Source organism: Brevibacillus centrosporus (assembly GCF_046622605.1).
GTDB lineage: Bacteria > Bacillota > Bacilli > Brevibacillales > Brevibacillaceae > Brevibacillus > Brevibacillus centrosporus.
In genome coordinates this window covers 4427897-4485567 of record NZ_CP176856.1, presented here as the reverse complement: position 1 = coordinate 4485567, position 57671 = coordinate 4427897, and the positions used below count along the sequence as shown (strand labels likewise).

The following is a 57671-nucleotide window of genomic DNA, read 5'->3' as shown; positions in this document are numbered from 1 at the left end:
ACCTTTTGTAATCAAGCACAGGTATCTGCTGAAAACATTCATCGGTACCCTGAGAGGAAATTAGGTTGTTTTCCAGAATCAGTAAATGGTGTGGTGATTTACTAAGTTAGGAAGAAACGGGCATTGAAGTGATAAGTGCTACATTAATTGCGATGGATTCTGGATTGCCATCAATCTAAAGGAGTAGAGAGGGATCATGCATAGATTCGGTGTATCTGGAAGCACAATTTTAACGAATCCCGATCAGTTTGACGAATTGTTCTGGGAGGGTATCGATTTAATCGAGATCGGTGAGTTTCCTGATGAATCAGCGTTCCACTCTTTCTTAGAGCTTTCTCGAACAAGACAAACTCCCTTCGGCGTTCATTCACCGTTATTACGAAATGGAAGCAAATACGACTTGATTGAAAAGGTTTCATTTGACCCCTTGGACGCACTCGTGCAACTAGAAAAAGAGGCCGCGCTATTGTCAGGTCTGGGGGCGGAATACATCCTGGTCCATTTTCCTTACTTTGCGAGAGAATCGACGGAATCCGTAAACGAGTTAATTGAGTCGGGTTTGCAAGAATTGAGCCGAATCCAAAATACATATGAGATTCCCATTTTTTGTGAACCCAAATTAGGGATTGGACGTTCCGCAAAAGGAATCCAATACCTGGATGCGTTTCCGGTTGAAATATGGGAGAAGTACTGCTTGAAGCTTTGCATAGACATAGGGGATTATTTCATGGCTGCAGGAGATGAAATTCTCAAGTACTTGGAGAAGTGGAAGGAACACATCAAAGTCGTTCATTTGCATAACGTGGCGTATGAAGATGATAAATACATTTGGATTCCCGTCCATCCGAGCCATGAGAATAATGGAGTGCAATATAAAATTGCGCATGTCATGAGATTCCTAGCCCAATGCAAAGGAGTACAGTTTATCTTTGAGCATACGCCACATAGTAAGCCAAGCAGACCTTTCGTTCAGGAAGGATACACTTGGGTTCGAAGTCTGGTTATGTCTAAATAGGCTATCGTGAACGAAGGAAGGAGACCTTCATGTCAATCGAGCTCGATGAATTGCAGAGATGGAAACGGCAATTAGAAGCAGAAAAAGCGGAATTGGACCGAATAACCCAAAGGGACAGGGAAGAAATTGAACGGTTAAAGATCCGCTGCAGCCTGTTAGAAAATGCGGTTTGGTCCTGGAGGGTAACAGACCCTGACGCAGCGGATTCCTTTGCGAATACAGCGAGCGAACTAAGAGGGGCTATTCACCGAAAAGAAGCAGAATTACAGATGAAAAACAGAGAAGTGAAATCACGATTAAATGAGATGGATCGATTGGTAACGGCAATCAATGAAAGAATTTCGCAGTTGTAAGCCCGAATACAGACAGCTAAGGCAGCCACACTAGCTGGCTGCCTCGAAACTTGCTCCTAGGATCTTTTAAAAATACGGTAATCCAACGTCAGAAACTTGACCCCAAACAACCACATGTCATGCCTCGCTTCGATTTCTCCTTTTGGTGATTCAGGATCTTTCCATACCGTAATGGTTTCATTGATAGGAAGGCGAATGGCCTTCTGATTGATCACGAGGTAAACACCTTGATCCCCAGACAACCCTTCAGATGGCCAAGAAGTCAACACGAGTGTATCCGCCGCATCCTGCAACTGTAGAATGCTTGTCATCTGGGAATAAGGGAGCGGGAAGGCGATGTTCATATAGCGTGTATCTTCTGACACGTGGGTGGAATACAAAGCCGCATAAATCGCTGTTCTGGATGGGATGTAGGTTCGTACCCAGGCACGAACTTGTTCCCTGCCGTCCCTCTCGTCTAGTATTGGCAAAATAACGCTTTTGACCTGCAATTCACTCGTTTCTGCCTCAAGGGGAAAGTTCATTTGCTCCAGCCATTGGCTCATGAGCTTATAGACCCTTGCTGGCCGCTTAAACCCGCTGCTCCAGTTGGGGGACAAATGCAGCTCGTATTCATCTGTGTGCTCATAGAAACGGATGATATCCTCGTCGATCCGGTCGGGATTAAATCGTGCGCTGCGGTAAGTCTGCATGTCGTCGACTAATCCAGTCGGCTTGTGCTTCGGTGCGTGGTCGAGTACAGCCAGATTGGCAAATACATCGGCACCGATTTTCCCCTTTCCTTGAATAAGGCTAAACGGAATTCGCGCCGTTTCTTGATCCATCAAGGTGGCGTGCCATGCCAGCACCCCGATAAAGGAAAAAAGGACCGCGTTCCCCCAACCGTGGAATAAAATCATGGTGGAAATCGAGATGGTTGGCTGCCCCGTCCATTCCCCAAACCCGTAAGTGACCGCCAGTGCCATCGTAATCCAAATGACACTGCTTGCGAGAATATGTAATCCCTTTGTCCAACCGGTGGCTTTTGGAATGATCGAAAAAAAGACAAGGACGCTGTACAGGAGGAGTGACAAGGTGAAAACGACAACAGACAGCCACTCAACAAGGGGGGAGTACGTAATCCCCAGTGCGATGAGGATGGGGGCAATCCCGCCAAGCACAACCATGATGCGCGAGAGGGAGCTTTTCCATGGGCTGTCGTGTAAGAAACCAAATAAAACGGGTGCGACAAAACCCGCATAGTGAAAATGGTTGACTGTAAGCAACATGATGTGTCCCTGAAATCCTAACAGGGGAACCCCGAATTGATGAGCTACCACCCAGATCCCGCCGATACTGATGTACAAAAAGCCAATCCCTTTGGATACCTCGGCGAAATTTGCGGAGCGCTTAATAAAAAGGAAGGCGCCTGTGACAGCGATCCACACGGTTACGAAACCCCAAGGTATGGAGAGTAAACCGGCAACGATACCCGGTGAAAGAAGAAAAGACACGGCCAACGCCATCGCACCGATTGGAATTTGGCTGACGAGGAGCTTCAACAGGAAGAGGGGCTTCTGCTTCGCTGACTCGATTACTCGGTACAAGGTTAACGGTACGACTACGAAAACAGCAAATAGGATGATGCGCTCCGTCTGATCGTAGTAGGGAATGAACCAGAAAAGGAGCCATACCAACAAACCGATCGGGACATAGGAATGGATGATTTGGATTCGTCGATTTAGCAAAATAGGCGACCTCCGAGCTTCAAAAGGATCTTTTTATCAACAATTTTATAGTACCAAGCGAGTCTGGGATACCATAAATACACAATTTGTAAGGGAGGGACAAGTGAGACTGTCACGGATAGCGAAGATTTTTTGTAAATGAAATTAGAAACATTTTCCAAACGCGAACGTCTATACATGAAAAGGGTACTCATTCAGGAAAAATTCAGGTGGTAGTCCATGGCGATAAAAACGATTGTACGTGTTGCGATTGTATGGGCAATTCTGACGGTGACAGGTTGTTCGGCACCGAGCGAGAAAACGAATGACCGATACGTAATCCCCGAAGGCTACGAAGGAATCGCGTATGCTTTCTACAACGTAAAAAACGCTCCGCCCCTCGCAAAGGAAGGCGACTATGATGTGTATCAAATGAAAAAGGTGTAAGGGCGCTGGTGACAGGGGGCTTTGCAACCGCCATCGGTGAATCCAAGAGAATAGAGATCCGCTACACAGGCATTGAAGTTACCAACACCAAATGCGGTAAGGCTTGTGAAAGAAAAAAGAGCACATAGAGCTGCGAAGTCAACAGGGGCATGTAACGGGAGGGAGTGAGGACGATGTTGAAGCGGCTACTTCTGATTGGTTTCTTCCTGATGTTCAGTCTTTTCGCCGTCGTGTCTTGTACGAATAAGCCATCTCTAGAATTGGTGCAGGTGTCGGCGCAGATCGTCACAGACAAATCCATTAGCGGCCAGACAGGCATCATGGATGGAGAGAAAGTCATCAAATATGTGACTCCAACCGTAATCTCCTATACATTCACGGTGAAAAATAACGGCATTCAAAAGGTCGGCGATGTCGAGAAGCCAGTCCGTTTCAAGCTCGAGCCAAGCGAGCAGCTCCGTTTGACGTTACAGGAAACGAGTGGAACCGATGAATTTGAGAAGATGAATGGCGGTTATACGGCTGCGACTGAGATACGCCCAAACGAAACCGCAAAGTACACCGCCTTTTATGAATTAGGCACGACAGAGGACTTAGGTGCTTATCAGCAGATACCGCTGTTGCCCTCGAAGGAAAAGCTGGAAGAATTGAAAAAGAGGCGATTCGACGCCACGCTGATCCTCACAGCAGGCGACGAGGAAATCGCTCGGTTTGATTTGCAAACCGCTGCGTTTGGATGGACGCCGGAAATCCAGCAGAAAATGGAGAAGGAGCTGGGAACGAAAATGGTGGTTCCGCTCTGGGAGGGTTATCAAGTCAAATATGCAGCCATCCAGCATCCTCCTGTCGTGAAAGACCAGCCGGTAGGAGACCGGCGCGTAGCCACGATCGTCTACACGGACCAAAGAGGCCCATTCATCGATTTGAACCCGGAACAGAAAAGACAACTGGAAAGCAAGCAGCGCCGGACCGTGTTTTATGGAGAATTTGAAGGAAAGCCATTGATCAGGATAGAGATCAGCAATGAGAGGGGCTCGTTGATGGAAGCGAACGTGCAGGATATCGACGGAGTAGAGGTGGAGTTCCAGGTAAAAGAGTTTGAATCCGGAAAATACGGGATCTACTCCTTCAACCTCGAACGCAGCTCCTATTTCATCACGTTTCGCATCGACGAATCGTTTACGCAGGAAGACGCCGTAGAGTTTATCCGGCGCATTATCACTGCCTCAATAGACCGGACTTCCTTCCTCGACAAGGAGCTCCGGTCTATGGTTTTTTCATCTCTGGGAAGTATGCACCTGCAAAGCCGGGTACACAAAAGCTTTCATGGTGACGCCCGTAAAGGAGCATCCAGAAGCTTTTGGGTGACCCCCTCCACCGTAATGCTGTGCGATAACAGCCAGATCCACGTCATCTCTGATCGTTCGAAAGCTGATACGACCTTTGCCTGGATCCAGCATAGCGACGAAATCGATCTGCTCATCATTTTTGCACAGGAAGTTCCCTGTCGTGGAGTGGTACTGCTCCAGGAAGACGACACCTACCTGAAAGGTCCGCGTCTTTGCCAAATCGATTTCTACCTCGACATGCTTCATTTGCTTCAGCTTTTTTTGTTCGAACTCATCCATTCTTTTTTCCTCGGTGTAAATGAGCACAGACTCTACTTCATTGAATACAAATTGGTCCTGATCGGGGCCATCCCCGCGCAAACGGCTGATCACATCTTGAACAAAGACATCTCTCTCGACCATGTAAAACAAAAGGTTCAGCTGATTGGCCCGCATATTTCCTGACGCATCCCAGTCCCACGTATCAAACGAGCGTACCAGCTCGACATAGTCGCTAAGAACGTCAGACGGAGCTAAAAGGCCTTGGTCGACCAGGTAGGAGTAGTAGAGACTGGTTGCCGAGGTCTTTTTCCCTGAGTCCTCGATGATTACGTTTGCCCAATCATAGCTGGAAGCCAATGGCAATGCAGTCGGGTGATGATCGATTAATCGAAGGAAATGCCCTTGCTTGACTTTTTTCTGTATAAGCGCGGCTACCTCTTCGTTGACGCTGACATCCGTAATGACGACTTCCATTTCGCGGGAAAGCTCTTCGTCCAGAAATCTTTGGACTTCCTGATTGACGGTGTAAGGTGTCACTCCGCGCAGGTCCATCTCTCGGGAAGGAAAGGCAAGGCGGCTGAGAATGAAACAAGACTCCCCATCCAAGTCCTTATCGCTGAAGTGAACCAGTTTTGGCTGATTCAACAGGGGCACCCCCTTACTCGGTTAGGATCATGAACATATTTAACTAGGATGTCCACTACGAGAAAAAAACCAACAGTCCACATGGGAATGTTGGCTTCTTGACGTCTGCTCGATTAGTCTTTTCGTTTCTCCAGCAATTCGAGAACCCACTCACACCATTTCACATCTTCCTTCATGCGGCGGACACCCCACGAGAGCAATATGTAATCACTGAAAGCAGGATGGTTCGGATCGTTCGGATGTCCATCTGATTGTTGCTCCATCTCTTGCATGACATGTTCATACATTTGCATATGTTCCTTGCATTGTTCGATCCGACTCGTGAACAAGGCTCGTGCAGATTTGGCATCAGTAAGCTGCAAGCAATACGCTTTCAATACCATTTCATCGCGGGTAACCGGTTCGGCAGGAGGTTCAGCCAGCCATAATTTTAAAGCGATTTCTCCCTTTTCTGTTATGGAATACACTTTTTTATCTGGCCGATCTGTCTGGTGGACGCGGGTGAATTGCATGTACCCTTCTTGTTCTAGTTTAGCGAGAAGCGGGTATATCTGGCTGTGCTTGGCTTGCCAGTATGGCTGAAGCTGGAGCATTAGATCATAGCCGGAGCTAGGTGTTCGAGCAACTAGTCCAAGAAGTCCGTATGCGAGTGTATTCAAATGATAATGCCCCCTGACTTAACTCATCTCATCTCATGACCATTATAGGAAGGGATAGGAAGCGAATCAATACATGTAAAAAGTTCCTTTTCATTTCTTCTTGAAAGTCAAAGAAGGTCAAATTATAATAAAGACATCGAAGGTCAATAAAGGTCAAATATTCAATGGCGATTGACCGTCGTATCCTGCAAACAAGCGGGAGAATGCTATTGCCACAAAAAACATTCGCTGTATAGGGGGTAAGATTTATGCAGTGTGAAGTATGCCAACAACGAAATGCAAACGTGTTTTTGAATATACAGGTTCAAGGGAAGCAGCAAAAGTATCATTTGTGCAACGAATGCCATGCGAAAATGTCAAACAAGATCGGACTTGGCATGAACTTTGGTCCTTTTTCTTCCTTCTCCGGGCTGGATGATTTCCTCCAAAACTTTGCGAAAGCTTCGTCCATGAATCCGGGAGCAGGAAATGCTTCTTCTGCAAACGCGACAGCCAGCGACCGCGGACGTGGAGGAATCCTCGACAAGATGGGGCGCAATCTGAATGATGCCGCTCGTGCAGGCCTCATTGATCCAGTGATCGGTCGGGATAGCGAGATTGAGCGCGTCATCGAGATTTTGAACCGTCGCGGCAAGAACAACCCGGTCTTGATCGGGGAGCCCGGTGTCGGTAAAACCGCCATTGCAGAGGGCCTGGCCCTGCGAATCGTCGAGGGAAATGTCCCAACCAAGCTGCGCGGGAAAATCGTCTATACGTTAGATGTAGCGTCTCTCGTAGCGGGCACGGGTATTCGTGGTCAGTTTGAAGAAAAAATGAAACAGATCATAGCAGAGCTGACGCAGCGTGAAAATGTCATTCTGTTTATCGATGAGCTGCATCTCCTGGTCGGAGCCGGCTCCGCAGAAGGCTCGATGGATGCAGGGAATATCCTGAAGCCAGCTCTGGCACGTGGCGAGCTGCAAGTCATCGGGGCAACCACGCTCAAAGAGTATCGCGTCATTGAAAAGGATGCAGCTCTGGAGCGCCGTTTCCAACCGGTCATGGTCAAAGAGCCTACAACGGACGAGGCATTGGAGATTTTGAAGGGACTGCGTGCGAAATACGAGTCTTATCACCTGGTGTCGTATCCGGACGATGTACTGCGGGCGTGTGTGGAATACTCGCACCGCTACATTCAGGATCGTTTTCTCCCCGACAAAGCCATCGATCTGCTGGATGAAGCAGGCTCGAAGCTGAATCTGCGCTCCTCTGCGAACGATACAGAGGAAATGAGAGCACGCTTGAAAGCCATCGGCGTCGAAAAACAGGACGCCACGAAAGCAGAGGATTACGAGCGTGCGGCAAAGCTGCGCGATGAAGAAGCGAAAATCCTCGCGGCACTCGATACGAAGGACAGTTCCGAGTATCATGCAGTCGTTTCCGTCGAGGATATTCAGGAAATCATCGAGCAAAAAACAGGGATTCCGGTGAAGAAGTTGCAGAGCGATGAGCAGACGAAAATGAAGCATCTGGTGGAGAATCTGGAACGCAAAGTCATTGGTCAAAACGAGGCAGTAACACAGGTAGGCAAAGCGATTCGCCGCAGCCGGGCAGGACTGAAACCGAAACACAGACCGATCGCGTCCTTCCTGTTTGTCGGACCGACTGGAGTAGGGAAGACAGAGCTGACCAAAGCATTGGCAGAAGAGCTGTTCGGTACGCGCGATTCGATGATCCGGCTGGACATGAGTGAGTACATGGAAAAGCATTCGGTGTCCAAACTGATCGGTTCCCCTCCTGGCTACGTCGGTCACGAAGAGGCGGGACAGCTGACAGAGCGCGTACGCCGCAATCCGTACAGCATCATCTTGCTAGATGAGATCGAAAAGGCGCATCCGGACGTTCAGAACATGTTCCTGCAAATTCTGGAGGATGGACGATTGACAGATAGCCAAGGCCGCACTGTCACTTTCAAAGACACAGTGATTATTGCGACGAGCAACGCGGGGGTAAGTGAGCGGAAAATTTCCGTGGGCTTTGGTGCCAAAACTCCTGAGCCTGTGTCAGTCTTGGAGTCGCTGGGCGCGTACTTCCGACCGGAGTTTCTCAACCGCTTTGACGGTATTATCGCCTTTAACCATTTGCAAAAAGAAGATCTGGTGAAGATCGTGGATGTCTTGCTGCAGGATGTCATGGCGAATTTGAGCGACCAAGGAATGGAAATGACGATCTCCGCGGAAGCCAAAGCCATGCTGGCGGAAAAAGGCTATCATCCAGCATTCGGGGCAAGACCGCTGCGCAGGGTCATTCAGCAGTACGTCGAGGACGGCATTGCGGATCTGGTGATGGAGGAAGAGCAAATTTCCCGGATCAGCGTCGATGTCGTGGATGGTGAAATTAAAGTGACGAAGGGAACCGAATAATAGCAAGCGGCTGATGCTTGCCCGAGGATTCGCGATGAAGCGAATCCTCTTTTTTTCGTAAGCAGAGAAATCGGAATTACCGCTGAGCTTTGTGCAGCACTTCGGCCAGCTGCTCGACTGCCTGCTCGATCCGCTCTTCTTTTACGGTAGAGGCGTTTAGCTTGAGGATGTTTTCGCGGGGAAAGTCAGACAAGTAGTGCCTGTCTATGGATTCGACCAGAATGAACTGCTTTTTCAGGACTGGAACGAGTCGAGAAACAGATAACGGCTCATTTAGGACGAGATGCGTATGAATGCCGGGGTGCTTCATCATAGGAAAGCGAAACAGGCCATCAGTCCTTGCCTGCTCGCGAATTAGGGAATCTGTCAAAAGCCTTGCCCTGCGGTCGTAGGAAGTGCGTATTTTTTGTTTGTGCCTATCGAACATCCCGCTTTTTACATAAATCTCTAAAGCCGCCTGAGACAGCATGGAGCTGTCGATGTCGAGAAGCTTTTTGAAGTGATTGAAGCTATCCTTGAGGGACCCGGGAATGACGGCGACTCCCAAGCGCAGCCCGGGAAAAATGATTTTGGAAAAGCTTTTCAAATAAATGACATGCCCAGAGCGATCGTAGGAGAAAAGCGGATCGGCTTTGCTGTCCTGCTCGAGATCGGCGAGGTGATCGTCCTCCACAATATATACATCGTATTTCTTGGCAAGCTCTACGATCGCTTTTTTGTCTTGCTGGGAGTAGGTGGTACCCAATGGACTGTGAAAGCGCGGCATCGTGTAAAAAAACTTGATGCTCTCGCTGCGGAAGAGCTGCTCCAATTCATCGAGATCCAGCCCCGCCCCAGTGCGTTTGATGCCCATGACCGGAAGCTTGTGCGTCTCCAAGTATTCGATCAGCAGATGGTAGCCTGGCTGCTCGATCAAGATGTTCGTTTTGCCGTTGGGAAAAGGAATCGTCGCCAAGAGCGCCAAAGCTTGCTGTACGCCAGACGTGACGACAATATGAGAAGGCTGCGCAAAGACTTGGTGATTCGCCAAAAGCTTTTGCAGGACGGGAATGAGAGTGGGTAGACCTTGGGCGGTTCCGTAAACAAACAAATCATTTTTGTACATCTCGATGGCCTTGTTGATGCAATGCTGGAAGTCCAGATACGGAAAGATATCCGGATCGGGAGCAGAAGTAGCAAAGTCGGTAAAGGGCGACAAGGGAGAGAGGGACGCATGATGCTTTTTGACCACGTAATAGCCGCTTTTATCGACCGAGTAAACGAGATGCCTCTTCTCCAGCTCCGCCAACGTCCGGATGATCGTACTCATGCTGCATTGATACTGGCGCGACAGCTCTCGAATGGAGGGAAGTTTGTCACCATCCCGATACGTATCTCCTTCGATGAGGCGCTCCAGTTCATTTTGCAAAGACATGTATTTATGCATGAAAATTCTCTCTCCTCAGCCTGTGATGAAAAATCTGTACCGGAACAGATCGCCTTTTTATGGATTGTAGCACGAGCGCAGTCCCTTTACTATGAAGCTAAGACGGCCGTCGGGATATTCTGTGTGAACACGCGAAAGAGGAGAGAAGCGAGATGACCTCAACCAAGCAGGCCATTCTGTCTGCCATACTTAATTCCATCATTGTCGGTTTGTCATTCATTTTTGTAAAAATGGCATTAACGGTAACCAATCCGATTGATACACTGGCCCATCGTTTCACATTTGCATTTGCAGCAGCTGGCATTCCTGTCCTTTTCGGCTGGGTGAGGCTGACCATCAAACCGAAGCAGATCGGTGCCTTATTGCCTTTGGCTGTTCTGTATCCAACGCTGTTTTTCACCCTGCAAGCCTTCGGGCTGGTGTATACGACGTCATCGGAAGCGGGGATCATTCAGGCAACTGTCCCGATCTTCACCTTGCTGATGGCGAGCTTTCTCTTAAAGGAAGCGTCAACCTGGCTGCAGAAGGCGTCTACCCTTTTGTCGGTGTCTGGGGTCATCTACATGTTTGCGATGAAAGGCAGAGCGGTAGGTGCAGGAAGCAGTCTGGGAACGGTCTTGATCCTGTTATCTGCCTTGTCTCAGGCGGGGTATAGCGTGATGGCTAGAAAAATGACTAGAAGCTTTCATTATATAGACATCACCTTTATGGTGTCACTGATCGGGTTTCTATTCTTTAATGGGTGGGCGGTTTCTCGGCATCTGGCTGCGGGAGAGCTGAGCTCGTTTTGGGCGCCTCTCGAAAATCCGTTGTTCCTCGCCTCCATTCTGTTTCTGGGGATTCTCTCGTCACTTGTGACCTCCCTATTGAACAACTTTGCCCTGTCGAAGCTGGAAGCCTCCAGGCTGAGCGTATTCAACAACCTGTCTACCTTGGTTACGGTCGTGGCGGGTGTCCTATTCTTGCAGGAGCAGCTATCTCTCTATCATCTATTGGGAGGCTTGCTCATTATAGCGGGGGTGATCGGCACGAACTACTTCGGTATGAAGGCCAAGAGGTCTGCAACAATACCGACATCTGCGTCCATATAAGGAGAAATGCATAAATAAGCCGGGCCCATAGTCATGCAGGGGCTCGGCCTTTTTGTGCTTCATCTCCTACCGGGGAACGAGGAAAAATTGAGAAAGGAGGGTTTGAAACTGTTTACAAAACGCATCATATTCGATATAGTAACCTAGATTGCTATGAGTATGATGACATATGGTGGAATGAACGAATGAAAACGATTATACATCTGGATACAATTGAAAAAAGATTCGCAGAAGCAGTAGTAGTTCCCCCTTTATCGCTCACGATCGAAGAAGGGGAGTTTTTGACTTTACTGGGTCCGAGCGGCTGCGGCAAAACAACCTTGCTGCGGATGATTGCAGGCTTCGAGGAGCCTACCTCGGGAGACATTTATCTGGATGGAAAGCCTTTGGGGCATGTACCGCCGTATCAGCGCGACATGAACATGGTGTTCCAACAATACGCCTTGTTCCCGCATATGAATGTGGAGCAGAACATCCTATTCGGACTGAAAATGAAAAAGGTCAATGCAGCAGAACAGAAGCGCCGCCTGGAAGAAGTGCTGCAGTACGTACAGCTGACAGAGCTGCGAAAACGGACGCCAAAGCAATTGTCTGGCGGTCAGCAGCAGCGGGTGGCGATCGCTCGAGCGATCATTAACAACCCTCGTGTACTGCTGTTGGACGAGCCTTTGGGTGCACTGGACTATCAGCTGCGCAAAAGCTTGCAGCTGGAGCTGAAAAACCTGCAGAAGAACCTCGGTATCACGTTTATTTACGTAACGCATGACCAGGAAGAAGCGATGGCGATGTCCGATCGGATCGCTGTCATGAACAAAGGGCGTATCGAGCAGATTGCCTCTCCTGCAGAGATCTACAACACACCTCAGACGCTTTTTGTAGCGACCTTCATTGGCGAGAACAACATTTTCCGCCAGGCAAGTACGTGTACAGCTGTGCGACCGGAAAAGATCAAGCTGTACCGGACAGATGAGCAGCCAGGCAAGCATCGCTGCAAAGGAAAAATTACGGACGCGGTGTTCCTCGGGAATTTGCGCAAAGTGTTTATCCGTCTCGATGGACAAGATCAGGTCGTCATGGCCCATCAGTATGCGGGTGACGGTCTCGACTGGCAGGTGGACGATCTCGTGGCGATTGGCTGGTCACAGGCAGACGAGGTGAAGTTGCCTTGTTAAACAAAAAACCGACGAAACTTCTCGCGCTTCCGGCACTGTTGTGGTTGGGTGCGCTCTTCGTCTTGCCGATGCTGCTGATAGTCATGCTTTCTTTTCTGAAAAGAGGAACATACGGGCAAGTTGTCTATGAGTTCACGGCAAACAACTACATCCGTATAGTGGATCCCCTGTACGGGCAGATTTTTTGGGACACATTTGTCGTGGCTATTCTGACAACGGTGCTGTCGATCTTGTTCGGGTATCCGCTTTCCTATTACATTTCCCGATTGGAGCGTTCCAAACAGCAGATTTGGCTTTTGCTGGTGATGATTCCGTTCTGGATCAACTTTCTGGTCCGCTCCTATGCATGGGTCATCATCCTGCGCTCGCAAGGCGTAGTGAACACGATCCTGCAATCCTTGGGGATCATTAGCGAGCCACTGCCGTTGCTGTACAACTCGGGTTCCGTGATGCTCGGGATGGTGTACACACTCGTTCCCTTTATGGTCTTGCCCATTTATGTGTCCCTCGAGCAAATGGATCGACGCAAGCTGGAAGCGGCATACGATCTGGGGGCGACGCCGTGGAAGGCCTTTTGGCACGTGACACTGCCCATGACCAAGTCAGGTGTGGTGACAGGCTCCATCCTCGTCTTTGTTTCCTCTATCGGGATGTTCGTGGTTCCGGATGTCATGGGGGGCGCAAAGTCTGCTTTGATGGGGAACGTCATTCAGAACCAGTTTCTGTCTGCGCGTGACTGGCCGTTTGGTTCAGCCCTGTCCATTGTTTTGATGCTGTTGTCGATGCTCTTGATCCTTCTGTTCTTCAAAGCGACCAAAGCTAGCGAGAAGAAGGAGGGGACAGCATGAAAACATGGCGCAGAAATATATTGTCGGGCTATTCCTGGCTGATGCTGGTCTTTTTGTATCTGCCGATTGCGATCTTGATGCTCTACTCGTTCAATGATTCACGGATTAATGCCGTGTGGAGCGGCTTTACATGGAAGTGGTATCTCTCTTTGTTCGATAACAGGCAGGTTATGGCGGCGCTCGCAAACAGCATGACCATCGGGATCATCAGCAGCGTGCTGGCTACGGTTCTCGGTACGGCTGCTGCCCTGGCGATCAAGCACTACTCGCTGCGCTGGCGGACGTTTGTCAACGGCCTGATTTACTTGCCGATCGTCATCCCCGAAATCATGATGGGTCTAGCGCTGCTCGTGTTGTTCAGCCAGGTTCATATGGAGCTGGGGAAAGCGACACTGATCATGGCGCATGTCACGTTTAGCATGCCGTACGTGATGGTTATTATCAACGCGCGACTGGCTGACATGGGCAAGGAGCTGGAGGAAGCTGCTCAAGACTTGGGCGCGACTCCTTGGGGAACGCTCCGTCATGTGACCCTTCCCTTGATTATGCCGGGAATCGTGGCAGGCTTTTTGATGTCCTTTACCTTGTCGCTGGACGACTTCATCATTTCCTTTTTCGTGGCGGGTCCAAACTCTACGACGCTGCCATTGTATATCTATGGCTTGGTGAAACGGGGCGTATCGCCAGAAGTGAATGCCCTGTCCACGATGCTGATTGTTTGCACCGTGCTCTTGGTCATTATCGCCGAGCTGTTCCGACGTAAAGATTCGAAGACTATCACATATTGATTTGGAGGCCTGGAGGAGAAAATGAAACGTTTTAAGTCCCTCATGATCGGCGCTTTGTCCGCCGCACTCGCATTGACTGTTGTTGGTTGTTCGTCATCGTCATCGGAGAAGCAAGAAGAGCAAGTGCTCAACATCTACAGCTGGGCCGATAACTTTGATCCAGACGTCATCAAGGATTTTGAACAGAAGTACAACGTCAAGGTCAACTATGACGTATACGGCAGCAACGAAGAAATGCTGGCGAAGATTCAAGCGGGCGCTTCGGGCTATGACCTGATCCAGCCTTCCGACTACATGGTCGCTACGATGATTCAGCTCGGCCTGTTGGAGGACTTGAACAAGGAAGCCATCCCGAATATGAAAAACATCGTGTCTACCTTCCAGACACCTCCGTTTGATCCGGACAACAAGCATTCCGTCGTGTACACTTGGGGTATTACAGGGATTGCCTACAACAAAAGGTTCGTCAAGGAAGCCCCTACGAGCTGGGCAGACCTGTGGAACGAAAAATACAAAGACCGCGTGATTCTCTTGAACGACCCTCGTGAAGTCATGGGGATGTCTTTGATCAAAAACGGCTTCTCCAACAGCACCAAGGATAAAGGGGAGCTGGAAAAAGCATTCGCGGATCTCAAAACGCTGGTACCAGGCGTAGTGGCATTTGATACCGACAACATCAAGCAAAAAATGATCGCGGAAGAAGCTTGGATCGGTACCGTTTGGTCCGGTGACGCGGCATTCATCCACGCGCAAAATCCGGATGTGGAATACGTGATTCCTAAAGAAGGCGCGACTATTTGGGCAGATACCCTGGCCATTCCAAAAGGCGCGAAGCACAAGGAACTGGCAGAAAAATTCATCGACTACTTGATGGATCCACAAGTCAGTGTGAAAAACTACGAGTCGATCGGCTACAGCAACCCGAACGAGCAAGCGTACTCCCTGCATAGCGAGGAATACCGCTCCAACAAAATGATCTTCCTCGACAAAGCGGACATCGCACGTGCGGAATGGCTCGTCGATGTAGGAGATGCCTTGCAGGAATACGATCGCTACTGGACAGAAATGAAGAGTGGCCGATAATCGGAAGAACCGAGACTGGACGATGTGCCAGTCTCTTTTTTGTGTTCGCGCGCCCAGCAAGCCGTTAATTGCTAGTCGGTGAAAGTCCGACCGAGGTAAGAGCCAAGTCGCCTCGTAGCTGACAGGCAACTGGTGGAGAGATCCTAAGGTTGAAGCCCTGTGACAAAGTAACTCCGACAGGAGTGCGAGCAAATCAGCAGACCGTAACATAAAGTGAATCCTGCCGCTTCGTTAAAAGAGACCATCGGAAGATGGACAAGGGGGAGACGAGCCTTGGGATATTGGGCGAAGTCCATGGAAGGTGTGTAGCACTTGGAATGCAGCACCCAGGAACCTCCCGGAGTATGGGGAGCGGTATGTTGAGAAAGTAGCTAACGGAACTGGGGAGACCCTCCCCTGCACGCTCCGTTGGAGCGTAAAGCGGAATCCTATAACCGAAAGGGAAATGGAGGACGGCAGGAAGGGAGTCGGAGGGGTTCATAGTACCGATGAAGTAGAGACAACAAAACTCTATGGAGAGAAGGAGCCCTGCTTTGTTCAAGAGTTGAAAGGAGGTAAGAGTGAGTGAATGCAAGTAAACTTGCTAACTACACCGATGCAAAAGCTCGACAACTTTGGACAACTCTATATCTTTGTGCCAAGGAAAAGCCAAAACGGCGGTTTCATGCTCTGTACGACAAAGTATACAGACCAGACATTCTTGCAGAAGCTTGGCGTAGAGTACGAGCCAATAAAGGAAGTGGCGGAGTGGATGGTCAAACGATAGATAAGATTGTGCATGAGTATGGAGAGAGTAAATTCCTTAATGAAATTTATCTCGACCTAAAGAGAAATCAGTATCATCCAGCACCGGTACGGCGTACTTACATTCCGAAAGCGGATGGGAAACAAAGACCACTCGGAATCCCAACTATTCGAGACAGGGTTGTTCAGATGGCGACAAAGATGGTCATTGAGCCAGTCTTTGAAGCGGACTTTAAAGATTGCTCATACGGATTTCGCCCAAAACGTAACGCTCATCAAGCGATTGCACAAATCAGGAAAGCAAGTAAAAATGCTTACTGGGTGGTTGATGCAGACATCAAAGGGTACTTTGACAACATCAATCAGGAGAAGCTGATGAAGTTAGTTGAGCAGAGGATTTCTGACCGTAGGGTACTAAAGCTGATTCGGAACTGGCTACAAGCAGGCGTGATGGAAGATGTACAGTTTCATGACACCGAATTGGGTACTCCGCAAGGAGGAGTCATTTCCCCACTGTTAGCCAACATCTATCTCAACTACATGGATACGGTATGGGGAAAGCAATTTGCCCATTTGGGAAAACTGATTCGATATGCCGATGACTTCGTCATCATGTGCAAAACGAAAAAGGATGCCATGGAAAGTATTCAGGTCATTAAAGCTATTATGGACAAATTGGATCTTGCACTTAGTAAGGACAAGTCTCGACTGGTCAACATCTGGGATAATACTTCGGGCTTTGATTTCCTTGGTCTACATCACCGGAAATTTCCGGTCCTTAACAAGGGCGGATCGAAGGTGTTTGTCATGTCCCATATTCCGAGTAAGAAAGCTATGAAGGAAATGCGCCGGAAAATAAAAGTGTATACCGAACCTCGCAGCAAGTTGTATTGGTCGTTAACGGAGTTAGTACAGGGGCTAAATCGAAAACTTCAAGGCTTCAAGAACTACTACTCGCTATCGCCAATAGCTGCAAGATGGTTAAATCGGATTGACTGGTATGTTATTGAAAGGCTTACCCTTTTCGTTAACAAGAAAAGGAATGTGCGAAAGAAACACTCGTGGGAAGGAAAAGTCATTAAAGATACTCAAGGAATACTTGTGAAACTTGCCGGATAAGCAGTGCCGAATGCCAAAGAAAGAAGAACATCGGAAAGCCGTATGAGGGAAAACCTCACGTACGGTTTGATGAGGGGGAGCTGAAACAAGTAAGGCGACCTCAAGGTCGCCCGAAAGTTTCAGTTTTCTACTCTACAATCGACTAGGAGTCGGACAAAGATGTACGAATTTCTAGCCGTCATACGCCGTTGCCAAGTCACAGCTTGTTCATACGATAGAGTAGTTCTTGCAAAAAGGAGGGATTACCCATCGCAAAGAAAAAGCTCCGCAAAACACAAGCCTCCCGCGTGAACCGAGTACGCCACCGCATGGAGGGGGTAACGTCGCTGGTTGACAATCACCGTCATTTGTTCAGCAATGTGTCTGACATCGTGGTGCGAGTACCGAGCCAAAGATCGCATTTTCACCTATTCCGTGCAATCACAACGACAACAGACGGACATCGCCATTTGTATTTTGGACAAACGGGTCTCTCGATTAATGGCACAGGTCCTTTTGGTGGAGGACCCAACCATTTCCATCGAGTAAATGTTCTCACCCAGATCACTCGTGGCCATCGTCACCGGATCAATGGTACGACAACGACCAACCGCGTCATCCGCAATAGCAGGCCCTAAAGACTAGAATCATTAGAAGAAGGGAAAGCCCGTGAGGATCTCTCATGGGCGTCTTCCTTTCTTTCCTATTTATTACTAGACAGCGAAAACAGACGGGTGAGCTAGTAGAATATGCAGGGATGACGCTAGCAGATCGAGGGAATTCTAGCGTTTATGAATACAATTTCGGACATGTCTTGATGAAGCTGGAGGTGTGTAGGAAGTGACAAATGCGAAGATTACGACATTCCTTATGTTTGCGGGTCAGGCAGAAGAGGCAATGAACTTTTATGTATCTGTTTTTGAGCGTGCTGAAATACATATGATTCATCGATTTGGATCAGATGCGGGGGCAGCAGAGGGGAGCGTAATGCATGCGACGTTTTCGCTGAAAGATCAGAAGTTTATGTGCATTGACAGCATCGTCAAACACGAATTTGGCTTTACGCCCGCCATGTCCCTGTTCGTTGAGTGCGACACCGAGAAAGAAATTGAGCATCTTTACCACAAGCTGTCAGAAGGTGGTGCTGTTCTCATGCCGCTCTCCTCGACGCCGATCAGCAAAAGCTTTTGGTGGATATCCGATCGGTATGGTGTTTCCTGGCAGCTCAATCTGCGAAAAGAATAGGAAAATCACGGACATGTGCGCTGTGTGGAGCCACCCCATCAGCGCTTTTTTGCGTTTTCACAGCTGTTTCAACAATTCGTCACAGCAGATAGCCCGTTTGAGCCATATGGACGTAGAGTCAAGTCTGGTACGATAAATCCTGTGAAAAGGCTATGCAACAAAAGTGGATGGTGATGAGCGTGAAACGATACGTAGCCTTACTCTGGATGGCTCTGTTCCTCGTGCTGAGCGTGACACCAGCAGCGGTCCAGGCACATGCCGGATTAATGGGAAGCCAGCCAAAAGACAATGAAGTTCTGCAAGCCAACCCTGGCCAGATCTCCATGCGCTTTACAGAAGTATTGGAGCCGGATCTGGTAGCTATACATTTGTACAACTGGAAGGGTGAAGAGGTCCAGCTGGAGGCGCCAACACTGCAGCCTGGGGACGCTTCTCAAGTGAATGCGAAATTGCCCGATCTGCCGGAAGGGACGTACACGGCGATCGTTTCGGTCGTCTCCGAGGACGGTCATCCGGTGGAAGAAAGACTGACGTTTTCGATCGGACAAAAAAGTGCTTCCGTGGTAGATCCAACTGCCAAAAAATCTGACAGCTCTTATTTGATTGTGTATCAGTATCTGACTCAAGGCATTCTTCTTTTGGGCGGTGGATTGTACCTGTTGGCATGGAGAGGAGAGCGCTACGGCCTCCCTTCGTTCGGCAAACTGCTGGGTATCATGAGACAGATCGGCTGGGGACTGGCGATCATTGGACTGGTCTTCCTCTGGTTCCTCTACGATGAATCACTCGCCGCTGTGTCACTGACAGATGCGCTGTGGCAAGGAAGCTGGTCCGTCCTGATGCAATCTTCCTTTGCGATGATGCTGCTGGTCTCGCTTGGACTCTTGATTTTGCTTGCGATCCCGGGCATGGTGAGCGGATGGTATGTCATTCTGTGGCTGGCGCTGTTGTGTACACAAGCATTTGGAGGACACGCCTGGGGCATATCACCGGTATGGCTGTCTCTCTTGCTCAGAGTTCTGCACGTGCTGACAGTCTCCTTATGGATGGGGGCACTCTTCTACTTGCTTCTGACTTACAGGCAGGCAGAGCGGGGAAACGAGGGATTCAAAGCCTTCTTTTTGCGGACAGTAGCCGTTGCATCGCTTTTGGCCGTACTGACTGGCATTGCGATGCTTGGCATTCAGACGAATGTGATCGCTATTTTCCAAAGCTCGCTTACGTGGAGCTACCTGTTTTATGGAAAGGTGGCAGCTGTATGTGTCATGCTGGTGATCGCCTTTTGGCAAACAAAGAATTGGCGTCAAAAGAATGCTTTGCGCCCGCTGCTGTTGCGTTGGGAAGTGGCATTAGGGATCGTGGCCATCCTGGCGGGAATGTGGATGAGCCAGACGCAGTATCCGACTACCGTTGATTCAAGCACAACCGATTCGGCTACAACTGTAATACATCAGCACTAACATTAGGAGGGGGTTTCGATGAAAGCAACAAAATGGATGAGCAGTGTATTGATGGCAGGTGCGATTTTGACGTTCGCGACAGCTGCGCAGGCACACGTCAACGTCTATCCGAAAGAAACGAGAACGGGTGCCTATGAAAAATACACCGTGCGAGTACCCGTTGAAAAAGACGTGAATACCATAAAGGTCAAGCTGGAATTCCCGGCGAACGTGAAGGTAAGCACGGTTCAGCCTATCCCCGGCTGGAGCTATGCGTTTGAAAAAGATAAGGACGGCCGCAACACAGCATTGGTCTGGACTGCGACAGAGGGTGGGATCAAGGCCCATGAGTTTACAGAGTTTGCGTTCGTGGGAGCCAACCCGAAAGAAGCGGGCACTCTGTCCTGGAAGGCTTACCAGACCTATGCGGATGGCGAAGTAGTGGAATGGACCGGAGCGCCGGATTCAAAGACACCAGCATCGTTGACGACGATCAAAGAGGGAGCAGGTGAAGCAGGGCACGAGCCAGGCCAAGCAGCAACGACCGCGCCTGCTGCAGAGCAAGGAGCTGCGGCTGCGACAGGAAGCAGCAATACGCTTCCAATCGTGCTGTCGGGATTAGCTCTGCTGCTGTCGATCGTCAGCCTGTTCCGCAAAAAAGCATAAGCATCAAAAGAGGCCGTGTGGATCATCGATCTGCACGGTTTTTTTGTCGGACGAAAACCTGATCTCGTCAAAAAAGGAAAATTCCTTATAATAGAGCTAACTACTCTCGGAGGTGTATGAATCATGTTAGTATCCAAAACAGCTGCAACTCACCCAATAAAGAAAGAAAAATTTGGCGGTAGAGCGACACGTACGCTTTTGCAGCAGTAGGTAGAAAACGGAACGTGTCGATCTGCCTAAATAAGGGCGGATCTTGTTCCTATGAAGATGAATGCGACAAAATTGTATATGCTCATGCGTTTTACCACGGCTCTTGCCAACTCGACGATGTTTACCACGTACGCCATTTTCTATGTGGCGACGCTGGGATTATCCCCTTTGGAGCTCCTGGTTGTAGGGACCGTTTTGGAGCTTACCGTGGTTCTGTTCGAAGGAGTAACGGGGGTGGTGGCTGATACGTATAGCCGGCGCCTGTCCATGATCATTGGGATGTTTGTGCTGGGCAGCGGCTTCGTCCTGCAGGGAGTGATGGGCTCGCTTGCGGGGGCGCCTCCACTCCTTCCGATGTTCGGCTGGGTGCTTCTGGCTCAAGTCCTTTTTGGGGTCGGTCATACCTTTATCAGCGGTGCGGATACGGCGTGGATCGCAGATGAGGCAGGAGAGGAGCAATTAGGAAGCCTGTTCATGCGTGCAAAGCGCGTCTCGCTTGTGGCAACGATGGCAGGGATTGGCCTCAGCGTCTATCTGTCGACGCAGGGAGCGCAGCTTCCTTACTTCGTAGGCGGTTTGATGTATATGGCCCTCGGGTTGCTTTTGATTCTTTTTATGAAAGAAACGGGTTTTATGCCCCGCATGCGGGAGGCAGGCTCCACCGCGTGGCAGGAAATGAAAACAACGTGGCTAACGGGCGTGCAGGTGGTGCGTGCGCAGCCGATCCTGCTGTTGATCTTGATCGTAACGCTTTTTAGCGGTGCTTCCTCAGAAGGCTATGATCGGCTGCGGGAAGCTCATTTGATTCGGGAAATCGGCTTTCCTGCTGCCATTCCCCTTTCGATGGCTGTCTGGTTCGGAGTGATGGCGGTCGCCACTGCTTTTCTTGGCTTGATTGGGGTCAAGCTCACGGAAAAATGGCTGGATATCAACAATGAGCGAATCGTCATGACGGGTATGTTCATGCTTACGTTCTTGCGGCTGCTCGCGATTTTGTTCTTTGCGCTGTCTCCGAGCTTCTGGTGGGCGCTCGCAGCTTTGCTTTTGATCGGCGTGATCGAGGCCATCAGCAGCCCCTTGTACGATACCTGGCTGAATATGAATATCCCCAGCAATGTCCGAGCGACTGTCCTCTCCATGCTCAGTCAGTCAAATGCGTTAGGACAGACCGCGGGAGGACCGGCAGTGGGCTGGGTCGGTAGTCGAATATCTGTGCGGGCGTCGTTGATCGTGGCAGCAGTTCTATTGTCCCCGATCCTTTACGTGTACGGAAAAGCCGTGCGTAGATCATAAAAGCAACAGAAAAAGACAGATGCTCTTTTGGGCATTTGTCTTTTTTACTGTCTGTTCGCATATAATGAGAACAAAACTTGCGAACAAACGTTCTGGATGATATGATGTTCATACAGAAGAAATGGCGGTGACAACCTGATGATTCGTGAACTGAACAAATATTGGCGAAGACAGCAAATCATCGAGATGATCTACCTTGATAAGAACGGGGAAACCAGCAGGAGAGTCGTACGAATTCTAGAGCTGGATGCGATGGGCCAGCGCATGAAGGCCTACTGCTACGCGCGCAATGCGTATCGCGTGTTTGCCGTAGCGAATATATTGGCGGTAGCACCAGCAGAGGGCCGGACCGCAGGCTAGCGAGTGCTGCTCCACCATTCTCCTCCTGAAATGACAGTCCATTCCATTCTATGCTGGGAAACATGGTATACTGAAGGGACAACGGACGTTCAAAGATTGGACGCAGAAGGGAGTGGAGACGATGGAAGTTTTCATTATCGTCGTGTTCATGTTTATCATATTGATGGTGGTAGTGAGCTCTTCTTTAAAGAAGGGTGGACGTGGGCGTTCCCACTCGTCAACGGACAGCGGTACACCGTATTACGTCGATAGTGACCCGCGCCGAGATGATTCCGATAGTGGCTGGGGGCATGGCCATAGTCACGGGCACAGTCACAGCGATGGGGGATCTGACAGCGGGGGCGGCGACGGCGGAGGCGGAGGCGACTGAGCCTGTTGCAACCGTAGTATTTCGTGGTACAATAGCTGGGAAATCATCAACAAACTGGATCATTCGGTTTGAAAAGGAGAGATGTTTTATGGCAAGCACAAAATTGGTAGAGATTGTAGCAATCGGGGTCACAGGAATCCTCCTTTCAAACGAACTCCAATAACGGTTTTGATTTGAGGATTCGACTGTGACTGGTATGGCCAAAAGCCAATGTATGAAACCATTCGCAGGGGGAATCCATTCGTGAATCAACACGTACAACAAACCTTACAAACTTTGGGCTGGAATGAGGCTTTTGCCAATCATTTTGCCCCTTATGCCGAACAAGGCTACAGTGTGGGACGCATCACACTGGAACATAAACGGATCTATCGCCTGCTTGGCGAGCATGGCGAGCTCTTGGGCGAGGTAACAGGAAAGCTGCGATATGAAGCGACAGGCCGCGAGGATTATCCGGCTGTCGGGGACTGGGTCGTCATCAGTCCACGTGCAGAAGAGAAAAAAGCGACGATTCACGCCGTTTTACCACGGAAGAGCAAGTTTTCACGAAAGGCCGCTGGCGACAACGTGGAAGAACAGATCGTGGCGGCAAACGTGGATACGGTCTTTTTGGTCAACGCTCTGAACAACGATTTTAACATTCGCAGGATGGAGCGCTATCTGATTCTCGCTTGGGAAAGCGGAGCCTCACCTGTCATCGTACTGAGCAAAGCCGATTTGTGCGACGATCTTGACGCACGAATGCGTGAAGTGGAATCCATCGCGATCGGTGTACCCGTGCACGTCGTCAGTGCCGAGCAAGGCGAAGGCTTGGAGGAGCTGGCCCCTTATCTTTCGGAAGGCAAAACCATTGCACTTATGGGCTCTTCCGGAGTAGGCAAATCCACTCTGATCAACAAGCTGAGTGGCACCGACATGCAGAAAGTGAGCGAGGTGCGGGAAGGGGACGACCGGGGCCGTCATACGACGACGCACCGGGAGCTGTTCTTATTGCCGAGCGGGGGATTGATGATCGATACGCCGGGCATGCGCGAGCTGCAGCTTTGGGAAGCAGATGAAGGCTTCCGTGGTGCGTTCGATGAAATCGAGACACTCGGACAGTCCTGCCGCTTTGGGGATTGCCAGCATATGCGCGAGCCAGGCTGCGCGGTGCGGGAAGCGATCGAGGATGGTTCTCTGGAAAAAGCGCGCTTTGACAGCTATCTCAAGCTGCAAAGGGAGTTGGCCCATCTGGCACGCAAGGAAGACGCGAGATTGCAGGCAGCTGAAAAGGATAAATGGAAAAAAATCAATGTGCAGATGCGGCAGCGCAAGCCGAAGCGATAAAGAGAGAGCCCTCGAAATCGGGGGCTCTTTCCATGTTTTCCAACGCTTGAGCGGCGGAAGTGACTTTCAAAAATTAACGCTTGCCCGTAGGCTGCCTGATATGATAGATTGGTCAATATCCAAAAAGCATATGCAAGCTCGTATAATTTTGGGAATAAGGCCCAACAGTTTCTACCGGGTGACCGTAAATCGCCTGACTACGAGTGAGAGAACGTCACGATTCTTTTCTATTCAGGCTTCTTACTGATAAAAAGAATTTGATTTGGTGACGTCCGCGCTTTGAATAGCGTGCTGTACCCTGGCGAAATAAGCCCAGAGGGGACAGATTTCACTTGGAGTTGGTATTTACGTTACTGCCACCCTGTGATCTGTTCACTCTGGGCTTTCCTTATACAGTAAGAATTTATAAAATTCTTAGCCAGTATAAGTGCAACTAAGACTCCGCTACAAAGCTTGGCGGAGCCAAGTTTTCTAATTGTTTTCAGGCGGTTGTTATTCGTGGAGGAGGAACATAGATGAAAGAACTGCAAGAGCGCATTATTCGTGACGGTAAGGTACTGTCTGCATCCGTATTGAAAGTGGATGCCTTTTTGAATCATCAGGTCGACCCGCAGCTGACCATGAACATTGGGAAACGATTTGCGGAACTGTTTGCGGATGAAAAGGTGACCAAAGTCGTGACGATTGAGGCAAGTGGCATTCACTTCGCCTTGGCAACATCGTTTGCACTAGGCGTACCGTTTATTTACGCGAAAAAGAAAAAGGCGGTTACCTTGACCGAGGAGGTTTACTCGGCTCCCGTTCACTCGTTCACCAGACAGGAAACGTATCAAATCAGCGTGTCCAAGCAGTATTTGCAGGCAGAGGATCGCGTCTTGGTTGTCGATGATTTCCTGGCGACAGGTGCCGCTCTCGTAGGACTTACCCAGATTGTGAAAGACGCAGGCGCACATCTCGTGGGTATTGGTGCAGTCATCGAGAAAAGCTTTCAGGAAGGCCGCGGATTGCTCGAAAAAGAGGGTATTCGCATCGAGTCTTTGGCACGCATCGAATCCATGTCTCCGGAACATATTCATTTCATTGAACCAGCTGCAACACGCGTTTAAAACAAATAGATAGAGGGGAAGAGAAACAATCGTATGTTATCCAAACAAAAAGTGATAACTTTGGGCTTGCAGCACGTCTTGGCCATGTATGCGGGAGCAGTCGTTGTGCCTTTGATCATCGGGGGAGCTCTTCATCTGACTCCGGCGCAAATCGCTTATTTGATCGCAGCTGACCTGTTTACCTGCGGGATCGCTACCCTGCTGCAGGTACTCGGTACGAAATACACGGGGATTCGCCTGCCGGTTGTCCTGGGCTGTACGTTCACAGCGGTAGGACCGATCATTGCGATCGCCTCGCAGACCAATCTCGCAACCGCGTATGGCGCCATTATTATATCCGGTATATTTGTGGTTTTGGCAGCTCCTTTATTCGGTAAGCTGCTTCGCTTCTTCCCAACGGTTGTACAGGGCTCGGTCGTTACGATTATCGGTCTTTCCCTGATTCCCGTCGCTATGAACAACGTAGCTGGCGGTCAAGGCATGCCAGACTTTGGAGCTCCGCGCAATCTGCTCCTGGCATTGGGCACACTTGCTATTATTCTTCTCATCAATCGTCTGTGTACAGGATTTATCCGTGCAATTTCCGTTTTGCTGGGCTTGATTGCCGGTACAGTAGTCGCGTATTTTATGGGGATGGTCAGCTTCGCCAATGTGGTGTCGGCCTCCTGGTTTAGCATCGTAGAGCCTTTCTATTTCGGTACACCACAGTTTAGCATCGTCGCGATCATTACCATGATTCTGGTAAACATCATCAGCATGGCAGAGTCCACAGGCGTGTATTTTGCCCTTGGGAAGGTGACGAACAAAGACGTAAGCAAAGAGGATGTCGTAAAAGGCTTGCGCGGTGAAGGGATAGCCATTATGCTGGGGGGTATTTTCAACGCATTCCCATATACGGCTTTCTCTCAAAACGTAGGGCTGGTAAGCTTGACTGGCATCAAGTCTCGTGACGTGATGATCGGTGCAGGTGGAATCCTGGTCGTTCTCGGTCTTTTGCCAAAGCTGGCTGCACTGACGACGGTGGTTCCGAACGCCGTATTGGGTGGTGCGATGGTAGCGATGTTCGGGATGGTAGTCGCATCAGGTATCAACATCCTGTCCCAAGTGGACTTGCGTCAAAACGAAAACCTGCTGATTGCTGCTTGCAGTATCGCAGTAGGCTTGGGTTCAGCTGCTGTTCCTAGCATGTTTGACCAGCTGCCTGAAATGGCAAAAATGCTGCTGCAAAACGGCATCGTGACAGGCTCTTTGACTGCTGTCATTCTGAATATCCTGCTGGTTCATACGAATAAAAATTTGCAGCCATCCGTTGAGGAAAAAGCTGTACAGGAAGCTTCCTAAGCAAGCACGAGAAATTGAAAACCGCCAGGCTTGAACTGCACCCCAATTGTTAGACACATCTAACGATTGGGGGTGCAGTTTTTTCTATGGCTAAATTTTCTCCGGAAGATAAAATAACAGCGGTTCTCCGCTATTTAAACGGTAACGAAAGCTTTGCTTCCATTAGCTCGTCAATGGGTATTGCGAAATCTGAGGTGGTTAAATGGGTTCAACATTACCAGCACCACGGTACCGAAGCGTTTATGAAACTCTATACAGGTTACACGGTTCAGTTTAAACTAGACGTACTCAATTATATGAACGGTCAAGGGACGTCTATCAGGGAAACAGCTGCACGGTTTAACATCTCGCATTCGTTGCTGATTCAATGGAAAAAGCAGCTGGAATTGCAAGGATTGGATGCCCTTGAATCAAAGAAGAAGGGGCGTCCATCTATGCAAAAGAAAAACTCCAGTTCAATGAAAAATCAAGTACCAGCAGAAGGATCACTAGAGGCATTGAAGGCGGAAAATGAACGTTTGCGTATGGAGAATGCTTATTTAAAAAAGTTGAATGCCTTAGTTCAAAACAAGGAAAAATCACCAGGCAAGACAAAGCACAAGTAGTCTATGAACTAAGGCATGAATTTCCGGTGAAAGCACTTCTTCAACTCGCAGATATTCCTAGAAGTACGTATTATTTTTGCGTGAAAAACTTTGGTCGTCCAGATTTGGATGGGGAGTTAAAAGTGTTGATTCAAGCCATTTATGACGAACATGAAGGACGCTTTGGCTACCGTCGTATCCGTGATGAACTTCGAAATCGTGGGCATATAGTCAATCACAAAAAAGTCCAGCGAATCATGAAGGAATTGGGGCTAAAATGTCTTGTCCGCATGAAAAAATATCGCTCTTATAAAGGAAAAGTCGGTACGATTGCTCCAAATATTTTGGACCGTAACTTCAAAGCTGAAAAACCAAATGAGAAGTGGGTAACAGATATTACAGAGTTTAAATTATTTGGTGAAAAGCTCTATTTCTCACCGATATTGGATTTGTTTAACGGCGAAATTATCACCTATACAATCGGTTCAAGACCAACCTATTCCTTAGTTTCAACCATGTTAGAACAAGCTTTTGAACAATTGACAGATGACCATACTCTTATGATTCATTCTGATCAGGGCTGGCACTACCAAATGAAACAATATCATCATGCCCTTCATGAGCGAGGCATCACACAGAGTATGTCCCGAAAAGGGAACTGCTACGATAATGCAGTGATGGAAAATTTCTTTGGTATTATGAAATCAGAACTTCTATATCTAAAAGAATTTCACAGCGTGGAGCACTTTAAGACAGAACTAGCCAAATATATTGAATACTATAATTCCAAACGAATTAAGGCAAAATTAAAAGGCCTGAGTCCGGTGCAATACCGAATTCAAGCCCTAGAGGCTGCCTAATAAATTAATCTGTCTAACTTTTCGGGGTCACTTCAGCTCTCAAAAGGGCTTGGCGGTTTTTTTGCGTTTCGTGGGCGTTCTGTGAAAAAAGGCGAGCAAGCCTGTGTCAGCTGTCCAAGGAAAGCGGTCAAGTTTCGCATACGATGAGGAAACAGAAATCGCGGAAGGAAGGGATTCCATGGCTACTTTTCGAGAAGCATTGCGAGCCAAGCAGAAATTAGTGAAAGCATGGAAGAAAATGCCGCACGTCATAGGCATTGGCGTTGGTTTTGAGAAGGGGACTAAGAAAAAGGGCAGACACTGCATCGTCTTGTATACCGCAAATGCGAGTGCGACGGTTGCGAAGCGCTGTCCGAAGCATGTCCATGTGAGGAAGCATCTCGCAAAGGGGCTTGCCAAAGTGCCTGTGCGGACCATCGCTTCGGGGCGCTGCTGCTGCCATCGGAAGTATCGTCGCAGAATCCGTCCTGTCGTCGCCGGCTACAGCGTAGGATACCCTGGCATATCCGGGACAGCCGGTCTCATCGTCTCGCCGGCAGCCCGGCGAACCCGGCGGTACCTGCTTAGCAACAACCACGTGCTCAACAGGAACAATACCAGTGGCTATACTGAAACGATTCAACCAGGAGGGGCGGATGGCGGACGATCCGGGATCAGTCGAATCGGAAGGCTGTACAGATTTGTCCGGCTTCGTAAAAACGCGAACAACTACTTGGATGCAGCCCTGTCCATCCCCACGTCCAATCGCCTGCTCGCTCCCCGTTATGCGACAGTGGGGGCCGTCAGAGGACATGTAGCCGGCTATGCAGTAGGAGCCAGGTTCAAAAAAGTGGGCCGTACGACAGGCTGGGTTAGCGGCGTGGTAGAGTCTATTCATACAGACATTGATGTGGATTACGGCTCAGTCGGCGGTCTGGGTGTCATTCGTTTTCGCAACCAGACCGTCATCCGGGGCCAGAGAGCAATTTCCTTGCCAGGTGACTCCGGATCGGTATGGCTTACCTCAGGGAACTATGCGGCAGCCGTTAACTTCGCAGGCTCAGAGGATGGCAGACTCTCCATCTCGTTTCCCGTGCATTGGGCGATGCAGGCATTCGGAATCCGCGTCGCAAGGGCGAATGGCAGCATTGGACAGCTTCGTAGGGCAGCTGTAGGGCGCAGGAGGCGTGTGGGGTATACCCGTCCATTGACTGCGGCACAGCTGCGCCAGATCATCATGAAAAAGGCAGCGATTAGGCGAACCGGCTCAAAAAAGAGGGGACGGTAACTGCTGACAAAGCCTCTTGGGTTAGCGAATACAATTTGCCAGGTCATCGAGCTTTTGCAGGACGAGCGCGGAGATGTCCTCCAGTGACAAAAAGGCTGCTTCGGCTTCTTGCTGTCTTCCTGCACGAACCAGTTGATAGATCTCACGGACGATATCATGGAACCGGCAATGCGGCTCCTCCAGCTGCTGGAAGGCAGGCAAGGAAGAAATGCTTGGATTCCCTTTGACTTCCCTGTACCACGTGCCCAAACGGCATTGATGATGGTCGACCAGGTCTTTTTCTTCGATGTGGTGATAACCGAGCATGAAGTTGTACAGCCACCATTTCCACAGCAGATGATCCGTCGATCCGCAGATTATGCTTGATCTTGTCGATTTGCATGACGAGCTCGAGGACGTGAGGAGTAGGCTTGAATGATGGCGGGAATCATATACTCGTATATACGTAAATAGGAGCCTGTGTACCATTCGGGAGCCAGACCGATCCGGCTGTGAACCTCACCGATTTTCTCGCGGCCGGCGACAAATGCATCATCCATTTGACTGGCAGGGAGTGACTGCAGGTGACGGCGGAACGAGGCGGAGAGGCGCTCAATCGTCGAATTGGCTTCGAGAATGTGCATCAGGTTGGAGAACTCTTTCAGCATCTCATAATGTCGATCGGTGATGGAATCCAAATGCTCGTGGAGCAGCGGATCCAGCTTCCGGATTCGCTCCATATCCTCCTGGTTGATTCTTACCAAACATTTCGATACCCCCGTCTATTCATAAAACACGACCTATTCGGAATGAATAGGTCGTTGATGGCTTCATTATATCATTTGCCCAAATCACAGAGGGAGGGCGAGGAGGCCAGATCTATTAGGAAATTGTGAAATGTTTGTAAAGAAGAACATAAGTTTCATCCTATCCTATTCAAAAAAAGTCATATGATCCTTTTCTTGCCGATAATATCCAAGCCGATCCTCGAGTGTACCTGTATGCAGTTCGAATTTGTGTCCATCAGGATCGGTAAAGTAAATAGAGCGCTTGTCACGCACGTCGCGTTCCCGGCCAGGCAAGATGGAGACCTCGTTTTTTTGGAGGTGCTCGAGCCAGGAATCAAATGTCTCCTCGGCGATCGAAAAGGCGAGGTGGGTGTAGGACTGATGGATCTCCTGACGAGGAATGTCCACCTCTTCATTCAGAGCCAGCCAATATCCGTTCCAATCGAAATAAGCCAGCTTTCTCCCGCGGACGAGTGGTTTGGCTCCCAACACATCGCGATAAAAGACAAAAGACCGTTCCAGATCGGACACGGAAAAAAGGAAATGATTAATCCCAGACGGTTGAAGCAACATAATCTCCTCCCAATAATCCCCATACGGGTTTATAAGCCCATTTTACGAGAGGGAGAGACATTTGACCAGTAGAGCAGGAAGGCAAATCCAGACAAGGGAAGTCCCCCTCGGATTTGCCCACTGCAGGTAAGGGAAGGTCTTACTTGGATTGTTGTTGCTGTTGTTGCTGCTGCTGCGTTTGGATGGTGGATTGCACCTGGGACACCATGGTTTGCGCCTGGGCGATTTCCTGAGAAGCTTGTTTGAGGGCTTCTTCCGCGAGCTGCGGGTTTGCAGCAGATTGCTGGATGGCTTGGTTGATCATCGTTTTCGCGAGTTCAGTAGAAACTTCGGCTTTTTTCAGGGAGTCCGTATTGATTTGGCTTGGCATGCTTGTTCCTCCTCGAAGTGATGTTGGCAGAGCACCACAATAATTTGTCCGCTCTCCATGTCGAATATGTATGCAAGGCAGAAGCCCAACCGCTTGCGCTTCCGTTTGCATACCCTTGATAGGAGGGAGGAATGCGGGATGAAAAAGAAATGGGTGCAAGCGGTGAGAAATACAGAGCGAGCTTTTTTTACCATCGTGCTCTCCGCCAAAAAACGAGTAGGCAACCGTGGGAGAATACTGCCTCCGCGTTTTTCATCGGTCGCAAAAATTCGCCGGTTTCTGCAAAAGAGCATGACCCCCTGCCTGGCGAGCCGCGTGATCAGAAATCTGGATTTACGCCGGATCAACGGTCGATTGGCAGTGCCGGTAGGGGATACGATCGGAGCTCCACCTATTGTAAAAACACAGCTGCTTTCACGGTGCGGATCGAATGTCACGTTAGCTGTTTGGTTTGCCTTTGATCCGAGCGACCGTTTTTTTCGCGTGTACCAGCTGCGAAAAAGAGCAGATGGAAGGTGGATCGTCGTAGGGCGTCATCCTCTTGACTACCCGTTTAGCTTGCCCGGACGTGAGCGGACGCCGTTGGCAGGATGCTGTGCCCGGTGCATGTGAGGAAAGAAAGAGGGAGTCGAAAGCACGAAAAAGGGCATAGGAACAGCAGCCAGCGCTTTGTGTCGTGGTCTCCCTCTCTTCATTTCTGTAAGAAAAATCCGGTATTGATTTTGGCTCCATTTGCCTGTATAGTAATGAAGTATTGACGGTGCGAAATTTGTCGAAATTTAGGGGATGGCACAGCTTGGTAGAGCTCTTGGCTTGGACAGCCTGTTTTCCTGACCAGATGAAACCGTCGATATCATGATTGGCCGGTATGGCGGAATTGGCAGACGCGCGCGACTCAAAATCGTGAGGGAAACCGTGGGGGTTCAAGTCCCTCTACCGGCACCAGCAATCTATACATAGTGCTTTTCTTACGTAAGGTGGGAAACAGAGTGTAAAACCTGTTTCTCACTTTTTTCATACAGTAAGAATTTATAAGATTCATATCCAGTATAAGTGCAACTAAGACTGCCCCAAAAGGCTTGGCGCAGCCAAGTTTTCTAATATCTTGAGCCAGTAAAAGGGTATCAAAGCTTAAGTCCTGCTACAATGAGAGAAAAAGGAGGCTGATCTTGTGAGACTTTCTGGAAAACGTATCGTCTGCTATGTGGAGCATGAATTTGAAGATCTCGAGCTGTGGTACCCCGTTCTTCGGTTGCGTGAAGAAGGGGCTGTCGTCGATCGCGTAGGGCCACAGGCGAATTATACCTATAAAGGAAAATACGGCGTCCCTTGCGTATCGGATAAGTCCATTCACGAAGTGCGCGCTGTGGATTACGATGGCGTTCTGGTTCCTGGCGGCTGGGCCCCCGACAAGCTGCGCCGCTATCCGGAGATCCTCACCTTTCTGCAGGAGATGGACCAGGCGAAGAAGCCGATCGGGCACATTTGCCATGCTGGGTGGGTCCTGGTATCCGCCAAAATCCTCCAAGGTGTGAAGACGACGTCCACTCCCGGAATTAAGGACGACATGGAGAACGCTGGAGCGATTTGGGTAGACGAAGAGGTAGTCGTTGACGGGCACATCATCGGCTCCAGACGCCCACCAGACTTGCCGGCTTATGCGAAGGCATTTGCGGATGTCCTCGCAGGGGGGTATTGAACAGGATTGAACTCGCCATCCAACCATATCGCTGTAAGCAAAAGCTCACCCCAAAGGTGAGCTTTTTAAGATTTGGTCTGTCCCTTTTTCTTCCAGGGGGGATCGCCGAGTTCATGAATTTTTGTATTGATTTTCAAAAAGAGATAGGGAATTAGAAACGAGAGGATGACACCCGTAAAAGTCAAGTAAGGGGGCAGCAGACCTAATAAATATTTCAATGAAAATCACCTTCCAAGTTCGGCGCGATTGATCCCGCCAATGTTTCGGATGTACACTTGAGCGACCACTTTAATCTCGGATTTTCCGTACAAACGCTTGCCCTTTTCCCAATCGTTCTTGATATCTTTCCATAGATCCTTGTGGTATTGCTTCAGATGGCTGCCCAATCCGATGACGTCTACAGGAAGCTGCTTGTGCACCTTGGTAATCGTATCCCGGCATAGGCGTTCAATCTCGTTGGCGAATGCCAGCTGAAGCTTTTCCATCACCTGTTTGTTGAGCAGATCAATCTGGTCAAAGGACTCCATAATGGCCCCTTCGCATTTGATCTGATAGGTGAATTTCAAGTGCTCCTTGTTTCGCGTATCCGCGACGATGCTCCTTTTTGCCCCCGTAATGCTAAGGACACCCAAATCCTCTTTAATTTTGGCTTTCAAGAGGCCTCCTTTTATTTGGTTAGTCAGGAAATTAAGTCCCTCCGTTTCTTCCTCGCCCAAGAAACCCACCATGATATGATCGCTATTAAAAAGGGCGGCACCTGCTATCTTTACTTCCTGTTTTTCCGCCGTGATACGAGGCAGGGTAAAGCTGAACTGATTGAGGAGCTGCTCGTGTACATCTCCGATCCGCATGACAGGCAGCATACGTGCCGTTCTATCGTTGTTTTCTCCGATAGAATTGATGTACAGGGAAGGGAGCTTCTCTGTTTTCGGTTTCACTTCGATGACATTTTTGGCATCTCCCTTGGAAATAAAGACCTTGGTGCTGCGGCGTGCATCAGGATCGCGAAGCAGCACATCGATGGCGTTGCCAAAGCCGGCTTTCGAGCGGGCGATTTCCTCGGAAAAGATGATGATCTTTAGGTGCTGGTAAAAAGGAGTTCTGCTCGCACGGGTTGCAAATTCGCGCGATACCTCAAACAGGGAGTCACCCTCCGAGACGATGTTGAGATAGGCTTCGTTCGTGGTGTTTTGACTGGTGGATTGACCACCAGATACGAGTCCTCCGGGAATGACCATCTGGTTGGTAACCAGGAAACGCTGCTTTCCTTTTGGCTTTTCGGGTGCTTCTTGTTCCGCTTGCTCCTCTGCATTCTCGTTGCGGGGGGCATCTACGGCTACACCTACCACAAATCCGCGCTCTTCAATCTGTACCTGATCCCAGCACCCACTGACCAAAATCGTAGACAGAAGCATGCTCACGTAGAGACGTAATCTTTTAGCCATGGTCCTTCACCCCGCGGAAAAAAGCAATGATCAATAAACAGATCGGTATCAGATAGACAATAACGAGACCGAAATAAGTCAGCTTGTCTCCAAACGAAAAGAAGTCGATCAGGTTCTGTGGAAGCATCGCAATAAAGTAAATGATCGGCGAGAGGATCAGGATCCAGACCATCTTGCCTATCTTTTTGAACATGGAAGTCAGATTGAGGACGGTAATATCCAGCCACATCGCGCTTGTATTGAAAATAGTCATGATCCAGATTGTAAAAAAGATAGACTCGACGCGTTCGAAAAAGCCGCCGGGAACCTCGACTTCCTTGGCCAGCTCGATCGTCGGAAACGTTAAGTTTTTCGCCACCTCCGCAGAGAACACAGCGATCACAAACACGTAAATCGTCATGTACAGGACAACGGGAATGAGAAGTCCCAAAAACACAGATTTGCCTGCTTCCTCCGGTCGTTTCATGAGCATCGTATAGAAAAGAATAATCTCAAATCCGGAATAGGAAAGCCCGACATCCTTGGACCCCTGCAAAAGAGATTTCCAGCTCGAAGAAAAGTACGGACGAACGTTTTCGATTTCGACGAGAGGCTGGGCAAACACCAGTACTACCACGATGACGTACAAAACGACGGGCAGAAACAAGAGGTTCAGGCGGAGCAGAGCAACGCGCGAGCCTGCTACGGCATACTGCACCACCAGCAAAAAGCTCAGGGTGATCATCTCTACTGGCGTATTGTAAAACAAATATTGCTTGGCGATGGTGCCAATCGCACGCACCTCAAAAGAGACAAACAGCATCGTGTAGATGCAAATCAGGACGGTTAAGACGTAGCCGACCGGCTTGCTTGCAATCAGAGACGTGTATTCAAAAAAGGATTGCCTGGGAAAGCGAGCGGCAAGCTTGGCAAGCAACCAGCCGATCAGGAAGGCAACGGCACCACTGATCACGACTGAAATCCAGCCATCAAAGGCTCCCGTTGCTTTAGCCAAGGTGCGTGGGAATGTCAAGATGCCCACTCCGATAGTTACGGAGGCGATGTTGATTCCCATGTGGTTTTTGCTAATCAGCTTTTCGGCTAATGTTTGAGCGCTCATGATTGATCCCCTGTTCTCATGCGAGTTTCATCTTGTGTATGCAGTGCTTTTGGTCGTTTTCTCAAGAAGGTGATAGGCGCGCGAAGAATCAGGTCCTTCCAATCCCGTGGCATCTGCGGGGCAAAAGGCGATAAGTACGGATAGCCAATGCTCGTCAGGTTGGTCAGATGAATCATGATGACAATGAAGCTGAGAATGACGCCATATACTCCGAAAACAGCGGCAGTGAACATCGCGAAGAAACGAATCATCCGAAAAGCAATCGCCAGCTGATAAGAGGGGATGGCAAACGATGCGATCGCGGTGAGTGCGACGACGATAACCATAACCGGACTGACAATCCCGGCAGACACGGCGGCATCCCCGATGACGAGACCGCCTACGATGCCGACGGTCTGCCCCAGCGGTTTCGGCAGGCGTAGTCCCGCCTCTTGCAGCAGCTCCATCGTGGTAACCATCAGGATGGCTTCGAGAAATGCAGGAAAGGGGACACCGTCACGCGTTGCGGCAATGGAAAAAGCTAAGTCAGACGGAATCAGTCCAGGATGAAAGGTTACGAGTGCTATGTAGAACGATGGTGAAAAGACAGCCAAAAAGGAGGCGATGTAACGAAGCAGTCGTGCCAGCGTGCCGACAATCCATCTTTCGTAGTAATCCTCGGGGGAGTGAAGGAACAATCCGAAGGTGACGGGCAAAATCAACACGACGGGTGTGCCATCCAACAAAATCGCGATCCGTCCCTGAAAGAGAGAAGCAGCTACCTTGTCGGGGCGCTCTGTACTGTGAATTTGCGGAAAAGGGGATAAGAAATCATCCTCAATCCACTGCTCGATGAACCCGGACTCTTCTACTTCATCGATGTCGATCGTGGCGAGTCTGCGCTTGACCTCATCCAGCAGCTCTTTGTCCACGATGTTGTCGATGTAGGCGACGACGAGATCCGTTTTACTTCGTTCCCCCACGATTGATCCATCGAACCGCAAATGATAGTCTTTGACTCTTCTGCGAATTCGTACCGTATTGTCCCGGATGCTCTCTGTAAAGCCATCACGCGGTCCACGAACAAGACCTTCTGCCGCAGGCTCTTCCACAGCCCTCGTAGCCCAGCCTTTGCTGTCGATGACGATGACCTGATTGGTGCCGTCGATCAGTAAAGCGGTATCGCCTGATAGGACACAATCGAGCATCAACTGGAAATCAGATTCTTTTTTTATTTCAATGACGGACAAGACTTCCTCGAATAAAAGGGACAGGATCTCCTCGGGGTCGTCGGGTACCGTTTTTTCCGCTGTAGAAATCATCAACTGGATGTTGGCCAGGATTTGTTCGTGCACCATGGCGCTGTTGGCCAAACCGTCGATGCAGACGACGGCACAGGAATGCTGGGTATTTCCGATGAAAAAGGAGCGTGTTAAGAGATCGTGTGAATTGCCCAGCAAGGTTTTGATCGTGTCTAAGTTCTCCTGCAAATTCGAAGACAAGGAGAGAGAAATGGGCTGTGCTGCCTCTTGCCTGGGCAGCTCGGATGAGGAAGCTTTCTGCCTGCGATGCTGTGCTAGTATTCTGCGCAACATGAGAGTTCCCCCCGTCAAAAAAAGCGAATAACATGTTAGAGCGATTTTTTCCAAAAGAAGGGGAAAGTATGCGGATGAAAGTTCCACTCGAAACTTTCGCACAAATAATTGAACAACCGCATCAGGTATGGTACATTCGGCATGGTAGAATAGAGAGGTAGTAGAGAGAATTTGCATCGTAGGAGAGGGTGGTAGGCAAGTGCTTCAGAGTCAAGTATTGATCCGGGAAATGGATTTTACCCGGCTTGCTCATACATGGGAAGAACTAGCGGCGCGGATGAAAGAAAACGGGGATACAACGACCCCAGGGAAAATGCTGCAGCTTGCGGATAAGACAAAGCGCGCGGAGTTGAACATCGCTTTCTGTGGACACTTTTCCGCAGGAAAATCGACGATGATCAACACACTGTTAGGTGTAAATTTGCTGCCTTCCAATCCGATTCCGACCAGTGCCAACGTGGTCAAGATTCGCGGAGGGGAAAAGGCGGCGCGCGTGTACACGTTGAACAGCGGCGTGATCACCTTCGATCCTGATACAGAGATGGAGAAGCTCAAGCAGTTTGCAGTTGACGGAGATACGGTGGAATCTGTAGAAGTTTCCTACCCGGGAACATTCCTCAACGAGCATTCCAGTCTACTGGACACACCGGGGATTGACTCGACGGATGCTGCGCATAAAATCGCAACCGAATCCGCCCTCCATTTGGCGGATGTCGTCATTTACATGATGGACTACAACCACGTACAGGCTGAGGAAAACTTCAACTTCACGAAAACGTTGAAAGACCGTGGAAAGCCGGTCTATCTTGTCGTGAACATGATCGACAAGCACATTGATTTTGAGCTGGACTTTGACAGCTACAAGGAAAGTGTGGAAGAAGCGTTTGCGACCTGGAACATTCATCCAGACGGTATTTTCTACACCTCGCTGGCTGAGCCGGATCATCCGGAAAACCAGTACGAAGAACTGAGAAGCAAGCTGTCGAGCCTGATTGCAAGTCGGGAAGAGCTGGTCGGCCGCAGTGTGAAAAGTGCTGCTGAGCATCTAATCGAGGAGCATATCCAGGTATGGAAGGCAGCAAATGAAAGCGTACGTCAGGAATGGGAGAGCAAGCTGGATGACGTAAGCGTAGAAGGCTTGGATCAGCGGGATGCTGCGGCTGTTCAGGGGGCGCTGGAGCAGGCAGAAGCAGAGGCGGCTGTTCTGGACAAACGGACAGAAGAAGCGCGCAGCAAAATGGAAAAAGAGCTCACGGTGCTCTTGGACAATGCACGTTTGACCTACTTCAGCACGAATGAAGCGGCGCGGAGCTATTTGGAGAGCAAAAAGCCAGGGTTCAAGATGGGCTTTTTGTTTGCGGGCAAAAAGACCGAGGAAGAGCGGGCACGCAGAGAAGAAGCGCTGCTGGCGGATCTGCGTGAAAAAGTGGCCGGAAATCTGGATTTCCACTTCAAGGAATTGATGAACAAGCTGCCGCAGGCGTACGAAATACGCGATGAGGAGTACAATGCGGCTGTTCATGCGACGACAATCGCGCTTACGCCAGAGCTGCTGGCTGCTCATATCAAGGATGGAGCACAGTCACGTGAGTACGAGCTGAATTACTGCAGCGACCTCGCAGGTGGAATCAAGCTGGAGTACCGTCGCGTAGGCCTTGCTTTTATCGAGCAGGTGGTCTCTCGCTTGGCGCAGCAGGTAAAGGCGCAAAGCGAAGGACTGCAAGCACGACTGAATCAATTGCGCGAGCTGGCACAGGTGCACAGCAAGCTGGCTGAGCTGACAGCAGCGGAGCAGGGACAACGAGAGCAGTTGCAGGCGATTTGGCAAAAAGGAGAACAAGTATCATGAACCAATTGAGAGAAAAACTGTTTGCAGCGGCACAAAAGCTTCGGCGCACAAGCGAAGAAATTGTCGCTGTACCAGGTATGCAAGCACAGGCGCAAGCGATGCTGGATCGGGCGGATCGTCTCGAAGCCAACCGTTTTACCGTTGCGTTGTTCGGAGCATTTAGTGCAGGGAAGTCCTCCTTTGCTAATGCGCTGATGGGAGATATGGTCCTGCCGGTTTCCCCGAATCCGACTACGGCCGCCATCAATAAAATCATGCCTCCGACCGACGAATATCCACATGGGACCGTTCGCGTAGTCTTGAAAAGCAGAGACGCGATTGAACAGGACGTTTTGCGCTCGTTGGCTGTGTTTGGTTTGCATGCCTCCGGTTTGGAAGCTGCGCTTGCAGAGCTTGGAAAAATTGACGTCGCGCAAATTCCACCGACTGCCAAGCCGCACTATACGTTTCTGAAGGCCGTTACCAAAGGTCTGCCGGAAATGGGAGCGCACCTCGACGGGGTGCTGCTCGTGGATATGCAAGCGTTTAAGGGCTTTGTAGCCAAAGAGGAAAAGGCTTGCTTTGCCGAGTACATCGAGCTGTTTTACTCTTGTCCCCTGACCGATCAAGGAATCGTTCTGGTGGATACTCCTGGTGCGGACTCGATCAATGCCCGTCATACCGGCGTTGCGTTTGAATACATGAAAAACGCGGATGCCGTCTTGTTCGTTACCTACTACAACCACGCATTCTCCCAAGCTGACCGCGAGTTTTTGCTGCAAATGGGACGCGTGAAGGATACGTTTGAGATGGATAAAATGTTCTTCATCGTGAACGCAGCCGATTTGGCGGCTTCCGAAGAAGAGCTGCAAGGCGTTATTACGCACGTGGAGAAAAATCTTTTGACCTGTGGAATCCGTCTGCCGCGCATCTATCCGGTATCGAGCCAGACCGCTCTCTTGGCACGCATGCACGAAAAAGGCAAGCTGGCAGCATCTGCGGAGAAGGTGTACCGCCAACGGACGCAAACGGCAGAAGGCGCAGAGCTGATGCCAGCCGAGGAAGCATTCAAGCTGTCTGGCATGGCGAACTTCGAGGCACAGTTCTTGCGCTTTACCATTGAGGAATTGACGCAAATCGCTGTAAACGCGGCGATCGGTGAAATTCGTCGTGCCCATCATACACTGACTGAGTTCATGAGAATGGCGCAGTCAGGCGAGAGCGAAAGACTGGCTCGCAAGGAAGCGGCGCAAACGGCACAGGCTTCCGCATTGACAGCTGTCGAGTCGCTCGCGACGAATTCCTTTGAACGCGATCTGGCAAAGGAAAGGGAAGAGCTGCTCTACTATGTGAAGCAGCGCCTTTTCTTCCGCTTCAACGAGCTGTTCAACTTCGCTTTCAACTCGTCTGTGCTAAAAGACGATGGCCGCAACATGAAACAGGCTCTTCAGGGAAGCTTGACGGACCTATTGCGCTCCATCAGCTACGATTTGGCTCAGGAGCTGCGTGCGACGACGCTTCGCCTGGAGAGGTTTCTCAACAAGCAGGGTGTTATGCTGGCCCAGCAATGGCAAAACGACGTGCAAGCTTTTGCAAGCGGCTTGACGCTCTCACCGTACCAACCACGTCAGGTTGAGACGCTGCAGTTTGCTGAGGAGCTGCCGGTAGCAGTCTCCGCTTTCCAACCGGCGCTGGCGCTGTTTAAAAATACGAAGGACTTTTTTGAACAGGATGGCAAACTCAAGGTGCGCGATGAGCTGGAAAAACGGATGCAGGAACCGGTTGCAAGTTACGTCGCAGCGGGAAACGAACAGCTGGCTGATCAATTTGCTACAATCTTTACAGAGCTGGTAGGAGTCGAACGTGCTCGCGTCATCGATCAGGTGAATGCGTACTTTACAGGTTTGTACGCTGCACTGGATATGAACGTCGATCTGGATGAGCTCCAAGGCAAGCTGGATCGAGTCGCTGGTGAGCTTCAATAGGACGAAAAACGAACGAAAGACACTCAAGATAGGACTCTTGGGTGTCTTTTTCTATACAGTAAGAATTTAAAAGATTCTTATCCAGTATAAGTGCAACTAAGGCTGAGCCAAAAGGCTTGGCGCAGTCAAGTTTTCTAATGCAGAAGTAGGTATTTAGTCTCAAAAGGGAAAGAAAAGAACAAAGACTGCAACTTCTTCTCGAATTTTCACGTCTGCCATTTCAGATAAAAATTATGATCAGGGATCGAGGAGGAACAACCTATGAAAAGATGGAAGCACAAAATTTTGCCAGCGATCCTGGCGAGTTCTTTGAGCGTCTCCTTTGCTACAGCGGTTAGTGCTCACGGAAATGGAAACGGGAATGGTAATGGCAACGGCAACTGGAATGGCAACTACCAAAACGCCAAGGGCAACAACCAAAAAGGAAACACGCAAAAAATCAGCTTCCCGCAAAATAACTTCAAGCCTGGAAACTCGTATCCAACCCAATATCGTTTCACTGATCTGCAAAAGCACTGGGCAGAGTCTATGGTCAAAAACATGGTGGACCGCTCCATTATCAAAGGCTATCCGGATCATACATTCCGTCCGAACAAGCCAGTTACGCAGCTAGAGGCTTTGACGATGGTCATTAATTTGCTGACACAAAACAAAGAGCTGATGACAAATGGCGATTATAAAGGCTACGATGTCCCAGACTGGGCGCAGACGACTGTCAAGCTTGCCCTGATCAATCACATTGTAGATTCGAAAGACTTTGAGCCGAATAAACCGGCTACCCGACTGTTCGTGATCAAGCTGCTGGTAAACGCACTCGACGTCGATATCGATGATATAGATGAGGACAACCTGTTCTTCGGGGATATCGCAAATCTCAGCGATGAAGAAAGGGAATATTTGTCGTATGCATTGCTGCAATCGCTTGTAGCAGGCTATGAGGACAAAACGTTCAAGCCAAACAAACCTGTTACCCGTGCGGAAATGGCGGTATTTGTAAACCGTCTGCTCGGCAAGTTCGGGTCGGTTGAATCCGGCAACCACGTAAAAGGCACAATCGCGGCTATCGATGAAGACGAGGAAGAGCTGAAAATCGGTTCCAAAACCTATGAAATTGCGGACGATGTAGTGGTGAAGCTCAATGGGAAAGCGTCGAGCCTGAGCAAGCTGTCCAAAGGCATGATAATCGATGCGATTGTAAAGGATGACGAGATCACCACGATCTATGCCTATACAACAAGCGATGACGAGGACGATGTAGATTTCAAAGTTGAAAAGGTTTCGGATGGCAACGATGGTGATGACTTCGAGGAAGCAGTGAAAACAGGCTCCCGTGTGAGCGACAGCACACCTGATCTGACAGGCGAAACGCTTTCCATCGCCTTGAATGGAGATCGTGCAAAATGGATCGATCTGGATGACATCGACGGCACGCAAGACGATGGTGATGAGGTTGCCGAAGCGTTGGAAGAGGCAATTGGGGACGCATTGGGAGACGATGATCGTGTGAAGGTTTCCTTTGAGAATAGCCATTTTGTCTTCGAAACCGACAATAGCCAGACAGATGAAGTACCTAGCATCAAGTTTAGCGGAAGCGCTTTGAACGAGCTTGGTCTGAACAGTACGGAAGCGAAAGGCTCCTTGGGCGAATCTGATGAAGAAACGTGGAAAATTACTGTGAAGTCGGATGCAACCTCCGACCAGACGTATGTGATTGCGATTGAAGATGACAACATTGATGAGAAGGTAGAGATCGATGTGGATGACAACGATTCTGCCGAGGAAATCGCAGACAAGATCGCTGACGCTCTCCAAGATAACGACGAAATCGATTCGGCCTATTCGGTTGACGTGGATGGTGATGTCGTGACCCTGACTTCCAAGATCGATGGGGAAGATTTGGACGCAGAGATTGCTATCAGCAAAAAATAAAGCCGGATTAACAAGAAAAAAGCCAACCTCATGTTGGCTTTTTTTGTATTGGTGCGCCCAGCATGGGCGATAGCTCTAGGGTGTAAGTCCCGAACGGGGGTTGGCTGTACCAACCGTTAGCCCAAGGCAAGGGTGTCCACCGCGAGGTGGAATCTGAAGGAAGCCGGCGGCAAAGTCCCGACCTGAGGTACACGAACCCAATTTGAGGCTGTTGTATTCGGGTGAGTCTGCCAAACAAGACGAAGCCCCATACAGCCAAGGAATACAGCAGTAAACTTGGGCAGGTACATGGGATGAAAGTTATCGCTCTTACCTGGGGAGGTCTGCATGAAGTGCCTTCAAATGTTGGTAACCGTCTTCGTAAGGAGACGCTGAACATGCAGAAGTCAGCAGAAGCCATAGTACCCAAGTAAAGGACGCTTGAACGGGGAAGGGCTGAACATTAAGTCAACACATCCGCTAATCACTTTCGTGATAATACTGTGAAGCAGAATTCTGTAAGGAACTACTCTTGGAGAAAATGGGTGAAGCCCTGAGGGTACAAGAGAGGGCTGAGTATTGTCCGGCAAGACTAGAAGGATGCGTGCGGAGGAAGGGTATCGTCATGGAGCTGTTGGAGAAAGTCCTGTCACGAGAAAATCTATTAGTGGCACTCGAAAGAGTGGAAAGAAACAAAGGATCGGCGGGAATCGACGGTGTTTCAACCGAACAACTGCGCGATTATATCCGTGAACACTGGTTGACCACTAAAAAGCAGATTATGAAAGGGACCTACAAACCTTCCCCTGTCCGCAGAGTCGAAATCCCGAAATCTGACGGAGGAGTAAGGTTATTAGGTATTCCTACCGTGATAGATCGCTTTATTCAACAAGCCATCCTCCAAGTTCTTACTCCTATATTTGACCCCCACTTCTCAGAATCCAGTTTCGGATTCCGACCGAACCGTGGTGCGCATGACGCCATGAGACAAGCACAATTTTATATTTCCGAAGGATATCGCTTTGTCGTGGATATGGACTTAGAGAAATTCTTCGACCGGGTTAATCACGATATTTTAATGAGTCGGGTTGCTCGAAAAGTAAAAGATAAAGCTTTGTTGAAACTTGTTCGCGCATATCTACAAGCAGGCATCATGGTCAATGGCATCTGCCTTTCGGCAGTAGAGGGCACACCACAAGGTGGTCCACTTAGTCCGTTATTGGCGAACATCTTGCTCGACGATTTGGATAAAGAACTGGAAAAGAGGGGACATCGCTTTTGTCGATACGCAGACGATAGCAATATCTACGTGAGAACAAAGCGGGCGGGAGAACGGGTAAAAGAAAGTATCCAAAGCTACTTGGAGAAGGTACTTAAGCTTAAAGTAAATGAGCAGAAGAGCGCAGTGGATCGACCTTGGAAGCGTAAGTTCCTCGGTTTCGGTTTCACTAATGCAAAACAAGCAAGGATTCGGCTTCATCCAAAATCACTTCTGAAGTTGAAAGAGAAAATCCGCTTCATCACTAATCCGGTATGGAGCATCTCTATGGATGAAAGGATTCGGAAGCTAAACCAGTACCTCATGGGTTGGATCGGATATTTTGCCCTTGCGGATGCAAAGAAAATCCTTCAATCTATCGACGAATGGATACGACGTAGACTTCGACTTTGCTTGTGGTCTCAGTGGAAGCGAGTACGAACCCGATATCGAGAACTTCGCTCTCTGGGTTTATCGCACGTCCAAGCAATAGAAATTGCAAACACCAGAAAGGGTGCATGGCGTACCACAAAGACTCCTCAAATGCACAAAGCCCTCGGAGTTGCATATTGGCAACAACAAGGGCTGAAAAGCTTATTACAACGATATTCTGTCATTCGTCAAGCTTGATGAACCGCCGTATACCGAACGGTACGTACGGTGGTGTGAGAGGACGGGAGTTAGTCGCTCCCTCCTACTCGATTTTTCTGTGATGGCTTACCCTGCGATATCCAGCTTCTCGGCATCCGAGGCTACCTTGTTTCTCACAAGGAAGGAAGATAGAGCAGACCACTTACTTTCTACGCGCTCCGCTATGAGGAGGACAAGCATGACACCAAGCATGACTGCACACACGGATAGCGGTATAAACCAATGATGGCTGGATTGTGAGAAGAACGGTATGAGGGAGACGGCAACGATCGGGGGTGCATTCCACTTAAACCGATTAATCATCCAGATCGTGAGGAGTACGTTTACAAATAACGAGATGGGGCTTGGGTAAACGAAAAAAAACAGAGTCCCGATCACGGACGAAACAGTTGCCCCCAAAGTAATTTTACTCATTTCGGAAATACGGAAGGAACGCGAGACGAATAGAAAACAAAATGCCCCTAATGCAGGGAAAAATAACGTGTCCAAGAAAGAAACTTGCAAGGAAAGCCAGTAAACGAACATGAGATATAGACAAATAAAGACTGTTTTAACATTCATTGGAAAGAGTTCAACCCCAATTATTTCGTGTCTCCGAGGAGCAGCATTTTAACAACTGCTACATTCTAGTCATTTTTTACTTCCCTGTCAATAATCGAAAATGCCCCATCCAATCCTTTATCGGAAAGGCGGGGCGCTATTGTGTTTAGTTATTGGCTTGCTGATACTTGTCAAATTGTGATTCAACTTCCTTGGACGGCTTACTCGTCATGGTGCTGACGATCACAATCACAAGCAGGCTGATGGCGAAGCCGGGAACCATTTCGTACAGGAAGTCTTTCAGCACATCAAATCGTGTCCAGACAATGACGGTCAGTGCACCTGCAACCATTCCTGCCAAAGCTCCCCATTTGTTCATGCGCTTCCAATAGAGAGACAGCAGAATGACAGGACCAAAAGAGGCACCGAAGCCAGCCCATGCGTAACCGACGAGATCCAGAATCGTGTCGTTCTTGTCCAGTGCCAGCAAGAAAGCGATGACAGCGACAAGCAGAACGGAAAGGCGACCCACTGTCACGAGCTCTTTGTCTGTCGCAGAGCGTTTGAAGAACGTCTTATAAATATCTTCCGTCAAGGAGCTGGACGTCACAAGCAGCTGCGAGGAAATCGTGCTCATGATCGCTGCCAAAATTGCAGCCAGCAAAAAGCCGGTAATGATCGGGTGAAACAGGATCGTTCCCAGCTGGATGAAGATCGTCTCCGGGTCAGGAAGCGTCCAGCCCTGCTTGGAGTACAGCGCGATCCCGAAAAGTCCAGTCAGCATCGCACCGATCACAGAAAATATCATCCACCCCATACCGATACTACGTGCTTTTTTGATTTCCTTGGTAGAGGAGATCGCCATAAAGCGAACGATGATGTGTGGCTGCCCAAAGTAACCAAGTCCCCAGGCAAACAAGGAAACGATACCAAGAACACTTGTCCCTTTGAAAATGTCCAAGAGGGAAGGATCGATCCGATGAATCTCCGTAAACGTCGATTCCAGACCGCCAGAGGTCAGGACTGTCACCAGCGGTACCAGGATGAGGGCAATGACCATGATCAGGCCTTGGACGGCATCAGTCCAGCTAACGGCAAGGAACCCGCCAAACAAGGTGTACGCGATAGTAACCAAGCCTACGATCCACAAGCCGCTGGTATAGCTTAAGTGGAAGGTATTTTCAAACAGCGCACCGCCTGATACAAGTCCAGAAGAAACGTAGAAGGTAAAAAAGATCATAATAACCAAAGCAGATACGAGACGCAGCATGCGGGAACCGTCGCCAAAGCGGTTTTCCAAAAAGGAAGGAATGGTAATCGAGTTGTTGGCGACCTCCGTGTATGTGCGAAGGCGAGGGGCGACGTAAAGCCAGTTTGCATAAGCACCCAGTGTAAGGCCAATGGCAATCCATGAAGCACTAAGTCCTTGGGCGTACATGGCACCAGGCAACCCCATCATCAGCCAGCCGCTCATGTCTGAAGCGCCAGCACTTAAAGCGGTTACAGCAGGACCCAGCGTTCGTCCTCCCAACATGTAGTCGCTAAGATTGGAGGTACGCTTGTAGGCATAGTACCCGATCAGCAGCATGCCTGCCATGTACACAATGATGGAAATGAGCAGCATGTTCATTGAAGCACCTCTTGTTGTGTTTAATATTTTTGAAAATAATATTAACGTATTAAACAATAACATGCGTATATATAAATATCTATTACAAAATGTGAAAAATAAAAATAGTGACAATAAAATATTTTTTACTTATACGAAAAAAGCCTGCAGCAAGAAGCCGCAAGCTTTTCGTGATTCTTCCAGACTTATTTTATTGCACTTGGATTTGACCAGCGCTGTCCAAGGATACCTTGAATTCCTTTACCACAACAGGCTCAGCACTTGGATTGTTCAAATCGTGCTTGAGTACCTTGAACGTACCGTCCCCAGTCAGCTGCCCGGAGTATTCCACGCCAAACAAATCCGACTTGTAAAAGCTGAAGTTAGCCAGCTCTGTTTGTTTCAATTCGTCTGCCACAAGCTGCCCGTCCCCGCTGAACATCGCATTTCGCAATGCCTCAGAAGATTCGTATTTTTGCTGGAGATAGGTCTTCAGCTGTTGGGCAATTTCAGACTCTGCCAGCTGCTTGCCTGCCTCTACAGCTTGCTTTCCCACTTCAATCGCTTGTTTGCCTGTTTCTACTGCCTGCTGGGCGGTTTGTACCCCTTCGGAAATTTCCGAGCACGCTGTGAGAAGCAGCGCACAACCCAAGATCACCGCATTACGCATGGGAGGTTCACTTCCTTCCTGCTGTTTGTTCATCTGCACACTTTATTTATTTTATCGTATCTCACCTTTCCGTGCATCCGCATATGATGGGGTAAGCGTAAGAGCTGCACTGATTACAGGGAGGAAACACAATGATTCAAGGGAAAGTAAAATGGTTCAGCAAGGAAAAAGGATATGGTTTCATTGAGAGAGACGGAGGGCCAGATGTTTTCGTTCATTACTCGGCGATTACGGGCTCTGGCTACCGCAACCTGGAAGAGGGCGAGCAGGTTACATTTGAAATCGTGAATGGACAGCGCGGACTGCAGGCTGCGAACGTAGAACGTCGAGGCGTTTAAAGGGAAATTCGAGGATTTTTATAACGATAATGTGGACGCCGTCAGATTTTCTGGAGAAGATCCGACGGCGTCTTTGTTGCGTTTCTTTGGATGTGATCATCGCAGATACAGGAAAATGGATAGGGCGATAATCAGACAAAATGTAATGACGCCATAAATAATCAGCAGGTTTCGGGAGCGATGAGCAAAACTCCGCTGTTTGCTCTCTGCGGGATTGAGCCCAATCCTGAACGTGAGGACCAAGGCGATGCTGACCAGAATGAAAACCGCTATGATAAATGGAAAAATGGGCATAAGTAGGACCTTCCTCTCCGTCTGGCATACGTCGATCATATAATGACCCGCTTAAAATGTGGCCATCCACTTTACTGTTTTTTTACCCATCCACTTGCGGTTAAGGCGTCAGCAAATCGAACGACAGCTTCCGGGATTTGCTCCAGACGGGCACGCCCAAAGGTGAAGCGGACAAATCCGGGGGAAGACCCAAACAAGTGACCAGGTACAAATACCAGTCCACGTTTCACGGCTTCTGACAGGAGGCGCTGCTCACTGAAGTCGCCAAGCAGACGACACCAGAGATGAATGCCCCCCTCTGGCGGACGCATCTCGATAAGATCACCAAATGTGTCGAGCAAATGAAAAGCTAGCTGATCACAGCGAAAGGCAAGCTGCGAGCGTAGCTGCTCGATGTGATGTGCGAAATCGGGGGAGGCGAGAAAGCGTTCCGCCAGCCACTCGGGAAAGATGCTATGTCCAAAATCAAACTGCTGCTTGGCATCCGCCAATCGCTCAATCACGGTCTGGGGCCCGACAATCCAACCGATCCGCAGGCCAGAGGCTACGATTTTGGTCAACGAGCTGATGTACAGAACCGTCCCGTGCCGATCCATCGATTTTAACGTACGGACAGGCTCTCCAGAAAAGGAGGTCAGGCTGTAAGGATCATCCTCGATGATCGGGATGCCGTTTTCGGCTGAGATGGCGAGCAGTCGTTCCCTGCGTTCATGCGAAAGAAACGTTCCTGTTGGATTATGGTAGTTTGGATTGACGAAGACCATTTTGATGCGATGCGTCCGATGCAGCTCTATCAGCTGTTCGGGATCGATGCCATCCTCATCGACTGGCAGTGAAAACGTACGAAGGCCAGCCGAATGAAAGAGCGGAAGCGAGTTGCAGTACGATGGGGACTCGATGGCCACGGCATCACCCGGCTTGAGCAGGCATTGTACGACGAGGTGAAGGGCTTGTTGCGCTCCTGAGGTAATGAGAATAGAAGAAGGCGTCGTATCAATGCTGCGCCACGTTTTCATATGTACGCGCAGCGTTTCCCGGAGTGGACCGTTGCCGAGTGGATGCTCATAGCCCAGATGGGAAGGGAAGTCTCCCGTGGTGAGTAGCTGCTGCAAGGAATTCGTGGGAACCAGATCGAAAGACAGCTCTCCACTCGCCAAATCAATCAGCTCGTTTTCCTGCGTCGTTTCCTTCCTGATTTTTCGGATGAGAGGCAGATTCGGGCGAAATGAACCGGATTCCGTTAAATGTCGCCAGTTGGGTACACGCGTGCGGGCCAGGCCCCAGATATCTTCGCTCACCATCGTGCCGCTGCCTTGCTTTCGCTCGATGACGCCTGCTGCCTGCAGCTCGTCGTAGGCAGCTACGATCGTGGAGCGGTTGACGTGGAGCTCGTTTGCAAGTGTACGCTCAGAGGGCAGGTAGCTGCCTGGCGGAAATTCGCCGCCAGCGATCCGCTGCTCGATTTGCTCGGCTATTTGCTTGTATCGAGGTATTTCTTTTGGCTTGTGATTGGTTTTGGCGTTGGATTTATCATCCATGCATAATCCCGCTTTCATCTGTGGTTTCTCTGATTATAGCATGCTGGTAAAATGAGGTTGCGTACGAAACGAGGCTTTCCATTTTGGTCCCTTATCGTTACTATAGAACAGAGAAATTAAAGGAGAGGATTACGTTGAAACAATATCTGGACTTGTGCCAGCGCATATTAGATGAAGGTGTCACCAAGGAAGACCGGACAGGGACGGGGACGATCAGCGTATTCGGACATCAGATGCGCTTTGATTTGAGTGAGGGCTTTCCGCTGGTGACGACGAAGAAGCTGCATACCAAATCCATTTTTCATGAGCTAATCTGGTTTTTGTCCGGGGATACGAACATCCGCTACCTGCAAGAAAATGGCGTGCGGATCTGGAACGAGTGGGCTGATGAAAACGGGGATCTGGGACCTGTCTACGGCAAGCAATGGCGCTCGTTTGCAGGTGCAGATGGAAAAACAGTCGACCAAATCCAGTGGGTAATTGATGAAATCAAACGCAATCCGGACTCGCGCCGCTTGATCGTGAGCGCCTGGAATCCCGCAGAGGTGGACAAGATGGCTCTGCCTCCGTGCCATCTTCTCTTCCAATTTTACGTAGCTAATGGCAAGCTGTCATGCCAGCTCTATCAACGCAGTGGCGACACGTTTTTGGGCGTCCCGTTTAACATCGCGAGCTACGCTTTGCTAACCCACATGATCGCTCATGTGACAGGACTTGAGCCAGGCGATTTCGTGCATACACTGGGTGACGCGCATCTGTACCTCAACCATGTAGAGCAGGTCAAGCTGCAGCTGACACGTGAGCCGAAGCCGCTGCCAAAGCTGAAGCTGAATCCAGACGTAACGTCCATCTTTGATTTCAAGTATGAGGATATTGTAGTCATCGAATACGAATCTCATCCGCACATCAAAGGTGAGGTGGCGGTATGATCAGTCTGATCGTGGCGTATGCGCGTGGCCAGGTGATCGGTAAGGACGGCGTCATGCCGTGGCATTTGCCAGCTGACCTGAAGCATGTGAAGGAACTGACGACGGGCAAGACGATCGTGATGGGGCGAAAAACGTTTGAATCGCTGGGCAGACCGCTCCCGAATCGGAGAAATGTCGTGCTGACGCGCAATCAGGAGTTTCATCCGGAAGGCGTAGATGTCGTTCATACGAAAGAAGAAGTGGTGGCCCTGGGCGATGTGATCATTTTTGGCGGCTCCGAGATCTACAAGCAGTTTCTCGATGTGGTGGACAGGCTGTACATCACGGAAATCGACCTGGAGACAGAGGGAGATACGTTTTTTCCGGACTGGGATCGGGAGGCGTACACCTTGGTCGAGAAGAGCGAGGGAGTCGTTGACGAAAAGAATCGCTATCCACATGCGTTCTACGTTTATGACAAAAAACGGTAAAGACAAGCGAATAGCTGTTCGACAAAGCGGGATGAGACGAGCTCTTTTCCCGCTTTTTTGTATGCTCCCCTTCGATAGGAGAGACGATTCCCTAGCTATTTGGGTGCGATGGTAGAAATCGCCCACACACTTGTGCGACTCTCTAAACATAAACATACAGGTAAATGACTTGCGTAAAAGGAGTGATGGGGGATATGTCCAGCCTAGCCAGCAATCGACAGGAAATCATTGAGTCTTCTCCCAAACAGCAAGCAAACTACTTCGTACCCAATGTCGGTCAAAGGGAAGAGCACATTCTTTACGAGTGGAGAGGGGCCGAGTTTGCTGCCTATTTTTCCAGGGATGCTGTGATGCTTTTCTTGACTGCAAAAGGGCAGAGCGGCGTGCGTCTGGATTTGCATTTTCTCGGTGCCGAGCGTAGTTAGGAGCCGGAAGGAAAAAAGCTGCTTCCTGGCAGAATCCACTACCTAAAAGGCAGGGATCCCGCCTAGTTTGCCATATAGCCGGGTGCTGACCTCAGTCAAATCCGACAGCTGTCCAGCCGGTAATACCGTGACGTGCGACCCACCTCCCGGATCGTTCTTTCCTGTGGGAACGACGACCGTGACGTGTATGCTGACGGATCCTTGCGGCGGATTTGCTGAATCCACCTTCAACGTTACGGTAAGGGCATCTGATCCTGCTCCCACTCCGACCGTGACCCCCAACAACCTGCGTCGGAGGAGCTTTTGTCCGTGTCGGCGTAGTGCGCTTCCTCTTTTCGGCAGCGCTTCCGATTGGCGTATTTACGGACGGCATACCGCTGTGTCAGTTCTCGCCAGCTGTGCAGTTCGAACAAGAGGTAGTGCTTTGCCTTCCTGAACCGCTGGGCGAAGCCAACATTCTCTGCCGCACGCTTGCTGTCGAGTGTCAGTCGTCTGGGAACGTACTGCTGGGGGGCATGCTGCCTGTTGACGTTCAGCTAACCATCCCGTGCCGTCGCCCACACCGGGACCACTCTGCCCCATGGTTCTGTTTCCGCTGCAGTGTCCGGCGATCTATCCGCCTCCGAGCTGCGATTGTCAGGCAACGGCCAACGCCTTGATCCCGAATGTGTCCGTGACGATAGGAATTTTGCAGGTGCTGGCGATTGGCACAGTCCAAATCATCGCAGACATCTGCCCAGCCTGCGAACCAGGAAGCAGTACCTTTACCTTCAACTACTTTGACAATAGCGTGCCGGACCTTCTCCCTGGCGACCAAAGCTTCCATTTTTCTCCTACGTCCATCAGCTCTCCTGCATGCATGACTGCTTTGCCGGGCATTGCCATCATGAGAGGTTTGACGGTCACGGGATCAGGCGTAAGAACGTTTGTGTCGACGGGCTTGCAAGAGACGTTGAACTATTCGCTCACGATTGCCGAAACGGCGCTAGGGCTGCCTGATGCCATCTTGTTCACGCTGTCCGCTCCGGGTGGTGCCGTCCTATTCTCTGCAACTGTATCCGTCGTGCCGAATGAGCAGCTGCTGGCTGAGGATTGCTTGAGAATATCAGATATTGCCGTAACGCCTTTTTGAAGGATCAAAGCACGTCTAAGATGCCTCTTTTTTCGTGAGGAAGCCCTGACGATTTCGCGCGTCAGGGTTTTTCGTTTTTCCCCATTTGTGTGAGAATTCTGCTATGATAGGGACAAAAGTAGCGTGAGCAACCGCAGAGGAGAGAAGAAGATGTCTTTACAGGAGCAATTGAAAGAACTGCTGCAGGCCGTTGAGCCCCAGATCATCAGCTGGAGACGTCATCTGCATCAGCATCCGGAGCTGTCGTTTCAAGAAGAAAAAACACCCGCGCTCATTGCGGATATTTTGCGAGAATTACAGTTTGACGAGGTGAAAACGGGAGTAGGTGGACGCGGTGTCGTAGGCGTTTTGCGAGGCAGTCGCCCTGGCGCAGTCGTTGCTTTGCGAGCTGATTTTGATGCCCTTCCCATACAAGACCAAAAAGAAGTGGAATACAAATCGACAGTCCCTGGAGTCATGCATGCTTGTGGTCATGACGCGCATACCTCCCAGCTGCTGGGTCTTGCCACTGTTCTGGCTCCTCGCCGCGATCAGTTCGCAGGGGAAATCCGCTTTTTGTTCCAGCACGCGGAGGAAGAATCTCCAGGCGGAGCTACTCAGATGGCGGAAGATGGCGCGGTAGACGGTGTAGACGCAATCTTCGGCGTTCACCTCTGGTCGATGCTTCCTGTCGGCAAGGTATTCATCAGCGGCGGACCGATCATGGCAAACGTCGACGATTTTGTCATTGAAATTAAAGGCCGCGGCGGGCATGGTGCTGTACCGGAAGAGACGATTGATTCCATCGTGATCGGTTCCCAGTTGGTAGGCAATTTGCAAACGATCGCTAGCCGCAACATCAGTCCACTGGCGAGTGTAGTCGTGACGGTGGGGACTTTCAACGGCGGAGACAACAACAACGTCATTGCCGACAGCTGCCGACTCACCGGAACCGTACGGACATTTTTGCCCGATGTGCGTGATCTTGCCCAGCAGCGCCTGACCGAGATCGCTGAAGGAACAGCTGCCTTGCTGGGTGGCCGTGCAGAAGTCATGTATGAACGCGGCTATCCTGCTGTGATCAACAGCGAAAAGGAAGCGTCCCTCGCATGGGAAGCCGCCCTCGCAGCCTTTGGCGAAGATCGGGTGGAGCAGATGAAGCCTCTGATGGGCGGGGAAGATTTCTCCTATTACTTGGAGAAAGTACCGGGTGCCTATTTGTTTGTAGGTGCAGGCAATCCGGACAAGCTCGCGAAATACCCGCATCACCATCCTCGGTTTGATATCGACGAAGATTCGATGCTGATAGCAGGCGAGCTTTTGGGACGAACGGCATTGCTTTATCTAGAATCGCATCAGGGCTAGTTTTATCGCAGATATGCGCTTTCGCCTAGTAGAGGGGAAGGCGCTTTTTGCTGTCTTTGACCATAAGCTAGGAGAGGGAACAAGGCAGTCGTATACGAAGGAGGGTGATGCCACCCGTGAGAAAACGGATTGGCATACTGACCTACCGAGGAGACACTGGATTTACTGAACCTGGTTTTCTGCGCAGACTGGTAAAGGAAGGACAAGAACTGGGCGCGGAGGTGTTCTTGTTCGGCCCACAGGACGTCCGTTTTTCGGAGAGAAGAATCAGAGGCTACGTACCAAAGGAATCTGGCTGGAAGAGTGGGTGGCATGGCTGGCCAGACATTGTCATTGATCGCTATCGCTACTATCCGATTCCCAAGCACAGCCTCTACCCGCCATTCCGTCAGCAAAAATGGTTTCGCTATGCCAATAGTCGATTTACCAATAAATTTCGGGTCCATCAGGTGCTCGCACAGGACCCCGAGCTTGCACGCTGGCTGCCTCAGACCTTGCTTTATTCGCGTGAAAACCTGACTCTTCTGTTACAGCAGCATCGACTATTGTATCTCAAACCTACGAATGGATCAGGAGGGCGCAGCATTCTGCGAGTGGAGCGGACGGCAGATGGATATCGTCTTCATGGGCGCACTAAGCTGCAAGCGAAGAGCAGCGAGAAGCTATATACAACCAAAGCCTTGAGCAAGCGGATGGAAGACTGGATGGAGCGAGAAAAGAACGGAAACGAGCAATTTTTTCTCCAGCAGGGTCTCGCACTTGAATTAATACCGGAGAGGATCGTAGATGCCCGTTTGCTCGCACAGAAGGATGGCAGCGGAGCATGGCGTTTGACAGGCATGGGATTGCGCGTAGGTCCACCGCGTTCGTCGACCTCCAACCTCCACGGGGGCGGAACTGCTCTGCCAGCAGGCACTTTTTTGACACAGAGGTTTGGAGAAGAGGAAGCAGCACGGATCATTCTCGAATGCAAGGAGCTTGCCCTCAAGACGGTGAGGCGAATCGAAGAGCATTTCGGGCAGATGATGGAGTTCGGCTTTGATTTAGGGATTGATGTGGCAGGGAGAATATGGATCATTGAGATGAATCCCAAGCCAGGGCGGGACATCTTCCGACAGCTGGGGCAGAGGGAGCGTTTTCGGCTGGCCGTACGCAGGCCTATTGAATATGCGCTGTATTTGCTGGAACAAGACGAACAGGAAAAGGCAAAAACGAACTGGTGGAGAAAGGCATGAGCTGGGCCGTAAACAAATGCGGCCGCTCCTGCCTTTCTTGTTTGTTTCGAGAGAATGCGGAATGATAAAGGGAAAGATAGCGTCCATTGTTGTGCCTATCTGTTCATAGAAAAAACCTATATCGGCCCAAGTTCTATTAAGAATTGGGCTATGGTATACTTGATAAGGTCTAAAGATTTGAAAGATAAGATTATTCTGAAAACTTTTGGAAATGGGTGGAGACATGGAGAGCAAGGTGTATCTGTACGATACGACCCTGCGAGATGGTACGCAGGGAGAAGGGATCAGCCTGTCAGTGGAAGACAAGATAAAGATCGCACTGCGGCTAGATCAATTTGGCATCGATTTTATTGAGGGCGGCTGGCCGGGTAGCAACCCAAAAGATATGGCTTTCTTCGAGCGAATTCGCGAGATTCCACTTTCGCACGCAAAAGTAACGGCGTTTGGAAGCACCTGTAGACCGAAGGTGGCAGCAGCGGAAGACGACAACCTGCTGGCATTGATTGCAAGCGGAGTTAAAGCAGCAGCCATATTCGGAAAATCATGGGACTTGCACGTCACGGATGCGCTCAAAACAACGTTGGAAGAAAATCTGCGCATGGTCGCAGATTCGGTTACTTTCTTAAAACAAAACGGGATGACGACCCTGTTCTTGGCTGAGCACTTCTTTGACGGCTATAAAGCCAATCCGCGCTATGCTTTGCGCGTGCTGGAAGCTGCTGAAGAAGCTGGAGCAGACTGGATCGTCCTCTGTGATACAAACGGGGGAAGCCTCCCTACTGAGATTTACGATATCGTCAAAAGCGTGAAGGAGAGCCTTAGTACCCCTTTGGGCATCCACCCGCACAACGACAGTGGCGTAGCCGTTGCGAATGCTTTGGCAGCGATTCAGGCGGGAGCGCAGCAGGTGCAGGGCACGATCAACGGAATCGGCGAGCGCTGTGGGAACGTCAACCTGATTTCTGTGATCCCCAATCTTCAGCTCAAGCTGGGCTACCACTGTGTCAGCAGCGAGCAGCTGCAGGAGCTGACGCAGCTGTCCCGCTATGTTGCTGAAATCGCGAACATGACCTTGCCGAATAACCAGCCGTTTGTTGGTCACAGCGCTTTTGCACATAAAGGCGGGATCCACGTCAGTGCGGTAATGCGCGATCCGAAGACGTACGAGCACATCGAGCCACAGAACATCGGAAACATCCGCCGAGTACTGGTTTCGGAGCTGGCAGGACAAAGCAATCTGCTGGCGAAAATGGAGGAGCTCGAGATCGACCTATCCCTGGAACGGGAGGAAGCTCGCCAGATTATTGCCAGCATTAAAGAACGTGAATTCCAGGGCTACCAATACGAGGGGGCAGAGGCTTCGCTCACCCTCATGCTATTGGAAGCTGCCGGTAAGATGAAGAATCTCTTTACGCTGGATTCCTTTAAAATTTTGATGGAAAAGGCCTCCGTACGCGCCATTACATCTGAGGCTACGGTCAAGCTCAGCATCAATGGCGAAACCGTGCATACCGCGGCGGATGGAAATGGTCCGGTCAATGCGCTGGACAATGCGATGCGAAAAGCGCTGGAAAACTATTTCCCCTGTATTGCGAAAATGCACCTCGCCGACTACAAGGTACGCGTCTTGGACGAGAACGGTGCAACGGCCGCAAAGGTACGCGTCTTAATCGAGTCCTCGTACAACGGCGAGAAGTGGAGTACCGTCGGTGTCTCTACCAACGTCATCGAAGCGAGCTGGGAGGCGCTGGCGGACAGTATTCGCTACCTGCTTTGGAAAGAGGGCTGCGAGACCTCCGACATCCAACCGCCTACAGAAGCGCGAGTCGGGATCGTCAATCACTGATCGCAACCCGCCATTACGTGAAAACAAACAGCCTGTACCGATGCGGTCAGGCTGTTTTTGCTGTTTATTTCTGGGCATTGATCAGCTGGTTCAGCTTGGCTTCTGTCGAGGATTGCGGGTCAGGGGTGTAGATGCTGCAGCGCAGGTCAACATCTCCCTGTACCTGCAAAGAGGTGAGGTGGAACGTCATCTTGCCTGCTTTTGCATGGCGAAACTCGATTAGGACCTCCGGGGCGCTGCTCACCCGGCTTTCCTCCCATAACGATTGGAAGCCGGGATGAAGCTCTCGCATCTCCTGCAAAAAGCGCTCATACCACCCGTCCTCTACAAACTGCCCGTAGTACGCCCGGAAGATCGCGAGAAAGCCGCTGATAAAATGCTCCCAGTTTACCGCTAGCCGTTGGAATTCCTTTCGCGTAAACAAGATTCTGATCATGTTGCGCTGTTCATACGGGATCTGCTCGAAGTCCATAAAGACGTGTGCAGCTGCTTCGTTCCAGCCCACGATGTGCAAGCGACGGTCGGAAATGATGGTCGGGCAGGAGCGCAGCTCTTTCAAGATCCGTTGAAGCGCCTGACTGATTTGTGGCTGCTGCTCTTCGCGCAAAAGCGCACCGGTTCCTGTCTCCAACGCGAGTGCGTACAAGTATTTTCGTTCATCGACAGTCAGCTGGAGTGCTTTGGCTACCGCATCGAGGACAGAGGGGGATACTTTGATGTCCCGGCCCTGCTCCAGCCAGGTATACCAGGTAGAGCTGACCCCCGCCAATTGAGCGACTTCCTCTCTGCGCAGCCCGGGTGTTCGCCTGCGAGTACCAGGGCTTAGACCCACGGACTGGGGGAGAATTTTGGCGCGCTGTGCTTTTAAAAAGGCGGATAATTCCTGCAGTCTCGTTTGATTGTTCACGTCCATGCCTCCGTATCTCTCGTACCGATTCTGTTAAAGTAGTATCTATTATACTAGGATAAACAACAACTTGTAATAGGATA

56 protein-coding genes, 1 tRNA gene and 1 riboswitch (1 of these 58 cut by a window edge) are annotated in these 57671 nt (G+C 50.0%); of the genes, 39 read left to right on the top strand and 18 right to left on the bottom strand.

The window, feature by feature from the left end; translation table 11 throughout:
• The 3 genes from ACLIN2_RS22630 to ACLIN2_RS22620 form a co-directional block, all read left to right on the top strand.
• Positions 1-11 carry the 3' end of an AAA family ATPase gene (locus ACLIN2_RS22630; protein ID WP_411502198.1) on the top strand. Its footprint begins 481 nt before the window's first position, so only the last 11 of its 492 coding nucleotides appear in the window; its start codon lies beyond the left edge, outside the window; the stop codon is at positions 9-11.
• Between the two features lie 185 nt (positions 12-196).
• Positions 197-1015 (top strand): TIM barrel protein, encoded by an 819-nt coding sequence (locus tag ACLIN2_RS22625; RefSeq protein ID WP_411502197.1) that lies wholly within the window; start codon positions 197-199, stop codon positions 1013-1015.
• A 29-nt stretch (positions 1016-1044) separates the two neighbouring features.
• Positions 1045-1368 (top strand): hypothetical protein, encoded by a 324-nt coding sequence (locus ACLIN2_RS22620; RefSeq protein ID WP_310228563.1) that lies wholly within the window; start codon positions 1045-1047, stop codon positions 1366-1368.
• A 56-nt stretch (positions 1369-1424) separates the two neighbouring features.
• On the opposite strand, the gene ACLIN2_RS22615 is transcribed toward ACLIN2_RS22620, so the two are convergent.
• Positions 1425-3095, bottom strand: a complete 1671-nt coding sequence (locus ACLIN2_RS22615) for a YndJ family protein (RefSeq protein WP_411502196.1) — start codon at positions 3093-3095, stop codon at positions 1425-1427.
• A gap of 219 nt (positions 3096-3314) precedes the next feature.
• Between ACLIN2_RS22615 and ACLIN2_RS22610 the strand changes: the two genes are divergently transcribed.
• Entirely contained in the window at positions 3315-3521 is a 207-nt protein-coding gene (locus ACLIN2_RS22610; protein WP_310228559.1) for a DUF6843 domain-containing protein, read from the top strand.
• Between the two features lie 1277 nt (positions 3522-4798).
• On the opposite strand, the gene ACLIN2_RS22605 is transcribed toward ACLIN2_RS22610, so the two are convergent.
• Positions 4799-5116 (bottom strand): DHHA1 domain-containing protein, encoded by a 318-nt coding sequence (locus ACLIN2_RS22605; RefSeq protein WP_310228726.1) that lies wholly within the window; start codon positions 5114-5116, stop codon positions 4799-4801.
• A 773-nt stretch (positions 5117-5889) separates the two neighbouring features.
• Entirely contained in the window at positions 5890-6435 is a 546-nt protein-coding gene (locus tag ACLIN2_RS22600) for a PadR family transcriptional regulator (protein WP_092274606.1), read from the bottom strand.
• Between the two features lie 248 nt (positions 6436-6683).
• On the opposite strand from ACLIN2_RS22600, the gene ACLIN2_RS22595 reads away from it, so the two are divergent.
• Positions 6684-8837, top strand: coding sequence for an ATP-dependent Clp protease ATP-binding subunit (locus ACLIN2_RS22595; RefSeq protein WP_122961278.1), 2154 nt, complete (start codon positions 6684-6686; stop codon positions 8835-8837).
• A gap of 76 nt (positions 8838-8913) precedes the next feature.
• On the opposite strand, the gene ACLIN2_RS22590 is transcribed toward ACLIN2_RS22595, so the two are convergent.
• Positions 8914-10263 (bottom strand): PLP-dependent aminotransferase family protein, encoded by a 1350-nt coding sequence (locus ACLIN2_RS22590; RefSeq protein WP_411502195.1) that lies wholly within the window; start codon positions 10261-10263, stop codon positions 8914-8916.
• A 152-nt stretch (positions 10264-10415) separates the two neighbouring features.
• Between ACLIN2_RS22590 and ACLIN2_RS22585 the strand changes: the two genes are divergently transcribed.
• From ACLIN2_RS22585 to ACLIN2_RS22500, 18 genes are all read left to right on the top strand, one after another.
• Positions 10416-11354: a DMT family transporter gene (locus ACLIN2_RS22585; RefSeq protein ID WP_411502194.1), complete on the top strand. Its 939-nt coding sequence runs from the start codon at positions 10416-10418 to the stop codon at positions 11352-11354.
• Between the two features lie 185 nt (positions 11355-11539).
• Entirely contained in the window at positions 11540-12526 is a 987-nt protein-coding gene (locus tag ACLIN2_RS22580; protein WP_411502193.1) for an ABC transporter ATP-binding protein, read from the top strand.
• A complete protein-coding gene (locus ACLIN2_RS22575; RefSeq protein ID WP_327932828.1) occupies positions 12520-13374 on the top strand; it encodes an ABC transporter permease in 855 nt (284 codons plus the stop codon). Before ACLIN2_RS22580 ends, ACLIN2_RS22575 begins: the two co-directional genes overlap by 7 nt.
• Positions 13371-14162, top strand: coding sequence for an ABC transporter permease (locus ACLIN2_RS22570; RefSeq protein WP_411502192.1), 792 nt, complete (start codon positions 13371-13373; stop codon positions 14160-14162). Before ACLIN2_RS22575 ends, ACLIN2_RS22570 begins: the two co-directional genes overlap by 4 nt.
• Before the next feature lie 21 nt (positions 14163-14183).
• A complete protein-coding gene (locus tag ACLIN2_RS22565) occupies positions 14184-15245 on the top strand; it encodes an ABC transporter substrate-binding protein (RefSeq protein WP_411502191.1) in 1062 nt (353 codons plus the stop codon).
• A 564-nt stretch (positions 15246-15809) separates the two neighbouring features.
• Complete coding sequence (gene ltrA / locus ACLIN2_RS22560; RefSeq protein WP_411501843.1) at positions 15810-17108, top strand: group II intron reverse transcriptase/maturase; 1299 nt, start codon at positions 15810-15812, stop codon at positions 17106-17108.
• Between the two features lie 287 nt (positions 17109-17395).
• Positions 17396-17725: a YmaF family protein gene (locus tag ACLIN2_RS22555; protein WP_139228113.1), complete on the top strand. Its 330-nt coding sequence runs from the start codon at positions 17396-17398 to the stop codon at positions 17723-17725.
• A 202-nt stretch (positions 17726-17927) separates the two neighbouring features.
• Complete coding sequence (locus ACLIN2_RS22550; RefSeq protein WP_411502190.1) at positions 17928-18332, top strand: VOC family protein; 405 nt, start codon at positions 17928-17930, stop codon at positions 18330-18332.
• 173 nt (positions 18333-18505) lie between these two features.
• Positions 18506-19792 (top strand): copper resistance CopC/CopD family protein, encoded by a 1287-nt coding sequence (locus tag ACLIN2_RS22545; RefSeq protein WP_411502189.1) that lies wholly within the window; start codon positions 18506-18508, stop codon positions 19790-19792.
• Positions 19793-19810: 18 nt separating this feature from the next.
• Positions 19811-20437 (top strand): YcnI family protein, encoded by a 627-nt coding sequence (locus ACLIN2_RS22540; protein WP_411502188.1) that lies wholly within the window; start codon positions 19811-19813, stop codon positions 20435-20437.
• 261 nt (positions 20438-20698) lie between these two features.
• A complete protein-coding gene (locus ACLIN2_RS22535; protein ID WP_411502187.1) occupies positions 20699-21940 on the top strand; it encodes an MFS transporter in 1242 nt (413 codons plus the stop codon).
• A gap of 138 nt (positions 21941-22078) precedes the next feature.
• On the top strand, positions 22079-22300 hold the full coding sequence (locus ACLIN2_RS22530) for a WYL domain-containing protein (protein WP_327932816.1): 222 nt from the start codon (positions 22079-22081) through the stop codon (positions 22298-22300).
• Positions 22301-22421: 121 nt separating this feature from the next.
• Positions 22422-22670 carry a hypothetical protein gene (locus ACLIN2_RS22525; RefSeq protein ID WP_092274644.1) on the top strand — a complete coding sequence of 83 codons (249 nt, stop codon included), beginning with the start codon at positions 22422-22424 and terminating at the stop codon, positions 22668-22670.
• Positions 22671-22913: 243 nt separating this feature from the next.
• Positions 22914-23996, top strand: coding sequence for a ribosome small subunit-dependent GTPase A (gene rsgA / locus ACLIN2_RS22520; protein WP_411502186.1), 1083 nt, complete (start codon positions 22914-22916; stop codon positions 23994-23996).
• Positions 23997-24114: 118 nt separating this feature from the next.
• A riboswitch (purine riboswitch) is annotated at positions 24115-24216 on the top strand.
• A gap of 295 nt (positions 24217-24511) precedes the next feature.
• Complete coding sequence (locus ACLIN2_RS22515; RefSeq protein ID WP_411502185.1) at positions 24512-25102, top strand: xanthine phosphoribosyltransferase; 591 nt, start codon at positions 24512-24514, stop codon at positions 25100-25102.
• Between the two features lie 33 nt (positions 25103-25135).
• Entirely contained in the window at positions 25136-26443 is a 1308-nt protein-coding gene (locus ACLIN2_RS22510; protein WP_400585496.1) for a nucleobase:cation symporter-2 family protein, read from the top strand.
• Between the two features lie 86 nt (positions 26444-26529).
• Positions 26530-27887 (top strand): IS3 family transposase gene (locus tag ACLIN2_RS22505; RefSeq protein ID WP_327933914.1). Its coding sequence is split into 2 segments (ribosomal slippage): positions 26530-26983 and positions 26983-27887, totalling 1359 coding nucleotides; the frame shifts between segments, so codons are not numbered across the junction.
• Between the two features lie 178 nt (positions 27888-28065).
• Complete coding sequence (locus ACLIN2_RS22500) at positions 28066-29154, top strand: hypothetical protein (protein ID WP_411502184.1); 1089 nt, start codon at positions 28066-28068, stop codon at positions 29152-29154.
• A gap of 21 nt (positions 29155-29175) precedes the next feature.
• Here the strand turns inward: ACLIN2_RS22500 and ACLIN2_RS22495 are convergent, their stop codons facing one another.
• The 4 genes from ACLIN2_RS22495 to ACLIN2_RS22480 form a co-directional block, all read right to left on the bottom strand.
• Positions 29176-29460: a CZB domain-containing protein gene (locus ACLIN2_RS22495; RefSeq protein ID WP_411502183.1), complete on the bottom strand. Its 285-nt coding sequence runs from the start codon at positions 29458-29460 to the stop codon at positions 29176-29178.
• 50 nt (positions 29461-29510) lie between these two features.
• Positions 29511-29873: a protoglobin domain-containing protein gene (locus tag ACLIN2_RS22490; RefSeq protein WP_411502182.1), complete on the bottom strand. Its 363-nt coding sequence runs from the start codon at positions 29871-29873 to the stop codon at positions 29511-29513.
• 192 nt (positions 29874-30065) lie between these two features.
• The gene (fosB, locus tag ACLIN2_RS22485) at positions 30066-30491 is read right to left on the bottom strand and encodes a metallothiol transferase FosB (RefSeq protein ID WP_411502181.1); all 426 of its coding nucleotides are present in this window, start codon (positions 30489-30491) and stop codon (positions 30066-30068) included.
• Between the two features lie 142 nt (positions 30492-30633).
• Positions 30634-30864 carry a hypothetical protein gene (locus ACLIN2_RS22480; protein WP_122925918.1) on the bottom strand — a complete coding sequence of 77 codons (231 nt, stop codon included), beginning with the start codon at positions 30862-30864 and terminating at the stop codon, positions 30634-30636.
• A 138-nt stretch (positions 30865-31002) separates the two neighbouring features.
• On the opposite strand from ACLIN2_RS22480, the gene ACLIN2_RS22475 reads away from it, so the two are divergent.
• The 3 genes from ACLIN2_RS22475 to ACLIN2_RS22465 all read left to right on the top strand — a co-directional run bounded on the left by ACLIN2_RS22475 (position 31003) and on the right by ACLIN2_RS22465 (position 32563).
• Positions 31003-31476: a hypothetical protein gene (locus tag ACLIN2_RS22475; protein WP_411502180.1), complete on the top strand. Its 474-nt coding sequence runs from the start codon at positions 31003-31005 to the stop codon at positions 31474-31476.
• Between the two features lie 250 nt (positions 31477-31726).
• Positions 31727-31809, top strand: a tRNA-Leu gene (locus ACLIN2_RS22470).
• Between the two features lie 226 nt (positions 31810-32035).
• Positions 32036-32563, top strand: coding sequence for a type 1 glutamine amidotransferase domain-containing protein (locus ACLIN2_RS22465; RefSeq protein WP_411502179.1), 528 nt, complete (start codon positions 32036-32038; stop codon positions 32561-32563).
• Positions 32564-32787: 224 nt separating this feature from the next.
• Here the strand turns inward: ACLIN2_RS22465 and ACLIN2_RS22460 are convergent, their stop codons facing one another.
• Genes ACLIN2_RS22460 through ACLIN2_RS22450 form a run of 3 tightly spaced genes read right to left on the bottom strand, consistent with a single transcriptional unit; the run spans position 32788 to position 36681 of the window.
• Positions 32788-34008 carry a Ger(x)C family spore germination protein gene (locus tag ACLIN2_RS22460; RefSeq protein ID WP_411502178.1) on the bottom strand — a complete coding sequence of 407 codons (1221 nt, stop codon included), beginning with the start codon at positions 34006-34008 and terminating at the stop codon, positions 32788-32790.
• Positions 34001-35107 (bottom strand): GerAB/ArcD/ProY family transporter, encoded by a 1107-nt coding sequence (locus ACLIN2_RS22455; protein WP_411502177.1) that lies wholly within the window; start codon positions 35105-35107, stop codon positions 34001-34003. Before ACLIN2_RS22455 ends, ACLIN2_RS22460 begins: the two co-directional genes overlap by 8 nt.
• Positions 35104-36681, bottom strand: a complete 1578-nt coding sequence (locus tag ACLIN2_RS22450; RefSeq protein WP_411502176.1) for a spore germination protein — start codon at positions 36679-36681, stop codon at positions 35104-35106. Before ACLIN2_RS22450 ends, ACLIN2_RS22455 begins: the two co-directional genes overlap by 4 nt.
• A 199-nt stretch (positions 36682-36880) precedes the next feature.
• Between ACLIN2_RS22450 and ACLIN2_RS22445 the strand changes: the two genes are divergently transcribed.
• The 4 genes from ACLIN2_RS22445 (at position 36881) to ltrA (ACLIN2_RS22430) (ending at position 44290) form a co-directional block, all read left to right on the top strand.
• A complete protein-coding gene (locus tag ACLIN2_RS22445) occupies positions 36881-38530 on the top strand; it encodes a dynamin family protein (protein WP_411502175.1) in 1650 nt (549 codons plus the stop codon).
• Positions 38527-40494 (top strand): dynamin family protein, encoded by a 1968-nt coding sequence (locus ACLIN2_RS22440; protein ID WP_411502174.1) that lies wholly within the window; start codon positions 38527-38529, stop codon positions 40492-40494. Before ACLIN2_RS22445 ends, ACLIN2_RS22440 begins: the two co-directional genes overlap by 4 nt.
• Before the next feature lie 261 nt (positions 40495-40755).
• The gene (locus tag ACLIN2_RS22435; protein ID WP_411502173.1) at positions 40756-42423 is read left to right on the top strand and encodes an S-layer homology domain-containing protein; all 1668 of its coding nucleotides are present in this window, start codon (positions 40756-40758) and stop codon (positions 42421-42423) included.
• A 604-nt stretch (positions 42424-43027) separates the two neighbouring features.
• Positions 43028-44290: a group II intron reverse transcriptase/maturase gene (gene ltrA, locus ACLIN2_RS22430; protein WP_411501590.1), complete on the top strand. Its 1263-nt coding sequence runs from the start codon at positions 43028-43030 to the stop codon at positions 44288-44290.
• Between the two features lie 87 nt (positions 44291-44377).
• Here the strand turns inward: ltrA (ACLIN2_RS22430) and ACLIN2_RS22425 are convergent, their stop codons facing one another.
• The 3 genes from ACLIN2_RS22425 to ACLIN2_RS22415 form a co-directional block, all read right to left on the bottom strand.
• Entirely contained in the window at positions 44378-44836 is a 459-nt protein-coding gene (locus ACLIN2_RS22425) for an HPP family protein (protein WP_411504580.1), read from the bottom strand.
• 181 nt (positions 44837-45017) lie between these two features.
• The gene (gene putP, locus ACLIN2_RS22420) at positions 45018-46475 is read right to left on the bottom strand and encodes a sodium/proline symporter PutP (RefSeq protein WP_411504579.1); all 1458 of its coding nucleotides are present in this window, start codon (positions 46473-46475) and stop codon (positions 45018-45020) included.
• 196 nt (positions 46476-46671) lie between these two features.
• On the bottom strand, positions 46672-47130 hold the full coding sequence (locus tag ACLIN2_RS22415; RefSeq protein ID WP_092274687.1) for a hypothetical protein: 459 nt from the start codon (positions 47128-47130) through the stop codon (positions 46672-46674).
• 131 nt (positions 47131-47261) lie between these two features.
• On the opposite strand from ACLIN2_RS22415, the gene ACLIN2_RS22410 reads away from it, so the two are divergent.
• On the top strand, positions 47262-47468 hold the full coding sequence (locus ACLIN2_RS22410; protein WP_092274690.1) for a cold-shock protein: 207 nt from the start codon (positions 47262-47264) through the stop codon (positions 47466-47468).
• 96 nt (positions 47469-47564) lie between these two features.
• On the opposite strand, the gene ACLIN2_RS22405 is transcribed toward ACLIN2_RS22410, so the two are convergent.
• Both ACLIN2_RS22405 and ACLIN2_RS22400 read right to left on the bottom strand, forming a co-directional pair.
• Positions 47565-47762, bottom strand: a complete 198-nt coding sequence (locus tag ACLIN2_RS22405; RefSeq protein ID WP_092274693.1) for a hypothetical protein — start codon at positions 47760-47762, stop codon at positions 47565-47567.
• Between the two features lie 71 nt (positions 47763-47833).
• The gene (locus tag ACLIN2_RS22400) at positions 47834-49300 is read right to left on the bottom strand and encodes a PLP-dependent aminotransferase family protein (protein WP_411502172.1); all 1467 of its coding nucleotides are present in this window, start codon (positions 49298-49300) and stop codon (positions 47834-47836) included.
• A gap of 134 nt (positions 49301-49434) precedes the next feature.
• Between ACLIN2_RS22400 and ACLIN2_RS22395 the strand changes: the two genes are divergently transcribed.
• The 3 genes from ACLIN2_RS22395 (at position 49435) to ACLIN2_RS22385 (ending at position 51124) form a co-directional block, all read left to right on the top strand.
• Positions 49435-50229 carry a thymidylate synthase gene (locus ACLIN2_RS22395; protein ID WP_411502171.1) on the top strand — a complete coding sequence of 265 codons (795 nt, stop codon included), beginning with the start codon at positions 49435-49437 and terminating at the stop codon, positions 50227-50229.
• Positions 50226-50699 carry a dihydrofolate reductase gene (locus ACLIN2_RS22390; protein ID WP_411502170.1) on the top strand — a complete coding sequence of 158 codons (474 nt, stop codon included), beginning with the start codon at positions 50226-50228 and terminating at the stop codon, positions 50697-50699. Before ACLIN2_RS22395 ends, ACLIN2_RS22390 begins: the two co-directional genes overlap by 4 nt.
• A 194-nt stretch (positions 50700-50893) precedes the next feature.
• A complete protein-coding gene (locus tag ACLIN2_RS22385; protein WP_411502169.1) occupies positions 50894-51124 on the top strand; it encodes a hypothetical protein in 231 nt (76 codons plus the stop codon).
• A 42-nt stretch (positions 51125-51166) separates the two neighbouring features.
• On the opposite strand, the gene ACLIN2_RS22380 is transcribed toward ACLIN2_RS22385, so the two are convergent.
• Positions 51167-51388 (bottom strand): hypothetical protein, encoded by a 222-nt coding sequence (locus ACLIN2_RS22380; protein WP_411504622.1) that lies wholly within the window; start codon positions 51386-51388, stop codon positions 51167-51169.
• Between ACLIN2_RS22380 and ACLIN2_RS22375 the strand changes: the two genes are divergently transcribed.
• The 5 genes from ACLIN2_RS22375 (at position 51288) to cimA (ending at position 56681) form a co-directional block, all read left to right on the top strand.
• A complete protein-coding gene (locus ACLIN2_RS22375; RefSeq protein ID WP_411502168.1) occupies positions 51288-51560 on the top strand; it encodes a hypothetical protein in 273 nt (90 codons plus the stop codon). The two genes, ACLIN2_RS22380 and ACLIN2_RS22375, sit on opposite strands and share 101 nt — an antisense overlap.
• A 144-nt stretch (positions 51561-51704) precedes the next feature.
• The gene (locus ACLIN2_RS22370) at positions 51705-52256 is read left to right on the top strand and encodes a hypothetical protein (protein ID WP_411502167.1); all 552 of its coding nucleotides are present in this window, start codon (positions 51705-51707) and stop codon (positions 52254-52256) included.
• A gap of 150 nt (positions 52257-52406) precedes the next feature.
• A complete protein-coding gene (locus ACLIN2_RS22365) occupies positions 52407-53600 on the top strand; it encodes a M20 metallopeptidase family protein (protein WP_122960573.1) in 1194 nt (397 codons plus the stop codon).
• 116 nt (positions 53601-53716) lie between these two features.
• Positions 53717-54835, top strand: coding sequence for a YheC/YheD family protein (locus ACLIN2_RS22360; protein ID WP_400585451.1), 1119 nt, complete (start codon positions 53717-53719; stop codon positions 54833-54835).
• 223 nt (positions 54836-55058) lie between these two features.
• Positions 55059-56681, top strand: a complete 1623-nt coding sequence (gene cimA / locus ACLIN2_RS22355) for a citramalate synthase (RefSeq protein ID WP_411502166.1) — start codon at positions 55059-55061, stop codon at positions 56679-56681.
• A 64-nt stretch (positions 56682-56745) separates the two neighbouring features.
• Here the strand turns inward: cimA and ACLIN2_RS22350 are convergent, their stop codons facing one another.
• On the bottom strand, positions 56746-57588 hold the full coding sequence (locus ACLIN2_RS22350) for a helix-turn-helix transcriptional regulator (RefSeq protein WP_411502165.1): 843 nt from the start codon (positions 57586-57588) through the stop codon (positions 56746-56748).
• Positions 57589-57671: the final 83 nt, after the last annotated feature.

What these genes read in the sequence shown, in the direction of transcription:
- ACLIN2_RS22625 (WP_411502197.1), top strand. Translation starts at nt 197, where the DNA reads ATGCATAGATTCGGTGTATCTGGAAGCACAATTTTAACGAATCCCGAT.
- ACLIN2_RS22620 (WP_310228563.1), top strand. Translation starts at nt 1,045, where the DNA reads ATGTCAATCGAGCTCGATGAATTGCAGAGATGGAAACGGCAATTAGAA.
- ACLIN2_RS22610 (WP_310228559.1), top strand. Translation starts at nt 3,315, where the DNA reads ATGGCGATAAAAACGATTGTACGTGTTGCGATTGTATGGGCAATTCTG.
- ACLIN2_RS22605 (WP_310228726.1), bottom strand. Translation starts at nt 5,116, where the DNA reads ATGAAGCATGTCGAGGTAGAAATCGATTTGGCAAAGACGCGGACCTTT.
- ACLIN2_RS22595 (WP_122961278.1), top strand. Translation starts at nt 6,684, where the DNA reads ATGCAGTGTGAAGTATGCCAACAACGAAATGCAAACGTGTTTTTGAAT.
- ACLIN2_RS22590 (WP_411502195.1), bottom strand. Translation starts at nt 10,263, where the DNA reads ATGCATAAATACATGTCTTTGCAAAATGAACTGGAGCGCCTCATCGAA.
- ACLIN2_RS22585 (WP_411502194.1), top strand. Translation starts at nt 10,416, where the DNA reads ATGACCTCAACCAAGCAGGCCATTCTGTCTGCCATACTTAATTCCATC.
- ACLIN2_RS22580 (WP_411502193.1), top strand. Translation starts at nt 11,540, where the DNA reads ATGAAAACGATTATACATCTGGATACAATTGAAAAAAGATTCGCAGAA.
- ACLIN2_RS22570 (WP_411502192.1), top strand. Translation starts at nt 13,371, where the DNA reads ATGAAAACATGGCGCAGAAATATATTGTCGGGCTATTCCTGGCTGATG.
- ACLIN2_RS22565 (WP_411502191.1), top strand. Translation starts at nt 14,184, where the DNA reads ATGAAACGTTTTAAGTCCCTCATGATCGGCGCTTTGTCCGCCGCACTC.
- ACLIN2_RS22545 (WP_411502189.1), top strand. Translation starts at nt 18,506, where the DNA reads ATGAGCGTGAAACGATACGTAGCCTTACTCTGGATGGCTCTGTTCCTC.
- ACLIN2_RS22540 (WP_411502188.1), top strand. Translation starts at nt 19,811, where the DNA reads ATGAAAGCAACAAAATGGATGAGCAGTGTATTGATGGCAGGTGCGATT.
- ACLIN2_RS22535 (WP_411502187.1), top strand. Translation starts at nt 20,699, where the DNA reads ATGAAGATGAATGCGACAAAATTGTATATGCTCATGCGTTTTACCACG.
- ACLIN2_RS22530 (WP_327932816.1), top strand. Translation starts at nt 22,079, where the DNA reads ATGATTCGTGAACTGAACAAATATTGGCGAAGACAGCAAATCATCGAG.
- ACLIN2_RS22525 (WP_092274644.1), top strand. Translation starts at nt 22,422, where the DNA reads ATGGAAGTTTTCATTATCGTCGTGTTCATGTTTATCATATTGATGGTG.
- ACLIN2_RS22515 (WP_411502185.1), top strand. Translation starts at nt 24,512, where the DNA reads ATGAAAGAACTGCAAGAGCGCATTATTCGTGACGGTAAGGTACTGTCT.
- ACLIN2_RS22510 (WP_400585496.1), top strand. Translation starts at nt 25,136, where the DNA reads ATGTTATCCAAACAAAAAGTGATAACTTTGGGCTTGCAGCACGTCTTG.
- ACLIN2_RS22500 (WP_411502184.1), top strand. Translation starts at nt 28,066, where the DNA reads ATGGCTACTTTTCGAGAAGCATTGCGAGCCAAGCAGAAATTAGTGAAA.
- ACLIN2_RS22495 (WP_411502183.1), bottom strand. Translation starts at nt 29,460, where the DNA reads ATGCTCGGTTATCACCACATCGAAGAAAAAGACCTGGTCGACCATCAT.
- ACLIN2_RS22490 (WP_411502182.1), bottom strand. Translation starts at nt 29,873, where the DNA reads ATGGAGCGAATCCGGAAGCTGGATCCGCTGCTCCACGAGCATTTGGAT.
- ACLIN2_RS22480 (WP_122925918.1), bottom strand. Translation starts at nt 30,864, where the DNA reads ATGCCAAGCCAAATCAATACGGACTCCCTGAAAAAAGCCGAAGTTTCT.
- ACLIN2_RS22475 (WP_411502180.1), top strand. Translation starts at nt 31,003, where the DNA reads ATGAAAAAGAAATGGGTGCAAGCGGTGAGAAATACAGAGCGAGCTTTT.
- ACLIN2_RS22460 (WP_411502178.1), bottom strand. Translation starts at nt 34,008, where the DNA reads ATGGCTAAAAGATTACGTCTCTACGTGAGCATGCTTCTGTCTACGATT.
- ACLIN2_RS22455 (WP_411502177.1), bottom strand. Translation starts at nt 35,107, where the DNA reads ATGAGCGCTCAAACATTAGCCGAAAAGCTGATTAGCAAAAACCACATG.
- ACLIN2_RS22450 (WP_411502176.1), bottom strand. Translation starts at nt 36,681, where the DNA reads ATGTTGCGCAGAATACTAGCACAGCATCGCAGGCAGAAAGCTTCCTCA.
- ACLIN2_RS22440 (WP_411502174.1), top strand. Translation starts at nt 38,527, where the DNA reads ATGAACCAATTGAGAGAAAAACTGTTTGCAGCGGCACAAAAGCTTCGG.
- ACLIN2_RS22435 (WP_411502173.1), top strand. Translation starts at nt 40,756, where the DNA reads ATGAAAAGATGGAAGCACAAAATTTTGCCAGCGATCCTGGCGAGTTCT.
- ltrA (WP_411501590.1), top strand. Translation starts at nt 43,028, where the DNA reads ATGGAGCTGTTGGAGAAAGTCCTGTCACGAGAAAATCTATTAGTGGCA.
- ACLIN2_RS22425 (WP_411504580.1), bottom strand. Translation starts at nt 44,836, where the DNA reads ATGTTCGTTTACTGGCTTTCCTTGCAAGTTTCTTTCTTGGACACGTTA.
- putP (WP_411504579.1), bottom strand. Translation starts at nt 46,475, where the DNA reads ATGCTGCTCATTTCCATCATTGTGTACATGGCAGGCATGCTGCTGATC.
- ACLIN2_RS22415 (WP_092274687.1), bottom strand. Translation starts at nt 47,130, where the DNA reads ATGCGTAATGCGGTGATCTTGGGTTGTGCGCTGCTTCTCACAGCGTGC.
- ACLIN2_RS22410 (WP_092274690.1), top strand. Translation starts at nt 47,262, where the DNA reads ATGATTCAAGGGAAAGTAAAATGGTTCAGCAAGGAAAAAGGATATGGT.
- ACLIN2_RS22405 (WP_092274693.1), bottom strand. Translation starts at nt 47,762, where the DNA reads ATGCCCATTTTTCCATTTATCATAGCGGTTTTCATTCTGGTCAGCATC.
- ACLIN2_RS22400 (WP_411502172.1), bottom strand. Translation starts at nt 49,300, where the DNA reads ATGGATGATAAATCCAACGCCAAAACCAATCACAAGCCAAAAGAAATA.
- ACLIN2_RS22390 (WP_411502170.1), top strand. Translation starts at nt 50,226, where the DNA reads ATGATCAGTCTGATCGTGGCGTATGCGCGTGGCCAGGTGATCGGTAAG.
- ACLIN2_RS22385 (WP_411502169.1), top strand. Translation starts at nt 50,894, where the DNA reads ATGTCCAGCCTAGCCAGCAATCGACAGGAAATCATTGAGTCTTCTCCC.
- ACLIN2_RS22370 (WP_411502167.1), top strand. Translation starts at nt 51,705, where the DNA reads ATGGTTCTGTTTCCGCTGCAGTGTCCGGCGATCTATCCGCCTCCGAGC.
- ACLIN2_RS22365 (WP_122960573.1), top strand. Translation starts at nt 52,407, where the DNA reads ATGTCTTTACAGGAGCAATTGAAAGAACTGCTGCAGGCCGTTGAGCCC.
- cimA (WP_411502166.1), top strand. Translation starts at nt 55,059, where the DNA reads ATGGAGAGCAAGGTGTATCTGTACGATACGACCCTGCGAGATGGTACG.